Origin of the sequence: Ruegeria sp. R13_0 (assembly GCF_017743995.1) — a bacterium.
Lineage (GTDB): Bacteria > Pseudomonadota > Alphaproteobacteria > Rhodobacterales > Rhodobacteraceae > Ruegeria.
Window position 1 is genome coordinate 1 of record NZ_JAGHRB010000019.1, and the last position, 56,104, is coordinate 56,104.

General features: G+C 56.9%; 57 protein-coding genes, 1 tRNA gene and 1 pseudogene (1 of these 59 cut by a window edge). 48 read left to right on the forward strand and 11 right to left on the reverse strand.

Features of this window, described 5'->3' with window-relative positions; translation table 11 throughout:
• Window positions 1-181: 181 nt before the first annotated feature.
• Window positions 182-454: a DNA-binding transcriptional regulator gene (locus J7394_RS19670; RefSeq protein WP_209255628.1), complete on the forward strand. Its 273-nt coding sequence runs from the start codon at window positions 182-184 to the stop codon at window positions 452-454.
• Between the two features lie 9 nt (window positions 455-463).
• Here the strand turns inward: J7394_RS19670 and J7394_RS19675 are convergent, their stop codons facing one another.
• Window positions 464-1,432, reverse strand: a complete 969-nt coding sequence (locus J7394_RS19675; RefSeq protein ID WP_209255630.1) for a LysR family transcriptional regulator — start codon at window positions 1,430-1,432, stop codon at window positions 464-466.
• 92 nt (window positions 1,433-1,524) lie between these two features.
• Between J7394_RS19675 and J7394_RS19680 the strand changes: the two genes are divergently transcribed.
• From J7394_RS19680 to J7394_RS19725, 10 genes are read left to right on the forward strand one after another with little or no spacing between them, the layout of a single operon-like run.
• A complete protein-coding gene (locus J7394_RS19680; RefSeq protein ID WP_209255632.1) occupies window positions 1,525-2,391 on the forward strand; it encodes an ABC transporter permease in 867 nt (288 codons plus the stop codon).
• 17 nt (window positions 2,392-2,408) lie between these two features.
• Entirely contained in the window at window positions 2,409-3,194 is a 786-nt protein-coding gene (locus J7394_RS19685; protein ID WP_209255721.1) for an ABC transporter permease, read from the forward strand.
• A 54-nt stretch (window positions 3,195-3,248) separates the two neighbouring features.
• Window positions 3,249-4,388 carry an extracellular solute-binding protein gene (locus J7394_RS19690; RefSeq protein ID WP_209255722.1) on the forward strand — a complete coding sequence of 380 codons (1,140 nt, stop codon included), beginning with the start codon at window positions 3,249-3,251 and terminating at the stop codon, window positions 4,386-4,388.
• 58 nt (window positions 4,389-4,446) lie between these two features.
• Window positions 4,447-5,523, forward strand: a complete 1,077-nt coding sequence (locus J7394_RS19695) for an ABC transporter ATP-binding protein (protein ID WP_209255634.1) — start codon at window positions 4,447-4,449, stop codon at window positions 5,521-5,523.
• A gap of 1 nt (window position 5,524) precedes the next feature.
• The gene (locus J7394_RS19700; protein WP_209255636.1) at window positions 5,525-6,856 is read left to right on the forward strand and encodes an aspartate aminotransferase family protein; all 1,332 of its coding nucleotides are present in this window, start codon (window positions 5,525-5,527) and stop codon (window positions 6,854-6,856) included.
• A gap of 1 nt (window position 6,857) precedes the next feature.
• The gene (locus J7394_RS19705; protein WP_209255638.1) at window positions 6,858-7,784 is read left to right on the forward strand and encodes a 3-keto-5-aminohexanoate cleavage protein; all 927 of its coding nucleotides are present in this window, start codon (window positions 6,858-6,860) and stop codon (window positions 7,782-7,784) included.
• The gene (locus tag J7394_RS19710; RefSeq protein WP_209255640.1) at window positions 7,784-8,260 is read left to right on the forward strand and encodes a GNAT family N-acetyltransferase; all 477 of its coding nucleotides are present in this window, start codon (window positions 7,784-7,786) and stop codon (window positions 8,258-8,260) included. The genes J7394_RS19705 and J7394_RS19710 overlap by 1 nt, the downstream gene beginning before the upstream one ends.
• Window positions 8,257-9,282: a histone deacetylase family protein gene (locus J7394_RS19715; protein WP_209255641.1), complete on the forward strand. Its 1,026-nt coding sequence runs from the start codon at window positions 8,257-8,259 to the stop codon at window positions 9,280-9,282. The genes J7394_RS19710 and J7394_RS19715 overlap by 4 nt, the downstream gene beginning before the upstream one ends.
• Window positions 9,279-10,379, forward strand: coding sequence for an FAD-dependent oxidoreductase (locus J7394_RS19720; RefSeq protein ID WP_209255642.1), 1,101 nt, complete (start codon window positions 9,279-9,281; stop codon window positions 10,377-10,379). Before J7394_RS19715 ends, J7394_RS19720 begins: the two co-directional genes overlap by 4 nt.
• 14 nt (window positions 10,380-10,393) lie before the next feature.
• The gene (locus tag J7394_RS19725) at window positions 10,394-10,741 is read left to right on the forward strand and encodes a RidA family protein (RefSeq protein WP_209255643.1); all 348 of its coding nucleotides are present in this window, start codon (window positions 10,394-10,396) and stop codon (window positions 10,739-10,741) included.
• Between the two features lie 6 nt (window positions 10,742-10,747).
• Here the strand turns inward: J7394_RS19725 and J7394_RS19730 are convergent, their stop codons facing one another.
• Window positions 10,748-11,935: a Zn-dependent hydrolase gene (locus tag J7394_RS19730; protein ID WP_247748320.1), complete on the reverse strand. Its 1,188-nt coding sequence runs from the start codon at window positions 11,933-11,935 to the stop codon at window positions 10,748-10,750.
• Window positions 11,936-11,957: 22 nt separating this feature from the next.
• Window positions 11,958-12,623 (reverse strand): DUF1028 domain-containing protein, encoded by a 666-nt coding sequence (locus tag J7394_RS19735; RefSeq protein ID WP_209255644.1) that lies wholly within the window; start codon window positions 12,621-12,623, stop codon window positions 11,958-11,960.
• A 101-nt stretch (window positions 12,624-12,724) separates the two neighbouring features.
• Between J7394_RS19735 and J7394_RS19740 the strand changes: the two genes are divergently transcribed.
• From J7394_RS19740 to J7394_RS19765, 6 genes and pseudogenes are all read left to right on the forward strand, one after another.
• A complete protein-coding gene (locus tag J7394_RS19740) occupies window positions 12,725-14,305 on the forward strand; it encodes an ABC transporter substrate-binding protein (RefSeq protein WP_209255645.1) in 1,581 nt (526 codons plus the stop codon).
• A 57-nt stretch (window positions 14,306-14,362) separates the two neighbouring features.
• On the forward strand, window positions 14,363-15,310 hold the full coding sequence (locus J7394_RS19745) for an ABC transporter permease (RefSeq protein ID WP_209255646.1): 948 nt from the start codon (window positions 14,363-14,365) through the stop codon (window positions 15,308-15,310).
• On the forward strand, window positions 15,307-17,172 hold the full coding sequence (locus J7394_RS19750) for a dipeptide/oligopeptide/nickel ABC transporter permease/ATP-binding protein (protein ID WP_209255648.1): 1,866 nt from the start codon (window positions 15,307-15,309) through the stop codon (window positions 17,170-17,172). The genes J7394_RS19745 and J7394_RS19750 overlap by 4 nt, the downstream gene beginning before the upstream one ends.
• Complete coding sequence (locus J7394_RS19755) at window positions 17,169-18,128, forward strand: ABC transporter ATP-binding protein (protein ID WP_209255726.1); 960 nt, start codon at window positions 17,169-17,171, stop codon at window positions 18,126-18,128. The genes J7394_RS19750 and J7394_RS19755 overlap by 4 nt, the downstream gene beginning before the upstream one ends.
• Window positions 18,097-18,861, forward strand: a complete 765-nt coding sequence (locus tag J7394_RS19760) for a FadR/GntR family transcriptional regulator (protein WP_247748321.1) — start codon at window positions 18,097-18,099, stop codon at window positions 18,859-18,861. The genes J7394_RS19755 and J7394_RS19760 overlap by 32 nt, the downstream gene beginning before the upstream one ends.
• A 108-nt stretch (window positions 18,862-18,969) precedes the next feature.
• A pseudogene (locus J7394_RS19765) lies at window positions 18,970-19,311 on the forward strand (transposase); the annotation flags it as partial.
• On the opposite strand, the gene J7394_RS19770 reads toward J7394_RS19765, so the two are convergent.
• Window positions 19,304-19,639, reverse strand: coding sequence for a hypothetical protein (locus J7394_RS19770; RefSeq protein ID WP_209255650.1), 336 nt, complete (start codon window positions 19,637-19,639; stop codon window positions 19,304-19,306). The pseudogene J7394_RS19765 and the gene J7394_RS19770 overlap by 8 nt on opposite strands.
• A 215-nt stretch (window positions 19,640-19,854) precedes the next feature.
• Window positions 19,855-20,073, reverse strand: a complete 219-nt coding sequence (locus J7394_RS19775) for a hypothetical protein (protein ID WP_209255652.1) — start codon at window positions 20,071-20,073, stop codon at window positions 19,855-19,857.
• 102 nt (window positions 20,074-20,175) lie between these two features.
• On the opposite strand from J7394_RS19775, the gene J7394_RS19780 reads away from it, so the two are divergent.
• The 3 genes from J7394_RS19780 to J7394_RS19790 all read left to right on the forward strand — a co-directional run bounded on the left by J7394_RS19780 (window position 20,176) and on the right by J7394_RS19790 (window position 22,307).
• Complete coding sequence (locus tag J7394_RS19780) at window positions 20,176-20,910, forward strand: hypothetical protein (RefSeq protein WP_209255654.1); 735 nt, start codon at window positions 20,176-20,178, stop codon at window positions 20,908-20,910.
• Window positions 20,911-20,980: 70 nt separating this feature from the next.
• Entirely contained in the window at window positions 20,981-21,922 is a 942-nt protein-coding gene (locus J7394_RS19785; RefSeq protein ID WP_209255656.1) for a hypothetical protein, read from the forward strand.
• 13 nt (window positions 21,923-21,935) lie between these two features.
• The gene (locus J7394_RS19790; RefSeq protein WP_209255658.1) at window positions 21,936-22,307 is read left to right on the forward strand and encodes a hypothetical protein; all 372 of its coding nucleotides are present in this window, start codon (window positions 21,936-21,938) and stop codon (window positions 22,305-22,307) included.
• Window positions 22,308-22,527: 220 nt separating this feature from the next.
• Here the strand turns inward: J7394_RS19790 and J7394_RS19795 are convergent, their stop codons facing one another.
• On the reverse strand, window positions 22,528-23,412 hold the full coding sequence (locus J7394_RS19795) for a LysR substrate-binding domain-containing protein (RefSeq protein ID WP_247748322.1): 885 nt from the start codon (window positions 23,410-23,412) through the stop codon (window positions 22,528-22,530).
• Between the two features lie 134 nt (window positions 23,413-23,546).
• On the opposite strand from J7394_RS19795, the gene J7394_RS19800 reads away from it, so the two are divergent.
• The 13 genes from J7394_RS19800 to J7394_RS19860 all read left to right on the forward strand — a co-directional run bounded on the left by J7394_RS19800 (window position 23,547) and on the right by J7394_RS19860 (window position 40,757).
• Entirely contained in the window at window positions 23,547-25,091 is a 1,545-nt protein-coding gene (locus J7394_RS19800) for a trimethylamine methyltransferase family protein (protein WP_209255662.1), read from the forward strand.
• A 26-nt stretch (window positions 25,092-25,117) separates the two neighbouring features.
• Window positions 25,118-27,589 carry an FAD-dependent oxidoreductase gene (locus J7394_RS19805; RefSeq protein WP_209255664.1) on the forward strand — a complete coding sequence of 824 codons (2,472 nt, stop codon included), beginning with the start codon at window positions 25,118-25,120 and terminating at the stop codon, window positions 27,587-27,589.
• A 14-nt stretch (window positions 27,590-27,603) separates the two neighbouring features.
• Complete coding sequence (locus J7394_RS19810; protein ID WP_209255666.1) at window positions 27,604-28,629, forward strand: GlxA family transcriptional regulator; 1,026 nt, start codon at window positions 27,604-27,606, stop codon at window positions 28,627-28,629.
• Window positions 28,626-29,867 (forward strand): sarcosine oxidase subunit beta family protein, encoded by a 1,242-nt coding sequence (locus J7394_RS19815; RefSeq protein WP_209255668.1) that lies wholly within the window; start codon window positions 28,626-28,628, stop codon window positions 29,865-29,867. The genes J7394_RS19810 and J7394_RS19815 overlap by 4 nt, the downstream gene beginning before the upstream one ends.
• Window positions 29,868-29,879: 12 nt before the next feature.
• On the forward strand, window positions 29,880-30,167 hold the full coding sequence (locus tag J7394_RS19820; protein WP_209255670.1) for a sarcosine oxidase subunit delta: 288 nt from the start codon (window positions 29,880-29,882) through the stop codon (window positions 30,165-30,167).
• Window positions 30,164-33,085: a 2Fe-2S iron-sulfur cluster-binding protein gene (locus J7394_RS19825; RefSeq protein WP_209255671.1), complete on the forward strand. Its 2,922-nt coding sequence runs from the start codon at window positions 30,164-30,166 to the stop codon at window positions 33,083-33,085. The genes J7394_RS19820 and J7394_RS19825 overlap by 4 nt, the downstream gene beginning before the upstream one ends.
• Window positions 33,082-33,663 (forward strand): sarcosine oxidase subunit gamma, encoded by a 582-nt coding sequence (locus J7394_RS19830; protein WP_209255672.1) that lies wholly within the window; start codon window positions 33,082-33,084, stop codon window positions 33,661-33,663. Before J7394_RS19825 ends, J7394_RS19830 begins: the two co-directional genes overlap by 4 nt.
• 353 nt (window positions 33,664-34,016) lie before the next feature.
• The gene (locus tag J7394_RS19835) at window positions 34,017-34,556 is read left to right on the forward strand and encodes a hypothetical protein (RefSeq protein ID WP_209255673.1); all 540 of its coding nucleotides are present in this window, start codon (window positions 34,017-34,019) and stop codon (window positions 34,554-34,556) included.
• Window positions 34,557-34,858: 302 nt separating this feature from the next.
• Window positions 34,859-36,613 (forward strand): tyrosine-type recombinase/integrase, encoded by a 1,755-nt coding sequence (locus J7394_RS19840; RefSeq protein WP_209255674.1) that lies wholly within the window; start codon window positions 34,859-34,861, stop codon window positions 36,611-36,613.
• The gene (locus J7394_RS19845; protein ID WP_209255675.1) at window positions 36,610-37,998 is read left to right on the forward strand and encodes a hypothetical protein; all 1,389 of its coding nucleotides are present in this window, start codon (window positions 36,610-36,612) and stop codon (window positions 37,996-37,998) included. Before J7394_RS19840 ends, J7394_RS19845 begins: the two co-directional genes overlap by 4 nt.
• A gap of 284 nt (window positions 37,999-38,282) precedes the next feature.
• Entirely contained in the window at window positions 38,283-38,657 is a 375-nt protein-coding gene (locus J7394_RS19850; protein WP_209255676.1) for a hypothetical protein, read from the forward strand.
• Between the two features lie 11 nt (window positions 38,658-38,668).
• Complete coding sequence (locus tag J7394_RS19855; protein ID WP_209255678.1) at window positions 38,669-39,082, forward strand: hypothetical protein; 414 nt, start codon at window positions 38,669-38,671, stop codon at window positions 39,080-39,082.
• A 577-nt stretch (window positions 39,083-39,659) separates the two neighbouring features.
• A complete protein-coding gene (locus J7394_RS19860; protein WP_209255680.1) occupies window positions 39,660-40,757 on the forward strand; it encodes a tyrosine-type recombinase/integrase in 1,098 nt (365 codons plus the stop codon).
• A 247-nt stretch (window positions 40,758-41,004) separates the two neighbouring features.
• Here the strand turns inward: J7394_RS19860 and J7394_RS19865 are convergent.
• Window positions 41,005-41,094 (reverse strand) — tRNA-Ser (locus J7394_RS19865).
• Between the two features lie 123 nt (window positions 41,095-41,217).
• Here J7394_RS19865 and J7394_RS19870 point away from each other — a divergent pair.
• The 9 genes from J7394_RS19870 (at window position 41,218) to J7394_RS19910 (ending at window position 48,660) form a co-directional block, all read left to right on the forward strand.
• The gene (locus tag J7394_RS19870) at window positions 41,218-42,060 is read left to right on the forward strand and encodes a DUF2059 domain-containing protein (protein WP_209255682.1); all 843 of its coding nucleotides are present in this window, start codon (window positions 41,218-41,220) and stop codon (window positions 42,058-42,060) included.
• Entirely contained in the window at window positions 42,060-42,860 is an 801-nt protein-coding gene (locus J7394_RS19875; RefSeq protein WP_209255684.1) for a DUF2059 domain-containing protein, read from the forward strand. Before J7394_RS19870 ends, J7394_RS19875 begins: the two co-directional genes overlap by 1 nt.
• A gap of 219 nt (window positions 42,861-43,079) precedes the next feature.
• Entirely contained in the window at window positions 43,080-43,691 is a 612-nt protein-coding gene (locus J7394_RS19880) for a 50S ribosomal protein L21 (protein ID WP_209255686.1), read from the forward strand.
• An 11-nt stretch (window positions 43,692-43,702) separates the two neighbouring features.
• On the forward strand, window positions 43,703-43,972 hold the full coding sequence (gene rpmA / locus J7394_RS19885; protein ID WP_039535512.1) for a 50S ribosomal protein L27: 270 nt from the start codon (window positions 43,703-43,705) through the stop codon (window positions 43,970-43,972).
• A 95-nt stretch (window positions 43,973-44,067) separates the two neighbouring features.
• Entirely contained in the window at window positions 44,068-44,676 is a 609-nt protein-coding gene (locus J7394_RS19890; protein WP_170548668.1) for a LysE family translocator, read from the forward strand.
• Complete coding sequence (locus J7394_RS19895) at window positions 44,673-45,209, forward strand: GNAT family N-acetyltransferase (RefSeq protein WP_170458229.1); 537 nt, start codon at window positions 44,673-44,675, stop codon at window positions 45,207-45,209. The genes J7394_RS19890 and J7394_RS19895 overlap by 4 nt, the downstream gene beginning before the upstream one ends.
• Window positions 45,210-45,247: 38 nt before the next feature.
• On the forward strand, window positions 45,248-46,282 hold the full coding sequence (gene obgE / locus J7394_RS19900; RefSeq protein WP_170676062.1) for a GTPase ObgE: 1,035 nt from the start codon (window positions 45,248-45,250) through the stop codon (window positions 46,280-46,282).
• Window positions 46,270-47,376 (forward strand): glutamate 5-kinase, encoded by a 1,107-nt coding sequence (gene proB / locus J7394_RS19905; protein ID WP_209255688.1) that lies wholly within the window; start codon window positions 46,270-46,272, stop codon window positions 47,374-47,376. The genes obgE and proB overlap by 13 nt, the downstream gene beginning before the upstream one ends.
• 21 nt (window positions 47,377-47,397) lie before the next feature.
• Window positions 47,398-48,660 carry a glutamate-5-semialdehyde dehydrogenase gene (locus J7394_RS19910; RefSeq protein ID WP_209255690.1) on the forward strand — a complete coding sequence of 421 codons (1,263 nt, stop codon included), beginning with the start codon at window positions 47,398-47,400 and terminating at the stop codon, window positions 48,658-48,660.
• Here the strand turns inward: J7394_RS19910 and J7394_RS19915 are convergent.
• A complete protein-coding gene (locus tag J7394_RS19915; protein ID WP_209255692.1) occupies window positions 48,657-49,253 on the reverse strand; it encodes a histidine phosphotransferase family protein in 597 nt (198 codons plus the stop codon). The genes J7394_RS19910 and J7394_RS19915 overlap by 4 nt on opposite strands.
• A gap of 40 nt (window positions 49,254-49,293) precedes the next feature.
• Here J7394_RS19915 and J7394_RS19920 point away from each other — a divergent pair, with 40 nt between their 5' ends.
• The 5 genes from J7394_RS19920 (at window position 49,294) to tsf (ending at window position 53,087) form a co-directional block, all read left to right on the forward strand.
• A complete protein-coding gene (locus tag J7394_RS19920) occupies window positions 49,294-49,476 on the forward strand; it encodes a DUF3553 domain-containing protein (protein ID WP_209255694.1) in 183 nt (60 codons plus the stop codon).
• 112 nt (window positions 49,477-49,588) lie between these two features.
• Complete coding sequence (locus J7394_RS19925; protein ID WP_209255696.1) at window positions 49,589-50,344, forward strand: GNAT family N-acetyltransferase; 756 nt, start codon at window positions 49,589-49,591, stop codon at window positions 50,342-50,344.
• Window positions 50,331-51,185, forward strand: a complete 855-nt coding sequence (locus J7394_RS19930) for a 1-acyl-sn-glycerol-3-phosphate acyltransferase (RefSeq protein ID WP_209255698.1) — start codon at window positions 50,331-50,333, stop codon at window positions 51,183-51,185. The genes J7394_RS19925 and J7394_RS19930 overlap by 14 nt, the downstream gene beginning before the upstream one ends.
• A gap of 166 nt (window positions 51,186-51,351) precedes the next feature.
• Complete coding sequence (gene rpsB / locus J7394_RS19935; protein ID WP_209255700.1) at window positions 51,352-52,134, forward strand: 30S ribosomal protein S2; 783 nt, start codon at window positions 51,352-51,354, stop codon at window positions 52,132-52,134.
• Between the two features lie 77 nt (window positions 52,135-52,211).
• A complete protein-coding gene (gene tsf, locus J7394_RS19940) occupies window positions 52,212-53,087 on the forward strand; it encodes a translation elongation factor Ts (RefSeq protein WP_170373730.1) in 876 nt (291 codons plus the stop codon).
• Between the two features lie 363 nt (window positions 53,088-53,450).
• Here the strand turns inward: tsf and J7394_RS19945 are convergent, their stop codons facing one another.
• The 3 genes from J7394_RS19945 to J7394_RS19955 form a co-directional block, all read right to left on the reverse strand.
• On the reverse strand, window positions 53,451-54,206 hold the full coding sequence (locus J7394_RS19945) for a LuxR family transcriptional regulator (RefSeq protein ID WP_209255702.1): 756 nt from the start codon (window positions 54,204-54,206) through the stop codon (window positions 53,451-53,453).
• Window positions 54,203-54,652 (reverse strand): type II 3-dehydroquinate dehydratase, encoded by a 450-nt coding sequence (gene aroQ, locus J7394_RS19950; RefSeq protein ID WP_209255704.1) that lies wholly within the window; start codon window positions 54,650-54,652, stop codon window positions 54,203-54,205. Before aroQ ends, J7394_RS19945 begins: the two co-directional genes overlap by 4 nt.
• Window positions 54,653-54,767: 115 nt before the next feature.
• A complete protein-coding gene (locus tag J7394_RS19955; RefSeq protein WP_209255706.1) occupies window positions 54,768-55,769 on the reverse strand; it encodes an NADPH:quinone oxidoreductase family protein in 1,002 nt (333 codons plus the stop codon).
• Between the two features lie 105 nt (window positions 55,770-55,874).
• Here J7394_RS19955 and J7394_RS19960 point away from each other — a divergent pair, with 105 nt between their 5' ends.
• Window positions 55,875-56,104: the 5' portion of an SDR family NAD(P)-dependent oxidoreductase gene (locus J7394_RS19960; RefSeq protein ID WP_209255708.1), read on the forward strand. Its footprint extends 589 nt past the window's final position; 230 of the gene's 819 nt are visible here — the first part of the coding sequence; it begins with the start codon at window positions 55,875-55,877; its stop codon lies beyond the right edge, outside the window.

Below are 56,104 nucleotides of genomic sequence, written 5' to 3' on the forward strand. Positions count from 1 at the left end.
CGGAGGATATTCAGGGCATCCTTGATGAAATCCGGACCCTCCGGACAGATATGGCTCAGACCACCCGCAGGCTGAGCACGGTTGAAAAACGCCTGCGCGCCAGACTTTGACATCGGCGCAATCGCGAACTTCAGGCATGACCTATGGCCATGCTTCAAATGACAATAAAAAGGAGCAGATGATGACAGGACCGGATCCCAGCCTTGTGCCCGTTGATCCGGCGCAAGGCACCCGTTCGGACACCATATCCGAGCCCGTCGCAACCCCTCTTGAGGTCCGCGAAAAGACCGGTTTGACCGTGGCGGAAATGGCCGAACTTATCGGGATGAGCGAATTTGGCTACAAACTGTGGGAGAGCGGCGCCCGCCGCCCCGGAGGGCCCGCGTACAAGCTCCTTGCGCTGTTGGATGCCCATCCGAAAGAAACAGTGGCGCGGCTGAGGCAACACGGTTGAGTACGGCGCTCAGCGGTAAGTGCGAATGTCCATTGGCGTTGTGTCAATAGCAGCCAGGATTTCCTGTAGCAGCAGTTCTTCGGCTCGGTTTTTGACTGTGGCCGGGTTCCAGACAACGTGAACATCGATGGCGGGCAGCCCTTCGTAAGGCGGAACTTGCCAAAGGTGCTGATCTCGGACGTCCCGTGCGGCGACATGCAGAGGGAGAGGGCCGATTCCAAGCCCGGCCACGATCATGCGCCGAACCTCTTCCAAATGGCTTGAGACGCCAGTTATCTTCTGCCCCAATTCGGCTTGGGCTCTCATAACAGTGACCGGTCTCAGTACATCCTGAAGGCGGTCCGTTTCGAAGCTGACAGAGCTTTGTCCCGCGAGGTCCGCGACGGTTAAATCTTTGCGGCCAAAGAACGGGTGGTTAGGGCCGCAGAATAGTCCGAAGTATTCTCGATACAAGCGGCGGTATTCGAGTTTGGGATTGTGATCCTTCACCAGGCAAACCGCAAATGATGCCCGTTTCGCCGCGACCTCGGCGATGGCGTCGGCGCTGGAATGTACTTCAATCGAAAAGCTCGCATTGGGGTGGTCCGCATGGAAACAGGCCAGGGCTTCGTCGAGTAGAGGGCACACAACGTGGCTTGCCACTGCAATCTTGACGTTGCCCTGAACTTCGTCAGTCAGGTCTCGCATCAAAGTTGAAAGGCGCAGCACGGATCCGTTGATTTCAACGGCCTCGCGATAAAGCAGATGGCCCGCATCGGTCAGCACAAATCGCCCTGGGGAACGGTCGAGCAGTTTTCGGCCAATCCGGTCTTCGAGTTTCTTGAGGGCCGCAGAAACAGAAGGCTGGCGAAGCCCAAGTTGATTGGCTGCATCGGTTATGGAGTGGCTTTCTGCAAGAACAACAAAGGTACGCAGCAGGTTCCAGTCCAATTCTCGGGCCACGCGGTCAGGATCGTATTGGTTGGGCGACTTAGCCATAGATGATATCTATACTCAGAATTTCAATTATCTATTTGATCTATGATTGGAGCATTTGCACTGTAAGGGCAAGAGTTTACCCGAGGCCCGAAATGTCAATCGAAACCCGCGAAGCGCGCCAGCCGTGGATTTTGCTTTCACCAGCACTTGCCGCGGTGGCATTGCTGCTGTTCGTGCCATTGATGTTCATAGTGGTCTACAGCTTTTGGCTGCGCACCGCGACCGGAGCGGATCAGGTCGGGTTCTATCTGGACAATTGGAACGAGGCGCTGACCGATCCGTTCTATCGCGATATCCTGATCAGCACTCTACGCATTGCCGCAATAACAACCATTGTCTGTGCGATCATGGGATACCCTTCAGCTTATTTCATTGCCAGATCGAAGGGAAACAAGGCAATTTTGCTTTTGCTTCTGATGCTGCCGTTTTGGATCAGCTACATCATTAGAACGATGAGTTGGATCAACATTCTGGGAGTGTCCGGCGCATTCAATTCGGTGTTGTTGTCGCTTGGGATTATCTCTGAACCGATACAGATGCTTTATAATGAAGCGACGGTCATACTGGGGCTGGTGCACTTCCTCCTGCCGTTCATGATCCTGAATATCTATGTCAGCCTTGACGGGATCGACACAAATTTGGAAGACGCCGCAAACTCGCTTGGCGCAAGGAAATGGGAAACATTTCTGCAAGTCACCTTGCCACTATCGCTCCCCGGGTTGGCCGCAGGTGGGTTACTGTGTTTTGTCTTGGGTGCAGGGACTTACATCACGCCTCTGGTTTTGGGGGGACCGCGTGATGCAATGTTTGCCAACCTCGTTTTCGAAGCCATTATCACCCAACTCAACTGGCCGCTTGGTTCGGCACTGAGCTTGATGCTGCTGGCAGTGCTGGGGGCCTTGGTGATGATCTATAACAGATATCTGGGCATGGCTCAGCTGATGAAAGGGCTGGGTTGATGGACGGTCGCGGCAAGATGGGATGGAACCTGATCCGCGCATGGTCGATCGGTGTCTATGTGTTCATGTTTCTGCCAGTGGCCGTTGTCGTGCTGCTAAGCTTCAACGCCTCGCAATTCGGCAGCTTCCCGATGACAGGGTTTTCGTTTCGCTGGTTTGTTGAGCTTTGGAACAATGAGGCAATTCTGCGAGCCTTCCGGACGTCGATCCTGTTGGGGCTGATGACAGCGCTGATCTCGACCACGCTTGGTGTTTTGGCGAGCCTTGCGCTGGTGCGCTACAAGGTGCCCGGAGCCAACGCAATCTCGACTTTGCTGATTGCGCCAATATTGGTTCCCGAGGTCGTGCTGGCTGTGGCTCTATTGTTGTTCCTGAACTTTCTTGGCATCAACAAAAGCTTTGGCCTGCTGCTGTTTGGTCACGTGATATTCACCCTCCCTTTCGTAATATTGGTGGTGCAGGCCCGGTTGATCAGCATCAAGCGCGATGTAGAAGAAGCGGCAATGAGCCTTGGCGCAACTCCGGTTCAGACCTTTTTTCAGATCACCCTGCCGTTGATGTTGCCAGCTGTTTTAGCCGGTGCATTGTTCGCTTTTACGATCAGTTTCGACGACATCACTGGCACATTGTTCTGGAAGCCAGGAGGTGTCGAAACAGTCCCCACCCAGATTTTTGCCATGTTGCGCAATTCGATCTCACCCGAGATCAACGCGCTTGGAACCGTGATGATTGTCATGACCGTTGGATTGCCTTTGCTGGGGGCCGCCATCGCACGACAATTGGCCAAAAAGAGCGGTACGTAAAAACCGCCGGATACGAACTGGATACCCGACAAGGAGAGGAAAATGACCAAGAAAATGGACAACACCAACCGGTATGAGCGCTTGCGCGATCGGTATATGAACGGTGACATTGACCGCCGCGGTTTTCTGGGGCTGATCGGCGCAGCCGGCCTGGCTTACGGTGTGCAAACGCCCTTTGCAAAATATGCGCATGCGGCCACTGATCAGGTCCGCTTCGACGGATGGGGCGGCGTGGTTTCCGAAGCCTTTCGCAAGCACGCCTTTGATCCCTACACAGAAAAAACCGGTATTGCCGTAGTCGACGGAACCTTCGGTGGCGGCGACGAATATCTGAGTCGCGTCAAAGCCAGCCAGCCGGGAGAGTACAACATCGCCCATCTGTCCGGTGTATTTGACTACGCCCGATATCACGGGCTGGGGCTGACTTCAGAACTGAACGAGGACAATATCCCGAACCTGGAATTCGTGATCCCAAAATTGGTGGACGTGTTCCGCGGTGTAACAGATGGCAAGCTGAGCTGTGTTCCGTACGACTACGGCACAACCGGGCTGGCCTATAACCGTAAGCACGTCAGCGATGATCAGATGCAGGAACTGGGCGCGAATATCCTGATCGAAGAAAGTCTGAACGGGAAGATCGGTGGATGGAGCGATTGGCGCACACGCATGTGGTATGCGGCGTTGCAGACCGGCCAGGATCCGAACGGGGTAACGGATGAAGAGGTCGCTTGGGATGCGGTTCGCGCGCATCGTGATCTGGCTCTGAAATACTGGACCTCGGGCGCTGAATTGATGAGTTTGCTGGCCGAAGAGGAAATTTACGTGACCGAAGGCTGGTCGGGTCGCATTTATGCGTTGCAGGAACAGGGTCACGATATCGGCTACATGGACCCGCCCAATGGGTTTGGCTGGCAGGAGTGCCTGTTCGTGATCAAGGGCTCGCCGATGGAAGCCTGTGAGGAGCTGCTGAACTTCATGCTGGCGCCGGAAACTTCGATTGCCGTCGCCGAGGGGCAGAACTATCCGACGGCGCTTGATCCGACAAAAGTTGAGCTGGGCGACAAAATTCCAACTTTGCCAGCGTTCGATCCTACAGGAACTCTGTCAGGCCTGACCTTTGCCAATCCAGACTACTGGAACGGGCACGAAGCCGAGTGGTCCAAGACCTTTGGCCGCGTCCAGAAGGGCTACTGAACGAACCAATCCCCCGGGGCTGCCCCGGGGGAGTTTCCAACGATCCGGAGAATGTTCTTTGAGTTCCGTCACACTAAATAACATCGTGAAGCGCTTTGGATCGTTCACCGCAGTGCATTCAACAAACCTCGAAATCCCCGAAGGCGCCTTCGTAACTCTTTTGGGCCCTTCAGGCTGCGGTAAAACCACCAACTTACGAATGATTGCAGGCCTTCTGGACCCGACCGAGGGAGAGATCCTGATCGGCGGCAGGCGTGTCAACGATGTGCCTATTCACAAACGCAACCTTGGTATAGTCTTCCAGAATTACGCACTGTTCCCCCACAAGACAGTCGCGGAAAACGTGGCTTTCGGGTTGAAGTATCGCGATGTGCCCAAGAGTGAAATCCCAGGCAAGGTTCAAGCTGCCCTGGATCTGGTGCAACTGCCGGATGTTGGCGACCGCTACCCCAAGGCCCTGTCAGGCGGTCAGCAGCAACGTATCGCCCTTGCGCGGGCGATCGTGATCGAACCCGAGGTGCTGTTGCTGGACGAACCGCTTTCCGCGCTGGATGCCAACCTGCGGGAAGACATGCGGGTCGAACTGAAACGAATTCAGCATCAGATTGGCGTGACGACCGTGTTCGTTACGCATGACCAATCAGAGGCTCTTGCCATGTCTGACACGATCGTCGTGATGAGCGCCGGTCGTGTCGAACAGGTTGGCTCACCTTCAGAAGTTTACAACACGCCCGCCAGCGAATTTGTGGCGAATTTTCTTGGCGCATCGAACATTCTGGCGGGGCATTGTGAGCAAAAGGACGCGCAAGGCGCTGTTCTGGATGCACCGCTATTTGGAAAAGTTCATGTGTCACCGGACAAAGCGGGTCAGGTTCAACAGGGACCGGCGAAGCTGGTGCTGCGCGCCGAGAAACTGACATTGTTTGACGAAAGTGCAGCGACCGATGGACTCATTACCGCCCCCGCCCGTGTTGAAACAGTTGATTATCAGGGCCAGACTGTCCGCTATTTCGTGCGCGTAGGTGACACGCAATTACAGGCTATCAACATGATCGACGACGCACCGTTTACCGAAGGCAGCGCGGTGACCGTTGGCTTCCGCCCGCAGGATTGCGCGGCGTTGCAAGGGGGGTGACATGTCCCATCTGTTCTATCAGGGCCGGGGTCGCAAACCCGTTCTGGATCAGGCCCGCGGCGTCTATATGTGGGACAAGGATGGCAAACGCTATCTGGACGGTTCATCTGGCGCGATGGTTTGCAATGTCGGGCATTCAAATCCCAACGTGCTGGCCGCAATGCGGCAGCAGATGGAGAAATCGACCTTCGGTTATCGCCTTCATTTCGAAACCGAGGCTTCAGAGAAGCTGGCCGCCAAGCTGGCTGCACTGTCACCGGAAGGACTGAACAAAGTCTTCTTTGTCTCGGGCGGTTCAGAAGCTGTAGAAAGTGCGCTGAAACTTGCTCGACAGTACATGAAGGCTGTCGGGCAGGGCAGTCGATGGAAGGTGATATCACGGCAGCCCTCGTACCATGGAAGCACGTTGGGGGCGCTTGCCGTAACAGGCTATGAGCCACTGAGTGAGCCTTTCGTGCCGATGTTGCGGCAGATGCCCAAGATCCCTGCACCAAGAGCGTATCTCGATGGCCAAAACCCGGAAGATCCGGACACCGGCCGCCATTACGCTGACATGCTGGCTGCGAAGATTGACAAGGAAGGGCCTGAAAGTGTCATGGCTTTCATCGTCGAGCCGGTCGGTGGGGCATCAACCGGGGCGTTGGTGCCGCCGGTCGGTTACATGGAGCGTATCCGTGAGATCTGCGACGAATATGGTATCCTGATGATCGCTGACGAAGTGATGACCGGGGCAGGGCGCACAGGTCGCTTTCTGGGATCGGATCATTGGCCCGCCCGTCCGGATGTTGTCGTCATGTCCAAGGGGATCGGGTCCGGGTATGTACCGCTGGGTGCGGTGATTGTGGATGATCGCTTGGTTGAGGCCGTACTGGATGCTGGCGGATTTGCGCATGGGTATACGTACGCCGGCAATCCATTGGCCTGCGCTGCCGGGTTGGCGGTTGTCGAAGAGATCGAATCCCAGGGTCTGTGCGAAAACGCAGCCCGTATGGGGGACAAACTGCTCGTGCGGTTGCAAAGCCTGATGCAAAAGCACGACATCATCGGGGATGTGCGTGGCAAAGGCCTGCTAACTGCTTTTGAACTCATGGCCGACCGGGATCGCAAGACCCCGTTGCCAAGAGAATGGAATGCCTATCAAAGAGTTGTGGATATTGCCTATAAAAAAGGGCTTATCGTCTACTCTCGCCGTACGCGCGACGGGATAGAAGGGGATCATATTCTCGTATGCCCGCCTCTGATCGTGTCTGACACGAATTTGGACGAGGTTATTGAAGGCCTTGATGCTTCACTGACCCAGTTCTCCGCCGAAATCGCGGGAAAGGCGGCGTGACATGTCCAAAATTCTGATCTCCTGCGCTATCACGGGCTCTATCCATACGCCATCAATGTCGCCTCATCTGCCAGTCACGGCTGATGAGATTGCCGCACAATCTGTTGAAGCAGCGGAGGCCGGTGCAGCAATCCTGCATCTGCACGCCCGCAACCCTGACACCGGACGACCTTCCGCGAGTGTCGACGACTTCATGGGTTTTCTGCCGCGGATCAAGCAATCCACCGATGCAGTCCTGAATATATCCACTGGTGGTAGCGCGATAATGTCGCTGGACGACCGCCTGGCAGCTCCCAAGCGAGTCGAACCGGAAATGTGCAGTCTGAACATGGGAACGATGAATTTTGCGCTTTATCCCGCAGCCGACCGTATTTCCGAGTGGAGATACGATTGGGAAGAACCGTTTCTTCGAAATTCGGATGACCTTGTGTTCAAAAACACGCCGCGAGACATGGCGCGAATCCTGACCGAAATGGGTACAGAGCGCGGTGCGCGGTTCGAGTTCGAGTGCTATGATGTCGGCCACCTCTATATGTTGCGCCATTTCCTTGACCGCGACTTGGTCATGGGGCCGTTGTTTATTCAATTCGTATTTGGCGTTTTGGGTGGAATCGGGCCGGACCCAGAAAACCTGACGCATTTGAAGGTGATCGCAGACAAGCTTTTTGGGCAGGACTATTATTTTTCTGTTCTGGCAGCAGGGCGCCACCAAATGCCGCTGATCACGATGGCAGCGGCAATGGGCGGGCATGTCCGCGTCGGGCTGGAGGACAGTCTGATGATTTCTCGTGGAGTGCTGGCGAAGTCGAACGCTGAACAGGTTCAGAAAATCCGCCGTATTGTCGAAGATCTTGGCCGCGAAGTGGCCAGTCCAGCTGAAGCGCGGGACATGCTGGGTCTTAAAGGTGCGGATAGGACGGCTTTCTGATGCAGGTTGTTTTGCGTGTCGCCGAACGACGTGATGCCGAGCGCCTAAACACAGCACTGCGGCGCTTGTCGAACGAATTGGATGACGAACATATCGCTCAGGCAGCGGACCTTGAAGGCGTGGCGTGGTCGGATGTGCCGGGCTTTCGCGCTGTTCTGGCCGAAACCGATAAGGTCTTGGGCGTGGCGCTGTATTCCCCGGTTTTTTCAACAACGCGAGGCAGCGCCGGGATTTTCGTTTCAGATCTATGGGCTGCTCCGGAAGAGCGTGGAAAGCGACTTGGGGCGCGCCTTTTACGTGCGGCTCTGGAAGATGGGGGCGAGTTGTGGGGCGCCAATTTCATTAAGCTCAGCGTGTATGACAATAGCCCCAACGCTCGACGGTTTTACGATCGTCTGGGGTTTGAACCCCTTCAAGGTCAAAACGAATATATCTTGAATAACGCCGGATGCGCGGCTCTGAGAGGTGAAGAATGAAAGCGGTGTTTGACGCGCGGCAGTGGCGGCACGATCCGAAAAATTTCATGGCCAACGGGGCCATCCTTCCCAACCCGGAACAGCCAAAGCGGATCGAAGTTTTGAAGTCCGGAGCTGAGGCCGCAGGCTGCGTTTTCCTGGCTCCTTGTGACGCGGGTTTCGGTCCGATTGCCGCGCTGCATTCAGCAGAATACCTGACTTTTCTACAGAATATCTATTCGCGTTGGCGCAGGATACCTGATGCTGGTGAAGAAGTTATTCCGAACATACACCCTGCGGCCCGGTCAGATGGCTATCCCAAGTCTGCCGTTGGACAAGCCGGGTTTCATCAGGCCGACACCGCTTGCCCGATCGCGGAAGGCACGTGGGAGGCTGCCTATTGGTCCGCTCAATCCGCAATCTCGGGGGCTGACCTGATCAAAGGCGAGGAAAGATCGGCATATGTGCTGTCGCGCCCACCCGGGCATCACGCATTTGGGGATCTGGCGGGCGGTTTTTGCTTTTTGAACAACTCTGGAATTGCAGCGGAACGCTTGCGCGAAGCTGGTCTTCGACCCGCAATCCTGGACGTTGATGTGCATCACGGAAATGGAACGCAGGGCATCTTTTATGCGCGTGACGACGTGTTGACGGTTTCCATTCACGCCGATCCGGCGCGTTTTTATCCATTCTTCTGGGGTCATGCGCAGGAGCGTGGGGAAGGGCGCGGGCTGGGCTATAACCTCAACCTTCCTCTGGAACGGGGTACCTGCGACGACGACTATATGGCGACGCTGGATGTTGCACTACAGCGTGTTCAGGGTTTTGGGGCAGACGTACTCGTCGTGGCGCTTGGGCTGGATGCATCAATCGACGATCCGTTTAAGGGGCTGGCGGTGACGAAAGACGGGTTTTCGCGCATTGGCGCGGCCATTGCGAAAACTGGATTGCCCGTACTGTTTGTGCAGGAAGGTGGCTACTTGTCCGAAAGTCTGGGTGAAAATCTGACTCGGGTTCTAACCGGGTTTCAGGAGGCGGTGTGAAAACGGCGGATGTCATTGTGATCGGCGGCGGAATCGCCGGGATCAGTGCCGCGGCTGAGCTTGCAGAGGATATGGATGTTCTCGTTCTCGAGGCCGAAAGCCAGCTTGGTTATCACGCGACGGGCCGCTCTGCAGCGATTTTCATCCGCAACTATGGCAACGAGACCCTGCGCGCACTGAACGCGAAATCTGCCTCGTTTCTGCAAGCCCCCAACGGAGTTAGCGATCAAAGCCTGCTGTCCCCTCGTGGCGAAATGCTGGTGGCGACGGGCAAAGAGCTCGACGCGCTCTACGCCTATAAATCTGGGTCAATAGGGCTTGAGGAATTGACACCTGCTCAAGCAGTCGAGCTGGTTCCGATCTTACGCAAAGACGCTATCGCAGGCGCTGTAATTGAGTGGGACGCGCAGGACATCGATGTTGACCGAATGCTTGCAGGGTATGTCCGATTGTTAAAGTTGCGTGGCGGTGCGGTTGAAACCAACGCGCCAGTTACGGGATTGAAACGAAATTCCGGCGTCTGGGCCGTGCAGGCGGGTGGTCAGAGTTTTCAGGCCCCTATAGTGATCAATGCCGGAGGGGCTTGGGCCGAGGCAATCGCCCGAATGGCAAAAGCAACGGACGTTCGATTGTTGCCAATGCGGCGCTCGGCGGCCTTGTTGCCTGCGCCCTCAGGGCACGAGATCCGGAATTGGCCTCTTTTCGCCAGCGCGACCGAGCAATGGTACGCCAAACCTGAAGCGGGAAAGCTGATGGTCAGCCCGGCAGACGAGGACCCTGTTGATCCCCATGACGCCTGGGTCGATGATATGGTTTTGGCGGAAGGCCTGCACCGATACGAACAGGCCGTTTCCACCCCTGTCACACGCGTCGAGACAAGTTGGGCGGGCCTGCGTACTTTTTCAAAGGATCGCACCCCGGTTGTCGGGTACGACCCAACATCCGAAGGTTTTTACTGGCTGGCCGGGCAGGGGGGGTATGGTGTCCAGACCGCCCCGGCGTTGGCTCGTCTAACTGCTGCTTTGATCTGCAATTCAAATCCCGGCTTGCAACCTGACATCGTTCAGGCGCTTGATCCGGGTCGTTTCAATCCCTGACCATGAGGAATAATATGACAGAAATCACCCGCCATCATACCGCCAAGCGCATGAGCCAGATCGTTGAGCATGGTGATACGATTTATCTCGCAGGTCAGGTTGGCACCGCTGGTGCACCGGTCGCGCGGCAGACGCAGGATTGTCTGGGCAAGATCGATGCGTTGCTCGCCGAGGTTGGAAGCGACAAGACACGCATTCTTCAAACGACCATCTGGTTGGCCGATATGAAGGATTTCGCCGAAATGAATGCTGTCTGGGACGCGTGGGTGCCCGAGGGGCACGCACCGGCCCGTGCTTGCGGCGAGGCTAAGCTGGCAACCCCCGAGTATCTGGTGGAGTTCATAGTGGTCGCAGCGCGCTAACTGCTGTTAGTGAGCAGACCTGAGAAACTCCGCAAGAACGTCGATGGCGACTCCCAGATCTTCCGAAGATGCGAATTCCTCCGGCCTGTGGCTCACACCATCACGACAGCGAACGAACAGCATTGCGACCGGGCACAGATCTGCCATTGCCGAAGCATCGTGCGTAGCGCCCGAGGGCAATGACAACCCCTTGGCGCCCTTGGATCTGACTGCATTAGTCAAGACACATGACAATCTGGCATCGCAGGGCTGGGCTTGCTGGGAATATGTTACCGAGCACTCGATGGTCAAACCCATACTCGCAGCTATGGATTGAGCGAATTGATGCAAGTCCCGACCTGCTTGCAGGCGGTTTCCGTCCAGTGGAGAGCGAATTTCGACCGTCAGCCGTACAATCCGCGGTATCGCATTGACGACATTTGGTTCCACCGTGAGTGAACCGACAGTGGCGCGCAGATCAGCCGTTTCGCGCCCCATTCTGTTCACCTCTGAAACGATCTCTGCTGCGCCGACGAGGGCATCCTTTCGTCCCTGCATTGGTAGGGTACCAGCGTGTCCGGTTTCTCCGGTCAGGATGATCTGATGCCGTTCGATGCCGCAAATAGCTGTGACGACTCCAACAGCCTCATCTTCGCGTTCAAGAACCGGGCCCTGCTCAATATGCGTTTCGAGAAATCCAATGATGTCTTCTGGGTCTCGAGCGAGTGCGTCAAATTTCTCGGGGTTTAATTCAAACGAACGCATTGCCTCCATCAGTGTCGTGCCCTGCAGGTCGCGCATCTCCAGAGTTGATGAGTCAAAAGTTCCGGCCAGCGCGCGTGATCCGATAAGGGCGGTCGGAAACCGCACCCCTTCTTCATCTGCAAAGGCAAGAACCTCTACGCCAAATGGCAGTTCGGTGCATTCGCTTTGAAGTTTTTGTAGGGCGAGGATTGGCAGAACGACGCCCATGATCCCATCATATGCGCCACCTTCACGAACTGAATCCTGATGAGATCCCAGTAACAATGTCTTGCAGCCAGGTGGCCCGTCTTGCCGTCCCACCAGTGTGCCCGCATCGTCGAGGCGTACAGTCAAACCGGTCTTGAACATTTCGGCTTTCAGTAATTCGAGAGCCGCATCATGCTCGGCGGTAAAAGGCAGGCGGGTCACCCCGGGGCCGGGTTCCGAACAAGCAGCGAGTTCGTTCAGCAAAGTTTCGGCGCGTGCTCCCCAATCAATCAAGGATGCGCTCCCGGTCGTTGGGGGTTGGTACTTGTTCCGTCCATCTGGAATACGCGCCTGTTGTTGCTTTCCCATACAAGTGTTCAAGTGCTGCAATCGGGTTGTCAGGGTCGTAGTCAATCCGCAATGACAGAGGCGGCTTGTCCGGGTGCAGTACCAATAACGCCGCGGATAAAAGCCCCCGGCTGTCGCCGCCCATTTGAGTGGCCGCCCTCAAGGACGCGAGAAGCCTGTCGCCGAGTCCCCCCTCGGCTTCAGCAAACCGATCGACCATCGCGTCCAAAACATCAGTGCTGGCCAGTAAGTTTCCGGCGACAATTCCTTGGTGAAAAGCAAGGCTGCCTTTTTCTGGCTCGTTGGAAGCCCCGGTAAATTCGCCTGTCTGCCCAAATAGATCGAGTGCAGTTAATTGGCGATAAGCTCTGCCGTCATCCGCAGCGGAGATCTGTTCCACAGCATCCGCAGCAGAGGCCCCGTCGTGCATTGCTGTCAGGACCTCTTCACCCCAGATTGTTGACGGCGCGGCACCCTGGCTGGCCGACATTCCAGCTGAAACGTGGCCGCGCAGAACCCAGCCGCCAACACATAACGAGCCGGTTGCAGCTGCGCCACCAATGGCGCCAGACAGGGGATCACGTGCAAGAATCGAAAAAGTCATATCGCTCCAGTCCTTACAACTTCTGCTATTTATCATGAAAAATTGACCGATGCAATTTATCATGATAAATAAGGTGTGCCATGCCAACTGGGAGAATGATAATGTTGTTCAAGACCTGGACCCGACGGGGTCTGATGGCCGCTGCCGCAAGTACGGCGTTGGTTGTCGGTGCTGTCACGTCCCCCGCAATTGCCCAAACGCCACCTAATGTTCTCATCGTCGGTCAGATCGCAGAGCCGAAATCGCTTGATCCGGCGGCCGTGACCGCGGTGAATGATTTCCGGATTCTGGTGAACGTTTACGAAGGTCTAACCCGTTACAAATCCGGAACGCTCGAAGTGGAACCGGCGCTGGCAACCGGATGGGACATCAGCGAAGATGGTACGGAGTACACGTTTACTCTGCGCGACGGTGTCACATTTCACGACGGGACACCGTTCAACGCCGAGGCCGTGAAATTCAATTTCGACCGGATGCTGGATGAGAACCATCCGTATCATGACACCGGTCCATTCCCGCTCAGCTTTTTCTTTGGAGCGGTGGAGTCGACCGAAGTCGTAGATGACATGACGGTGAAGTTCACACTGAACGCGCCTTATGCGCCCTTCCTGTCGAACCTTGCCTATCCGACCGGACTGATCGTATCGCCTGCTGCGGTTGAGGCGAACGGCAAAGAGTTTGGCCGCAACCCTGTCGGCACTGGTCCGTTCAAGTTCGGTGAATGGCGTTCGAACGAAGCAGTTGTTGTTGAGCGTAACGATGGTTACTGGGGCGAGCCCGCGGGAACCGAGGCTGTCGTCTTCCGCCCGATCACCGATGCCAATACGCGCGTGGCCGAAATGCTGGCAGGGGGCATCGACCTGATGGTTGAAGTCCCGCCCACCTCGTTGGGCCAATTCGAAGGTGATGCGTTTTCGGTTGCTGAACAGGCCGGACCACATGTCTGGTTCCTGATCCTGAACGCCAAGGAAGGTCCATTCGCGGACAAACGCGTGCGTCAGGCTGCAAACTACGCGATCAACAAGGAAGCGATCGTCAATGACGTGCTGGAAGGTACAGCCACGGTTGCGGCTGGTCCAACTCCTCCGGCATTTGCCTGGGCATACAACGAAGAACTGGACCCCTACGCTTATGATCCCGAAAAGGCCAAGGCCCTAATCGCCGAGGCCGGTGCGGATGGAGCGGAATTGACCTTCTATGTCACCGAAGGTGGTTCGGGCATGTTGGATCCGGTGCCGATGGGAACCGCCATTCAGGCTGACCTGGAAGCGGTGGGTTTCGACGTCAACATCGAGACCTATGAATGGAATACATTCCTGGGAGAGGTGAATCCCGGCCTGGAAGGCAAGGCGGATATGGCCGAAATGGCGTGGATGACCAACGATCCGGACACGCTGCCATATCTGGCGCTGCGCTCAGAAGCCTGGCCTGACAAGGGGGGGTTTAACTCGGGCTATTACGCCAACGAAAAAGTTGACGAATTGCTGGAGGCTGCGCGTACCGCCACCGATCAGGATGAGCGTGCCAGACTGTACCGCGAAATGCAGGCCATTGTGCAGGACGATGCCCCATGGGTCTTTGTTGCCAACTGGAAGCAGAATGCCGTTACCAATGACCGGGTTGAGAATTTTGGTCTGGAGCCGTCATTCTTGTTGCACCTGCAAGGTGTTGTGAAAAACTAAACCTTAAAGTCAGGGGCCGGATTTTTCCGGCCCTCTGCGTCTGCGAATGAGGGCAGAATGGGCGGTTACATCGTCAAACGTCTGATATCGGCTGTCCCTGTCCTTTTGGGGATCACGATCATTGTTTTCCTGATCATGTCCCTTATCCCCGGCGATCCGGCCACGGCGATCCTTGGCTCCTATGCGACGCCAGAGAACGTGGAAAAACTGAATCGCGACCTTGGCTTGGACAAGCCTGTAATCACCCGGTACTTCATCTGGATCACCAACATGCTGACTGGTGATTTCGGCCGTTCTTATTCGCTGAACCGGCCTGTTATCGACGAAGTGCTGGAACGGTTCAACGCGACGCTGATACTGGCGGGCACGGCCTTCGTTCTGTGTTCGGTGCTGGGCATTCTCGCCGGGGTGATCTCCGCTGCTCGCCAATACGGCGTCGCTGACAAGATCATTACATTTGTTGTCTTGATCGGCATTTCGGTGCCTTCATTTTTCCTCGGCATGATGATGATCCTGCTGTTTGCGGTGAACCTGCGCTGGCTGCCGGTGTCGGGCATGTATGCCATCTATGGCGGCGGTGATCTGCCGGACCTGCTGCGTCACCTGATTATGCCTGCGCTGGCGCTGGCCGCTGTAGCAACTGGCGTTATTGCGCGCCTCTCGCGCTCGGCCATGTTGGAGGTATTGCGTCAGGATTTCATACGAACGGCCCGCGCCAAGGGGGTTCCCGAGCGTCGCGTCATCATGGGCCACGCATTGCGCGCGGCCATGGTGTCGATCATCCCGGTACTGGGCATTCAGGCAGGGTTCGTTCTGTCTGGTGCCGTTTACATCGAAATCGTCTTTCAGTGGCCCGGAGTTGGTCGAATGCTGGTCGATGCGATCCTCAAGCGCGACCTTCTGCTGGTACAGGGCGGCGTGGTGTTCGTGGCCGCCTGTTATGTGCTGTTTAATATCGCGGTCGATGTCGCGCAGAGCCTGCTTGACCCAAGGATCAAGACATGACGGCTTTTCTCAAGTTGTTGTTTCGCAACCGGTTGGCGGCGTTGGGCGCGGTTGTCCTGAGCGTGATCCTGATCCTGGTGTTGCTGACGCCGGTCCTGCCGTTACAAAACCCGGATATCACGGCCACGGCGGATCGATTTCAAAAGCCGTTCACTGAAGGCCATCTGCTTGGTACCGACCATTTGGGACGGGATTTGCTCAGCCGCCTTTTACATGGCACGCGCCTAAGTCTTGCGGTTGGTATAGCTGCAGCCCTGATTGCGGCCACGATCGGTTCGGCCATTGGCATTGTCGCAGGATATTTTGGCGGTCGTGCCGACAACATCATCATGCGGGGCGTCGATATGTTGATGGCCTTTCCGTATATATTGCTCGCGCTGGCAATTGTTGCTGCCTTGGGCCCGGGCCTCATGAATGCGCTGATTGCGGTTGCGGCCGTGAACGTTCCGTTCTTTGCCAGAAACATTCGCGGGATCACGGTCGGGCTGGCTGGGCGTGAATTCATTGATGCTGCGCGGCTTGCAGGAATGGGGCACATTCGTATCATCCTGACGGAACTTCTGCCTAACGTGCTACCGGTCATAATCATTGCCATGTCGACGACTGTCGGCTGGATGATCCTGGAAACCGCCGGTCTCAGCTTTCTCGGCCTTGGCAGCCAGCCGCCGCAAGCCGACCTGGGATCAATGCTGGGCGAGGCGCGGTCTGCCCTTATTTCACACCCGCATACTTCGGTCGTTCCGGGGATAATGATCTTTCTGATTGTTATGTCGATAAACTTGCTGGGCGACGGGGTGCGCGATGCGCTCGACCCGCGCCTGCGATCTGGGGCACTGTCACGACCACGTGCCATGACGTTGGTTGAGCGTAAGGGTGAAGTCCCCGCACCAACCGATGATCTACTCGCAATTCAGGATTTGCAGACCCAGTTTCATGTCGGCGGCCGCGTGTATAGGGCCGTAGGCGGTGTCTCTTTGTCTGTCAAACAGGGGGAATGCCTGGGTGTCATCGGGGAGAGTGGATCGGGAAAATCAGTCACGGCTCTAAGCGTCATGGGACTGGTGGCCTCACCTCCGGGCGTGATCACCGGCGGCGCGGTGCGGTTTCAGGGCGAGGATCTGATTGGCGCGTCTTATGAAAGCCTGCGTCAGAAGCGTGGGGATCGCGTCGCATATATTTTTCAGGATCCACTATCTACTTTGCATCCACTCTATCGCGTTGGACGACAACTGTCCGAAGCGATCCAGTCGCATCACGATATCCCAAAGGCCGATGCGCAGGCGCGGGCTGTGCAACTTCTCAGGGATGTGCGCATTCCCAATGCCGAGGCGCGGGTGGACAATTACCCGCACGAATTGTCAGGCGGAATGCGTCAGCGCGTTGGCATTGCGATGGCGCTGGCAAACGAACCCGACGTGATTATTGCAGATGAACCAACGACAGCCCTTGACGTTACCGTTCAGGCTCAAATCCTTTCTCTCCTTGACGATTTGCGACGCGAGCGTGGGTTGGCGATCATCTTCATCACGCATGACTTTGGCGTCGTCGCACAGCTTTGCGATCGAATTGCTGTCATGTATGCAGGACGGATCGTTGAGGAAGGGCCAACATCATCTGTATTGGAAGCGCCAGCCCACCCCTATACCAAGCGTCTGATTGCCTGCGTTCCGGAATTGGGTGGTGGACAGCGCGAATTGGCAGCGATCCCCGGATTGCCTCCACTTGTCGACGACCTTCCGCCCGGCTGCGCCTTTGCCCCGCGTTGCGAAAAGGCGCAAGACACGTGCAGAACGAGCGAAGTGATGTTGAAAGGTGATACCTCCCGCGCGGTTCGTTGCCACTATCCCGAGGAGGCGGTCTGATGCCCGCGCTCAAAGTGGACAATCTGGCAAAGACCTTTACGTTGAAAAAACCGCTATTTGGCGCTGCGCCGGCAGGAGTGCGCGCGGTGCGGCCGATGTCGTTTCAAGTTGAAACCGGGGAAACACTGGGTGTGGTCGGGGAATCCGGGTGTGGTAAGTCCACATTGGCGCGGATGCTGGTCGGGCTTCTGGACGCCAGCGAAGGGACAATCGAAATTGAAGGGAAAGCGCTCGACAACGCGGACCCTGCCAAATTCGGCAAACTGATACAATATGTGTTTCAGGACCCGAACAGCAGCCTCAACCCGCGGAAAACCATTCGGCAGGTCATGGAAGCGCCGCTGAAACGCCTTTACAGGATGCCGAGGTCCGAGCGGGAAGCGCGAGTTTCCCAAATTTTCGCATCGGTCAATTTGCGGGAAGAGTTCCTCGAACGCTATCCTCATGAGTTTTCGGGCGGGCAGGCGCAGAGGATTGGAATCGCACGGGCTTTGGCCGCCAACCCCCGGATCATAGTGCTGGACGAGCCAGTTTCAGCGCTGGACGTGTCGGTGCAGGCGCAGGTTTTGAATCTGCTGGCTGACCTCAAAACAGAGTTTGGCCTGACCTACCTTTTTATCACACATGACCTTGCAGTGGTTGAGGCTGTCAGTGACCGGATCATGGTGCTGTATTTTGGTTCGGTGGTTGAGATCGGCGATGCCAAGCGGATCTTTGCAAATCCTCGTCATCCCTATACAAAACTGCTGGCTGAAAGCGCGCCGGTTGTTGGCCGTCCGCTCACCGCACCCGAGCAAAAAGGAACTGAGCTTCCGGACCCGCTGAAGCCACCGCCGGGCTGCGCCTTTGCCGGACGGTGTCCAAATGCGACCGATCTGTGCCGGACGCAAGAGCCAGAACTTGAACCTGTGGGAGAAGACCAACTTGCAGCCTGCCACCATCCGATCCAAGACTGAACCCAGGCTCAGCAGACCGGTCCAGGTCGCCGAGGCGATCAAGGACTGGGTGGTAGAGCAGGGGCTACAAGCTGGTGACCGATTGCCCGGCGAAGCAGATCTGATCGAACGCTTCGGAATGGCCAAAGGCACAATCCGCGAAGCGATGCGGGTGCTGGAGGCGCAGGGCCTGATCAAGACCCGCACCGGACCGGGCGGTGGCAGCTTTGTTCACGAAGTCAGCCAACAGCGTGCCAAGGCCCTGTTGGGAAATTATTTCTACTTCAAGGATCTCACAATCGGCGACATTTACCAGCTACGTTTGACCCTGGAGCCAGAGCTTGCAGCAACGCTTGCGGGAAAACTGCCCGAGGAAATCTTGTGCCAGCTTGAGGAAAACATCGCGGAATATTCCGAACCAGCAACGTCCGCTGATGAAGAGCGCGAACAACATGTTGCGTCGCTCCGGTTTCATGCCATTCTCGCGGAGCAGGCGCAAAATCCGTTGCTTGGTTTCATCATTGATTTCATGGTTAATCTTTTGGCGGACCTGACGGTTTACCGCCGACTTTACTCGCCGCCAAATACCGAACTTTGGAAGCAGGGCCGTGACCATCAGCAGCGGCTTGTCGCTGCCTTGCGGGACGGCGAATCTGATTTGGCGCGGTCCATTATGGCCGGCCACATGGAGATTGCCTGGACCCTAATGCGCCAGCAGGAAGCCGAAGTGCAGCGCCGGTTTCTATCGGAATAGAATTTTCAGATTCTAATAATGGGTGTCTGCCGTCAGCACCAATGGGACAGTTTAGGGTAAATTGATAAGGGAGGATTTCTGGTTCATCGTAACCTTTATGGAGTGAAGATGAACAAGAAATCCGGAACACTGCCGAGCCACGGCGAGAAGGCCGTGAAAGACATCCGTCGAGCAATCCGCAAACAATATTCAGCCGAAGAGAAGATCAGGATCGTGCTGGACGGCCTGAAAGGCGAGGACAGCATTGCTGAGTTGTGCCGCCGTGAGGGTATTGCCCTGAGTCTTTATTACAGTTGGTCGAAAGAACTCCTGGAGGCGGGAAAGAAGCACATGGCGGGCGACACGGCGCGTGCGGCGACATAAAACGAGGTGAAGGATCTGCGCCGGGAAGCTCGCGATCTGAAAGAGGTCGTTGCCGAGCAGGCCCTCGAACTTCGGCTGCTCAAAAAAGCGTGCTGGGGGATCCTTCGGCGAAACCAAGCAGCAACTGACGCCTGACCAATTCGCATGTCTGATCGATGGCCCCGGTTGCTTGGGAGGGCAGGGCCTCAATCTGACGCAGTGTCCGTTCTTCCTTTTCCCGGGTAAGGATGTCTTCGATCATGGTCTGTAGGGCCTCGGGTCGCGGATTTATGGCGAGATGCTGCTCTTCCCGAAGGTGCCGTTTCACGTTTTCAACCGAAGGCTCCATCCCTCGCATTGCAAGATCGCCTATGGCCTTGGCAACCTGGGATTCACTGTAGGACTTTGGACGTCCTGCGTTGGATTTGGTGGTCATGACTTTCCCTCGTTAGCATGGGAATTTGTCAAATTCCCGGTCAATCCGAATTTGACAATTTGTGGTTTCGGCTCGGAGACCGGGCTTTTCCCGGTCTCCGAAGCGGAAATTGGTTCGATTGGAAGCGGGGAAACAATCCGAGTGTGTTTGCGTTTGTCGGGTGTGTGTTGTGAGCAGGGGGGCGTTCACGCTGGCACCTGACAACCTTCTGTTGATCATGTTGCGCTGGCCGCTGTGGCGTTCCAGCCAAAAAAACCAACTGCCATTGTCATTTCCAGATTTGGTGATTTCAAAGATTTCAACGTGGAAATAATGATGATTTTCTGTGCGTTGCGGTGAAAAAGGCGCGCCAGAACGGGTTGCTGTCGATAGAAACGGGCCGATGAAGGACCCGTTACGGAGCAGAATTGCAGCAATACGGCAAAGGAAATCAAACCTGCCTCCGAAAATAGTGTTCGCAACCCAGCTCCCCGAAATCGTCATATGGGAAGCTCGAAATGGTTGCAGACAACTGAAAGTTCAGAGTGTCGTCAGTTATGATCGAATATTTGAGGGCGATGGGGCTCGCACTGAGGGATCAAAGATTTCTGCTTGCCACGATCCATTTCCAGCATCTGCTTGGAGACTGGCCGATCATCGATTGGCGCAGCGAATACGGTAGCGCACATTGGATGCCCCTCAGGGATTTTCGCGCCCTGGGCTGTGCGCCGAAGTCTAACGACACCCGGCATTTCCGGGCCACGATAGATTTCTGGACGGCGGAAGGGGTGCTATTTGATGACATCAGGCTATTGCCGGACCGGCGTCACGTTCAGTGGCGGTGTTCGAAATTTGCGTTTTCCATGATGTCCGAGATGGATCGTTACGCCCTGCTTACTACGGAAAGTCTTAAGGTGGCTCGAACGGATCTTGATATGGATGTCCTTCTCCAGATCGCGTTGCACCACAAAATGCAACGACCAGAATTCAGGATGTTCGGTACGCGATTTCTGGATCCAGCTTCGGCGTCGACTCCCTTCCGGCTGAAAGATGTCGATCGCAAGCTGAAAGACACATTGTCCCGATTTGCGAAATTAACGGGCTACGGCTTTGTTGTTGGCTACTGCCAAGGCGGGAATGCCCCCGGATACACCGAAATCAACATCCGCATACAGCATGCAGGAACTGTCTGGCCACTTGAGAGAATTCAGAAATTCCCACCGCGGACCAGGCAATTCAACATTCTGCCCGCAAGCGGATGGCCCAAACAGCGCAAACCGGGGCAGCACTGAATTTTTTCCGGAGATCGACTTTGGAACAACCGGAACTGGCCAATATCCTCGAAAAGGAGAGCAGACCAATATGGCAAAAACGTTGAAAACATGGGGAGAGGGCGGAGGTTTCGGAGAAGGAAACTGGCCGCGATTGAAGGCGGCCATCGAGTTTCAGGAGGTGCTCGGCGGCGGGTTCAATTCGTGTTCGCTCAACGATCCCCGAACATTTGAAGGTGAGTGGTCGGAAAATCCATCGCGCACGCCTGACCATTTCTCGAGCCCCGCGCAATATCGGGCATGGCGACACATCATGATATCGGGACTGGAAGCGTTCTCGGGCCAAAAATCCCGCAAAACACAAGTCGCAGAAGAGGGCAAAGACAACTGGTTGCGATTGCGCGACAGTTGTAAGAAGCGCGGCTTTGGTGCTGTTCACGAAAACAATCTCCTCGCGCTGCGCCGGTACGCGCTGAAAGCGGGTGTTTCTCCAGCTGAGGTTACGAAACCATGGGCTGAATCAGTCCAGAAGGATTTGGAACAATCCGAGAGGGCCGTTTTCCGAGCGGGGGTCGGGGCTTTGGACTGCGTCCGCGCAGACGATGACATCAGCAGGACGTTTAACTTGTCACGTGAGCCTATCGGGCAGTTGGAAAAAAAGCTCCCGCCCAATGCGGAAAATCCTTTGCCGCCCATTCTGGCTGCGGAAGTCGGCGCATGGCTGGAGGGCTTGAAAGCTGGCGAGCCTGTCGGGTTTCGGGGTCGCATGCGTCCGCCGGTTTCGGAAAGCTGGATCCGCCAAAACCGGTTTGCCATCGCCTGGTACTGGCAGCGTTTCTCGACGGTCTTTCCTGATGAATCGGATCCGGAGATGGCATTTCTCGCCGCTTCCGAGACCGTCCAGAGGATTTCGCGGTCCTGCTTCCAGCACGGACCTCAGCAGCCAAACCCCGACTTCAAGGTAGGATATTTCAAGAACATCCTCCTCTTCCTTCAACGGTGGAATCCACAGCTGACGATGCCAAACCAGTAGAAAGAACGACAGAATGCAAGACGAAAAGACAGGTCGATTTTTGGCCGCCGTACCAGTAAGCCGCCAGCTCGTGGCACAGGGCGTGCCGGAACGCTATGTGTCACAATCAAAAGCAATCGAAGAGGGTCGGACCAAGATCAAAGCGTACTTACGCAAGCCCGCGCTTACCGGAATGGCCCGTTTCTTTCAACTGGCGGCAGATCGCGGGCTTCCAATGGAATTCGAGGCCAATACGATCATCGTTTTTCTCGACGATCTCGACGAACGGTCCACAGGTTCCTCGTATTGGCTGCGCTTCGCCAACGCAATGCAGGAAGTGGCGCGAGAGATGGGCTTTCCTTTCGACATCGTGGACGGATTCGAGGTTCGGTTGGGACAACGTTAGCGTTGGAGTTGTGAACTCTTCCCTCTGTACGAACGGCCCATAGCTGCCGCTCGACTGCCATCTGTTTTGCCGCAGTGCGGACCATCGCACCGGACATTCGTCGCGTCAGCGAATTTGGAGAACAGCAAGTTCACCTAATGCCAGGTTTGTCCGCTGCCCACTCACACTTTGGCCAGCTGCCATCCTATACCAGGACTTGCCCGAAAACCTCGCTGGGGGCTCAGGTAAAGTGAGGAGCATCTGGATAGTCAGACACTGAGATTATCCAATCCCTCACTTGCACTGCCTGTTTGACCAGCGGTTTGTTCTTCGACCAGACCAGAAAGATTCCGTTCCCAGTGCGCCATCCCCACTCGTGCTTGGCAAGTAATGTGCCTGACCGGACCATATCCCGAACGATGTGTTCCCAACCAAAAGCAAACCCCTCGCCGGAAATGGCCGCCTGCAAAACCAGCGCATAGTCGTTCAGGCGCATTCCCGAAACAAAAACACGGTCCTTGATACCGTGATGCGCAAACCAATGCGACCACGTCGGGCGTTCGCGGATCGGTTCTTCCAGATGAATCAGGCGTTCATTCATCAGGTTCGGGATGGACTTCAGGTTTTTCGCTGCCGTGAACACCCGCGGATTTGCCACCGGCATGATAACCTCATCCGCCAGTTTCGCCGAGTGACAGTCCGGCCACTTGCCATCACCAAGGCGTATGCCAAGGCTGATGTTTTCCATGTCAAGATTCGGCTCCCGATCACTGTTTTGCAGGCGCAAGTCAATATCCGGATGCTTCTCGTGGAGTTTCACCACACGTGGCATCATCCAATAGTGAGAGAATGCCGTGGATGAATTCAGAGTGACGTGATCGTCCTGCCCCATCTGGCGGACGGCCATCACAGATTCTTCAACGTCGCCCAACGCCTTTGAAACATCTGTGTACAAACGGTTTCCCGCTGTGGTCAGCTCAACCGATCGGTGCCCTCGAACGAAAAGGATCACACCCAATGCCTCTTCAAGATTCTTGATCGCTGAACTGACAGCAGGTTGGTGCATGTTTAGTGCTTCCGCTGCTTTTGTGAAAGAGCGGTGCTTTGCCGCCGCGTCAAAAACCATCAGGTTGCGGGGCGAGCCAAGGTATTTCCAGAACGTTGCCATAATATATTTGTATCCAAGAGATACGAATTTTCAAGGATCACAGAAAATACGGAATCGGGTACGTCCAAGCAAATCCCTATTGGAGATCCGAGATGGCCCGACGTTCTCGTACTACACGCAGATCGACGCAAACAGACAGCAGCGTTCCCGCTTCACCCTATATCCGTCGCAACCTGCCCTATTTCGATCTTCTAAGCGAAGAGCAGCTTGAGAAGATCGAGGCACAGGTCGATTGGATTCTGGAAAATGTCGGAATCGCATTTCGCGACGATCCAAAAGCGCTCGAGATTTGGCGTGAGGCTGGCATTGCTGCAACCGGCCCGCATAACGATCTGATCAGGGCAGATGCCAAATGGATCCGAGAGCTTTGTGCCAAGGCACCAAAGCAGTTTATGCAATTGGCCCGCAACCCGGACCGGTCTGTGGTTATCGGTGGTACCAACCAGGTATTCGCCCCCATCTATGGCGCACCTTTTGTGCGCGATCTGGAAGGTGGGCGTCGCTATGCAACATACGACGACTTCGAAAAGCTGCTGAAGCTTACCTATTTGCATCCGAACCTGCATCACGGCGGTCTTGTGATCGCAGAACCAACCGACATTCCCGTCAGCAAGCGCCATCTGGACATGGTGTTTGCCCATATGACGCTGTCGGACAAGCCTCACCTTGGTGCCATTACTGAAAAAGAGCGGGCGCAAGACACCGTGGATATGGTGGAAATCCTGTTCGGTTCAGACCGGATGGAGGCAGAAGCGCAGGCGGGCAATGTCTGCATCATGGCGAACGTGAACACCAACTCTCCGTTGCTGGTCGACAAAGTGGCGTCTGAGGCCATCCAGGTCTATTCCTCGCGTAGTCAGGCGATGGTCGTGACCCCATTCATCCTGACCGGCGCGATGGGGCCGGTCAGCACAGCAGCCTCGGTTGCTCAGGCGATGGCCGAAGCGATGATGTGTTGTGCCTTCGCGCAATTGGTCCGTCCGGGCGCACCGTTTGTCATGGGCAATTTTCTGTCGTCGATGTCGCTGAAATCCGGCGCACCCACCTTTGGGATGCCCGAACCTGTTTTGTCCAACTATGCCATTGGCCAACTCGCCCGGCGCTTGGGCATTCCCTTGCGGTGCGGCGGATCTCTGACGGCGTCCAAGATCGAAGACGCTCAAGCAGCCTACGAGAGCGCGGACTCTATGCATTCCACAGTTCTGGCGGGGTCGAATTTCACTCTGCACGCGGCGGGTTGGCTTGAGGGTGGCTTGGCCACCGGGTTCGAAAAGCTGATCATGGATGCCGATCGGCTGGGCAGCCATCAAAAGCTGGTCGGGCTGGGCCTGGAGGTCGACGATAACGCCTTTGCCCGGGACGCCTACGACGAAGTCGAAGCCGGCGGTCATTTCCTCGGGTCAGGCCACACGATGCGGAATTATCAAACCGCGTTCTACGAACCAAAGCTCAGCGACAGTGAAAACGTCGAAAGCTGGGAAGAGGCTGGATCGAAAGACATGCGCGTCCGCGCCTTTGAGCGGTGGAACAACATGCTGGATCAGTATGAAGCGCCCCCCATCGACATCGCAAAGAAAGAAGAGCTGGCGGCTTATGTGGCACGCCGCAAAGAGGAACTGCCGGACGCTTGGTACTAAGCCCGGATTGAGAAAGGACAATTCCGATGATTGATACGCTCGCGCAATCGACGCTCAATATCCAAAAGGATGAAACCAGCCGCGGCAAGCCGCTGCCGAGTCATGTCAAATGCGCCATCATTGGCGGTGGTGTGGTGGGCTGCTCGATCCTGTACCATCTGGCCAAGTTTGGCTGGAAGGACACCATCCTGCTTGAGCGGAATGAACTAACCTCGGGGTCGTCCTGGCACGCGGCCGGGCAAATTCACACGATCTCGGCAGATCCGAATATCTCGCGCCTGCAAAGCTACACGATCAACCTCTATAAGGAGATCGAAGAGCTGTCCGGCCAGTCCGTCGGCCTTCACCTGACCGGTGGCTTCTATCTGGCATCGAACAAGACGTGGTATGATTATCTGAAGCGCGAGCGTTCGAAGGCGCGCTATATGGGGCTGGATCAGGAATTTATCAGCCCCGAGGAAGTGGCCCGCCGCCATCCGTTGATTGATCCGAAGTATTATTACGCCGCGCTGTGGGACGACCAAGACGGTGACCTTGATCCTTCAGGCACCACGTATGCCTTTGCCAAAGCCGCACGTCACTACGGTGGTCAGTATTTCACACACACCCCTGTCACCGGCACTAAAATGCGTCCGGACGGCATGTGGGAGGTGACAACCTCGCGCGGGACCGTGATTGCCGAGCATGTGGTGAACTGTGGTGGTCTCTGGGCGCGTGAAGTCGGGCATATGGCAGGGCTGAACCTGCCGGTGCAGCCGATGGAGCACCACTATCTGCTGACTGACCGCATCGATGAAGTGGCCAACTTCGGCTCGCGCCTGCCCTGCGGCTTTGACTATGAGGCGAACCTGTATTTCCGGCAGGAACGCGACGGGATGCTGCTGGGAACTTATGAGCCGGTCGGTGTTCCTTGGAAAGTCGAAGGCACACCCTGGGATTTTGGGCACGAACTGCTGCAACCGAACCTTGAACACATTGCCGACCGTCTGGAACTGGGATTTGATCGTATTCCGGCACTGGCGAACGCGGGTATCAAGGACGCAATCAACGGGCCCTTTACCTTTGGCCCTGACGGCAACCCGATGATCGGACCTGTTCCCGGGATGCGGAATTACTGGGCGGCTGTCGGCGTCATGGCGGGCTTCTGCCAAGGTGGCGGTGTCGGTCTGACCATGGCGGAGTGGATGATCGATGGCGAACCGTCCATCGACGTATGGGCAATGGATATTGCGCGCTTCGGCGACTGGGCCTCGCCGGATTGGGGCACCGTAAAGTCCTGCGAAAACTACGAGCGTCGCTTCGTGATGACCTTCCCGAACGAAACGCTACCAAAGGGCCGTCGTCAGCAGACCACCGCGCTTTATGACCGCTTCGTCCAGAAGGGCGCTGTCATGGGTCAGGCCTTTGGGCTGGAGCACGTCCTTTGGTTCGCTAACGGACCTGAGGACGCCCATGAGGAACCGACATTCGAACGCAACCGGTCGTTCGACTACGTCGCCACGGAATGCGAAGCCGTGCAGACCGCCGTTGGCGGCATCGAACTGGCCAACTTTGCCAAGCACGAGATCAGAGGCCCCGGTGCACGTGAATGGCTCAACAAAACCATGGCGGGCTATGTGCCCAAGCCGGGCCGTATCACGCTGGCTCCGATGCTGACCGAAAAAGGCCGTCTCTATGGAGATCTGACTATTGCTTGTCTGGATGACGAACACTTTATGCTCTTTGGATCAGGGGCGATGCAGGATGCGCACAGCAGGTTCTGGGCAAAGACCCTGCCGGAAAGTGTGACCCATCAGAACCAGACCGGTGATTGGCACGGTATTGGACTGTCCGGCCCGAAATCACGTGAGTTGTTGCAGCGTATAACACGCAAGGATGTGTCCGCCGAAGCGATGAAGTTCCGCGACACTTGCGAAACCTTCGTTGGCGGTGTGCCGGTAATCCTGAACCGGATCAGCTTCTCAGGTGAGTTGGGATACGAGATCTACTGCCGTCCGCAATACCTGATCCGTTTGTCTGAGGCGATCGAGGAAGCGGGTGCCGATCTGGGTTTCAAGTGGTACGGCAACCGCACTCTGATGAGCTTACGTCTTGACAAAGGTTGGGGAGCCTGGGGGCTGGAATTTCGCCCTGACTTCAACGCCATTGAAAGCGGCATGGATGTCTTCATCAACTGGAACAAGGATTTTGTCGGCAAGGACACGACCTTGAAGATCAAGGAAGAAGGCGTAGGCCGCAAGCTGGTCATTCTGGATATCGATACCTCGATCGACGTGACACTGGACGAGGCGGTTCTGAAAGATGGCGCAGCGGTGGGCTACATCACCTCGGGCGGCTATTCGCACCGGTCGCAGAAATCCATGGCGCTGGCCTATGTCAGCGTCGAAAACGCCGCAGCGGGGTCGAAACTTCAAGTCGAAATCCTGGGTGAGATGCGCGACGCAGAGGTCCTTGACGGGCCGATCTACGACGCCGAAGGCACACGCATGCGCGGCTAACCGGGGAAAAGCAAATGACGCAGCAGCAGAAAATATCCGTGAAAGGTTCGCAGCCAGCCAAGGTTGCATCCTCGCAGCGTTACATCTTTCTGTTGCTGCGCAGTTGTTCGGCTTTTGACGTTTGCGCCGCAGTAGAGGCGTTGAAGGACGCAAACCGCACCTCTGACGACATCGCTTATGACTGGGTTTTTGTCAGCGATGATGGGTCTCCGTGCCTCACGTCCGGCGGAATAGAATTGCCGGTTGAGTGCGATCTTTTTGATCTGAAACACCGCGATACGCTGTTGGTGTTCGGAGGCGAAGCATTTGCGCAGGCCGCCACACCGAAAGTGCTGAGCTGGTTGCGCAAACAGGCACGGATCGGTGTGACCATCGGAGGGATCAGTAGCGGGGTGCACACATTGCTTAAAGCAGGGGTGTTGCCGAACGAAGGGATCACCACGCATTGGAACTATCGCAGCGTCCTTCAGGAACAATTCGAAGACATCGACATTGGGCGTGCACTATATAGCCTGAACGGTAACAGGTTCACATGCGCGGGTGGGTTAGCGACAGTGGATCTGATGTTGCATCTGATTGCGCGCGACAATGGTGCAGAGACTGCAACCTGGGTCGCCGACAATCTGGTCTGTTCAGCCCCGCGAAGCGCATCGCAGGAACAAACGATCTCGCAATGCTCGCGGATCGGAGATCGCAACACCAAGGTATCCGAAGCGGTTGATATAATGCTGGACACGCTGGAAACGCCCATCAGCCCCAGTCAGATCGCAGACGAGGTTGGAATCTCGACACGCCAATTGGAGCGGCTGTTCAATCGCCATATGAACGTATCCCCCAAGGTCTATTACATGCGACTGCGGATAGAAAAAGCGCGCATGATGCTGTTGCAGACCAACCTGAAAACCATCGAGGTGGCGATCGCCTGTGGCTTCAATAGTCCCAGCCATTTCTCGAAAATCTATCGTAAGCATTTTGGCATGTCCCCGTACCGCGAACGCGGGTTTCACGGTGGTATGGACAACGAAAGATCCGAGCCATGAATTACAACGTCTTCAATCTGCTCTGGCAGGGCATCAAGGGCCATAACGGATGGCCGCAGGCCTGGCGCTCGCCCGAGCCGAAAACACGCTACGACGCGGTGATCGTGGGCGGCGGTGGCCATGGGCTTGCCACGGCTTACTACTTGGCGCGCGAGTATGGCATGACCAACATCGCTCTGTTGGAAAAGGGGTGGCTGGGCGGCGGCAATACTGGTCGCAACACAACCAACGTGCGATCGGACTACATGTTTCCCGAAAGCGCGGCCGTCTATGACATGGCTTTGCGGCTCTATGAAGGGCTGGGGAAGGATCTGAACTATAACATAATGCTCAGCCAGCGCGGATGGCTGACCCTGATACATGACCAGCACCAGATGGAGAGCGCCCGACACAAGGCCAACTGGCTGCAGTGCAACGGTGTCGATGGCGAGATCATCGGCGCTGACAAGGTGCGGGAAATGTTGCCCGGAATGGAGATGAATGGTCGATACCCGGTTCGTGGTGCCTTCCTGCAAAAACGCGGCGGCACCATTCGGCACGACGCTGTGGCTTGGGGTTATGCCCGCGCCGCTGATCGTTTGGGTGTCGATATTATCCAGAACTGCGAGGTGCAGGGCTTTGACATGGCCGACGGCAAAATCGTGGCCGTGAACACGTCCCGAGGACGGATTGAAACCGACCGTGTGGGCGTTGCCACCGCGGGCCACTCGGGCGTGATCGCCGAAATGGCCGGGTTTCGTCTGCCGATTACATCACATTGCCTGCAGGCCATGGTATCTGAGCCAGTGAAGCCATTCCTTAACCATGTGGTGATTTCACCGGGCACGGGTGTTTACATCAACCAGACCCAGAAAGGGGAGATGGTGATGGGTGGGGTGTTAGACCTCTACCATTCTTACGGCCAACGCGGCACCTTTCCGACAATCGAAAAGGTTATCACTTCAGCGGTCGAGATGTTCCCGACCTTCAGCCAGATGCGCCTGATGCGCCATTGGGCGGGGATCGTGGATATTTCACCGGATTCGTCGCCGATCCTTGGCCAGACTCCGGTTGAGAACATGTTCATCAACTGCGGCTGGGGAACCGGCGGTTTCAAGGCGATACCAGCAGGGGGATACTTGCTTGCCCATTGCATCGCCAAGGGCTCTCCGCATGAGCTTGCTGCACCGTTTGGCCTCAACCGCTTCCGCGAGAACCGTCTGATCGACGAGGGCGCGGCGGCTGGTATCGCGCACTGAGGGGTAAGAGAAATGATCGTTATCACATGCCCGTATTGCCAGGAAATCCGCCACGAGGAAGAGCTGACCTATGGTGGCGAGGCCGAAATTATCCGCCCACTTGAGCCTGAAAAAGCGAGCGACGACGAATGGACCGAATACCTCTATTTCCGCACCAATCCCAAGGGTGTGCATCAGGAACAATGGTGTTGCTCGGGTGGGTGCGGACAATGGTTCAAAGTCGCCCGTGACACAGTGAGCCACGAGGTTCTTGAAGTCACGACTTTCAACATGAAACTCAAAACCGGAGGTCCGGCGTGAGCGGTTTTCGTTTGGAAAATGGCGGGCGGATCGACCGCTCGCACCCCTTTCGGTTTACTTATAACGGCCGGTCTCTCAGTGGTTTCGCAGGTGATACGCTGGCCTCGGCGCTCTTGGCCAACGGAAGCGGTATCATAGGGCGTAGTTTCAAATATCACCGCCCCCGCGGGATATATGCTGCCGGTGTTGAGGACCCGAATGCCATGCTGGCTGTGCGCGATGCGCATGGTTATGAGCCGGGCCTGCGGGCAGGCCAGGTCGCCCTGGTCGATGGTCTCGAAGCCAAGTCGGTCACGGGTTGGCCGTCGCCCGACTTTGATCTTGTCGCCTCATTCACGCGATTTGCCGCGCCGTTTATGACGGCAGGTTTTTATTACAAAACACTCAAGTGGCCGAATTGGAGTTGGTACGAAGAAGCCATCCGAAAGGCAGCCGGTTTCGGTCTGCCCGACGGAGCGGTTGACGGCCGTTTGCGCGAATACCGCCATGCGACATGTGATGTGCTGGTGATCGGAGCAGGCCCTGCCGGCCTTGCCGCTGTCAGGGCCCTGAAAGGTTCGGGCCGCGATGTCGTGCTTGTCGATCACGCCAACGCTGCAGGCGGCGCGCTGCGTTGGGAAGATGCCGATGTTGACGGGCAAAGCGGCATGGACTGGGCCGACGGCGTGGTTTCCGACTTTACGGCCGAGGGCGGAACGTTGCTTCTCAATACCTTCGTGACGGGGGCCTATGAGGGAAACTTCTTTACCATGGTCGAAAGCCTTGTTGACGAAGGCGGTCTGAAGGGTGAACGCATTTGGAAGCTCAAAGCCGAGCATGTCATTCTGGCTACAGGGTCTGTGGATCGTCCGCTGGTTTACCAGAACAACGACCGCCCGGGCACGTTGCTATCGTCTTCTGTTCGTCAATTCATCGGTGAATATGGCGTGGCTGCAGGTCAACAGTTGGTGATTTTCACGAACAATGACAGCGGGTATCTGACGGCTTTGAAGGTGGCCCGGGCGGGGCTGAGCGCTCCGCATATTATTGATACCAGGCAAGCGCCGTCCGAGGCCCATGTCGAGGCCGCGAGAGCGGCGGGATCGCGGGTGCATCTCGGGGCTCATGTCTCAAACGTGACCGGTGGCAAACACGTCAAGGCAGTTGCGGTTTCAGGCGAAAGTGGCCAGCAGGTTAGCTTGCCGTGTGACGCCATTGCTTTGGCAGGCGGCTCTACCCCCGTCGTCCATCTGGCAGCGCACCGTGGTTCAAAGCCGGTCTACGACGAGGCATCTGCATCCTTCGTTTGCCCAACCCTGCCACGCAGATGGTACAGTGCTGGGGCTGTAACCGGTGCGCGTAATCTGGCCGAGGTGCTCGCGCAAGGCCACGAGGCGGCGCAGACGATTGCGAATACTGGTGCAGATGTTCCGCAATCGGAAGTTATGCTGGGCATGGGGGGTGTCGCCGCCATGTGGCAGGCGCCCACCGGCAATCCGAAGAATATGTTCGTCGATCTGCAAAACGACGTGAAAGCGTCAGATATCAAACTGGCCGCACGTGAAAACTATGTCTCGGTCGAGCATCTGAAACGCTACACCACGTTGGGGATGGGAACAGATCAGGGACGCACGTCCAACATCAACGGTCTGGCCATAATGGCAGATGCAACAGGTCGCGATATCGGAGTGGTCGGCACCACGACCTTCCGCCCGCCCTATACGGCGACGCGAATGGGCGCGATTGCACATCATCGGCAAATGGATGGCTACGCCCCGCGTCGCTTGATGCCTGCGCATCAGGACCATGTTGCACACGGTGCCAAGTTTGAGGACTTCGGCTGGCAACGCCCCGATTGGTATGGCTGCAATGGGACTGACCGTGAGGCGGCCATCAAAGTTGAGATGAAAGCTGTGCGAGGCGCGGTAGGTGTGTTTGATGCCTCTCCCCTCGGCAAGATCGAAGTCGCAGGCCCAGATGCACGGGCGTTCATCAACAAGTTCTATGTCTCCAACCTCACCACCCTGAAAACGGGGCGGGTGCGCTATTCGGTGATGTGCCATGACGACGGGATCATTTTTGACGACGGGGTTGTGGCCTGCATCGACGATAATCTGTTCCTCGCCGGACCGACCTCAGGCAATGCCGAATCCGTTGCCGCATGGTTCGAACGCTGGCGTCAAACCGAATGGCCGGACATGCAGGTGGCGATTGCACCGGTGACGTCAAACTGGGCCGCGATTGCTCTGGCCGGACCCAAAGCGCGCGATCTGTTGGCAAAGCTCTCACCTGATTTCGACATCTCGAAAGACGCTTTCCCGCACATGCATTATCGCGAGGGCAACATTGCCGGTGTTCCGGCCCGCGTCGCACGTGTCTCGTTCACAGGTGAGCTGCAGTACGAAGTCTCCGTACCGGCCCGATACGGTCAAGCACTGATGCAGGCCGCGATGCGTGAAGGCGACGCCATGGGCGCAAAACGTATCGGAATGGAAGCATGGCTCCGCTTGCGTCTGGAGAAAGGCTATCTGCATCTTGGGTCTGACACCAACGGACGCACAACGCCCTTGGATATCGGCATGGGCGGAGTTGTCGCCAAGAAGCAGGCCGATTTCCTTGGCAAGCGTGCCCTGTCACTCCCCTATAATGCCTCTGGGAGGCGTGAAGAACTTGTTGGTCTCAAACCGATCGACGCTCCGATCCAGATTGGGGGCCGCATTTTGGCAGATGGGTACGACAGCGTTCCATGCCCAACCATCGGCAATGTCACCTCGGCATGTGACAGCCCGGATGCAGGCAATATCGCTATGGCGCTGATCGAACGGGGCGCATCGCGCATTGGTGAAAGGGTGAATATCTATGCCGAGGGCAGCATCTCGGAGGCCAAGATCTGCGTGCCCGTCTTTGTCGACCCGAAAAACGAAAGGTTGCACGTATGATGTTGGACACCATTTCCCCGCTGGGTGGTGATTTTGGATCCACCAATGCACTTGCCTCAATCCCTTGGGTCACAGCGTCCGAGCGCCGTGATTTGGGTGCAGTGCTGATCACCTGCGCCGCCCCAAGCCCGGAACGCATCAAAAGTATCGGGTTAGCCATTGGGTGTTCACTTCCGCGCTCTCACGGATTGGTCGTAGAGTGCGATGGAAAGCGTGCGATCTGGCTGACGCCGCGATCTTGGTTGGTGCTTTGCGAGACGGATGACGAAGCGCGGTTGCTCAGGTCCATTGCGTCGAATTTCCCGGATCGATCCGCGCACGCAAGTCGATATTCGGATGCACTGTGTTGGCTGTCTCTGGAAGGCGCAAAGGCTGAAGAGCTTCTCAATCAGGGCTGTTTCCTGAGCTTCTCACAAGGTGGCCTTCCCGTGGGCAATTCCAAGCGCACACCAGTCGCGGGCATTTCAGCCGTGATCCTTCGGGAAGCCGAAACCGTTTGGACCATTGGTGTGGAACGCAGCCGTGCAAGTTACTTTGTTGAGTGGCTGGAAGGCTTGACCCTGTCAGGAGGAGAATAACCAATAACCCGCGCCATTATGGATCTGAAGGTGCAGACGCCACCGCTGGCCTGATGTGCCATTGTAGGTTTGCAAACAACCTAAATCGAGGCGTCTTTGGAAGTGATCAGTAACTTGGCAAATTTTTCCTTACGAAGGCCTGCCCGCCATCGACGTTCACGTTGCCTGGGACCGTGGTACTCGGGATCGAACGTCCGCTCATTGAATGTTTGGCATCCTATTCCGCTGCCGCAGCGAACTTCCGCTTTCCGCCCGTTCCGCCGATGATTCCTGACATTTGGCACTCATGCGGACAAACCCATTTCGAGAAAACGCCTCTGAGCCCATGTCCTCTCCAGAATCCTGGAGAAACGATGAAAAACACTGAAAAACCTTTGCAAAAAACCGATCTTGCATCCGTCGCGGAACTCAGCGCTTTTTTTCGGGTCGATAGATCTGCCGTTCCAAGCCTGATGGGACGAATGGGTGTATCCAAGAGAGGTTCCAGTTTCCCTTGGCCCAGGATTTGGATAATGCTCGGGATCGACCTCGGTTCTGTGCAGGATCTTGGTGCTTTGAAACAGCCTCTTATGGAACTGAAGGACGTCGCAGCGATGCTGGGGGAGAGCGCGAAGACAACGCGCCGGCGCAGCAACGGTGAGCACCGGGACAAGACCATCTCTGCCTATATCGATCTTGGCCCGCGGAAGCGCCTGTTCTTCCCGGCGGAAATCCAATCTTGGATCCTGGGTGAACCAGTGCCATTCGACCGCAGGCAGGAAAGCCTATCCTTCGTTCCTGACAAGGTGAAGAAGGGTAAATACTCGCCGAAGACAAACAATGTTCCTCAGACCGCACCGTCACCGGTGCAGTCTGCTGCCAGCCTGTTCATGGCACCGCCCAGGCCCAACTGATCCAAACCCGGGTTTTCGGATACGTCCCTCGGGACCTACCTCCTTTCTGCACCCGGAAAGGAGGTTTTCTTTTGTCTGTAAGCAGGGTGCCGCCATGCCCAATTTATCAGCAACACTCCCGCGAAAATGACAACTGGGCAGGAAATTGGCCGAACAACGGACGGATGACAGGCCGAGCGGACAAAATGACAAACACTCCCGAAGTTTCGGCTCAGGTAAGTGCGGGATTATTTGTCATTTCGGGCTTCGGTTTTGGGAATAACGGCCAATTTGTCATTTAGCGGACAAGAAAAGAGGCCTTCATGAGCTTTTTCAAACCTATCGCGCCGATGACCATGCAGGACGTCCTGGAGTGGACCATCGCGCATAACAAAGATGACTACGTCAACCCGGTGAAGAAATGCGAGGAGCGGTATGATCACCGTGCCCTCAGCGACATCCCCGCCGATCTCGATGACTTCCACAAGCGCTTCCCGCTGAAGGGTTACAAGCCCGGCCTTGGCCGGACGGAAGAGGCCTACAAGGCCTGGCGGCGCAAGGTGCAGGCCGCAATAAAAGGGGCAAGTGGACAATTGGCTGAAGAGCAAGAGCGGCGGGCACGGCAGGATGCCTGGGCTGACCTGATCGATGCCCTGGAGCCACTGACCGGGATGCCCGAGGAGGCGATGTACCCGCACCAAGTGCTAATCCCGATCCGGAAACTCGCCGACTTAGCCCGGCAGCACGGCAAGGAGCCCAGCCACGTGTCGCAGGAGTGGCTCACAACGCTCCGTTCTCAGGTCAGCGCTAATGAATGGGCGTCACTGCAGAACGCGCTGTGCCGCCTGAACCATTTCCGATACCTGTCTTCGGTCCAATCTCTGCTTCCGGCGGAGCCGTTTACCGAGCCGAAGGTCCTGCGAGACAATGTTTTGCCCGGCGTACCGGACCATATCTCTGAAGAAATCAAGGAATGGGTGGAGACGTCAACACGAGGCGAATATGACCCGGTTGAGGAAAGATACGAGCAGGGGACCTCTGAGGCTGATATTGCGCAAAAGACAGCCGCACTGCGCAAGTTTGTCAGTACGCTTTCCGAGTGCATACCCATCAGTACGGACCAGCAGCTGCGCGACCTGCTCACTCCTGACAATGCAACACTCGTCGTCCGCAAATGGACGATCAACACGGATGGGCACGGCAAGATCACCGCGCGCACAGCACATGACTATCTTAAGGCCATTCGCGTCGTTATGGCACGCAACGGATTGTCTCCTGACAAGCTGAAAGAGCATCTGAAAACGAACCGGTTTCTCAGAGAAGGAAAAGAGCAGGGGAAGAAAATGTCCACACGCGCGCGGACCTTCTGTGAGACCCTGCTGGGATCTCAGAAACGGACCCTGACCTTCCTTTCCCTGCACGTGCAGCTTCGCAATACGACCGAGAATCTCCTGGCAGAATACACGGCATGTTGCCGGAATTTGCCCCAGCGCGAGATGGAAAAAGTGCGAGCCCTGGGCTCTGTCGCCGCAATCTGCGCGCTCGAGACCCGTGGCGCGCCCCTCCGCATCGACAACGCATTGAGCCTGCGCTTCCGTGGCAATGACATCACTTTCCACCTGCCGACCGCAATGACCGATCACGCGACGATCACGCTGTCGCCGGAGCACACCAAGAACGACAACGAGGTCTGGGCGCCAATCGAGCGCGGAAACCTGAATGGCCTCGAAGTGATCGAATGGTACATGGAGAAGATCCGGCCGCTGTACCCACACGCTGATGCAAGCGACTTCCTGTTCCCTGGGATCGAGGCGTCGAGGCATCTGCCATACGAGACCTTCCTCGGATGGTTCAAGCGCGAGACCCGCGACGCTGGTCTGCCGATGACGCCGCACAACTTCCGACACGGGTTGGCTTCGCTGCTGATCGAAGCCAATCCAGGCAGATGGGACCTGCTCGAGCGGCTGCTCGACGATACCGTCGGTACAGCCCGCAGGAACTACGGCTGGGTAAACAAACGCACACAGCGCTCCGAGGTGCAGAAATACGTACTCGATCTGACGAGGCTGAAGGCATGATAAAACCCGATCGCCGTACCGTTGATGAAATCCTGCAGCACCCGCGCTGGGATCCATTGATCGCAACGCTGAACACGGATTCCGTGACCGCGCCGCAGATGCGAATCCTCGACAAATTCCTGGCCTTTATTGAAGACCGGCAGATCGCATCGATCTGGGAGCTGAATGTTTCCGAATGTCTGTCTTTCGATGCGGGCTACCAATCTGCCAACCGCCTGCGCGCCCTGAAGCGTGCGATGCAGGCGGTGTTCCCCGGCCAGCCGGCCATCCTGGTTCTGACTGACGCGATCCGCGAGACGGAGGCCGCGAACCGAAAGCCAGGGGCTGCAAAGCCGCGAATGCGCGCGCTCAAGGTGTCCGTTCCGGCAGACGAGTTGCCGCGGCATTGGACAGACGCCCTGGCCGAATTGGAAGCCGGATTCGACCGGGGCGGCGTCATCGCGCCGTCGCCCGAGATGATCCCGACGTACCGGATGAAGCTGCGTCAGCTGGCGTATTCGGCCCGGAAGGCAGGCGTGATGGAAGGCTTTTCGACCGACGCAATTAAAGCTTACGCCCGAGACATGCGTGGGCGCGGCCTCGCCGCTGCGACACAGCTGGCCTCTTTCTCAGCCTTGAAAAAATCTGCCAGATATGTCGGCACCGATCCGGAGGTGCTGGAGCTGCTCTCCGAGCTGCTTCGCAAGGCGGAGGAGCGGGCGCGCAAGGCTCCGAAGAATAAATATGAAAAACTGCAGAAAACCGGCTACTCGCCGGTGGCGATCATCGACCGGGCGGATGACCTGCTGAAAGAAGCAACAACGTTGACCTGTCCGCAGTCGCAGCAAGCTGCCAGAAACACCGCGGCCGCTCTTGCGCTGTTTTCCGTGCTGCCGGTTCGGCTGGCGGATACGCGGCTCGTTTTGGGCGAGCACGTTTACTGGCGCGACGGGGTCTACGCGTTGCATGTGACGTTGTCGAAGAACGGCGGGACTTACGATGCGCAGATCGATCCGCGTCTGAACTGCTTCATTGATGCCCTGATCCTGCGCGGCTGTGACGAGGCCTGGCTCGATCAGATGCGGGAAGATTGCCAGAAAACCAAACGGCCGCTGTTCATCCGCAATGACGGAGAAGCGGTCGGATACAATTATGTCTCCGATTGCTGGCGCCGGGTTTATGAAACCGGCGAACACATCGCGCGCACCATTCTGCACACGTTTCTCGGAGTGGAGCGCGGTATTGCGGGAACCGACATGGCGATGGCGGCCTGCGGCCAGACATCGCCGGCCACCGCGGCGAAGAATCAGGCTGAGATGGTCGGAAAGGCCCGGCGCCTGCAAGGTCAGAAGTCCCTGGCGGGCCTCGTCGACGACACCCACATGAAGCTCTTCGAGTTCATCTAAGGCTGTGCAGGATGCCGGTTTCCATCCCTGCGCGCCGAGCGCGTTGATCGAGGCTCAAGGCGATGACGGAGGGGCAAACAGAGGCGTGACCGGTGAACCGTCAAGGATTGCAGAGTGCTTCCATCTTTCTGTCTGTCTTTCTGCTTCTTTGTGAGCAGTAAGACAGACAGAAAAGCTGGAGCTCAAAGAAGAAATGAACCGAAACCCCGCACGAGGTTAAAGGAGGATCCCCCGCTCGTGTGCTTGTCGTCCGCTGGGGGCGGCATAACAAAGGGAATATCCCCATGACAACGTCCAAATCTCTGACACTCCTGCGCGAGTTCCTCGCCGCCCACGATCTGGATCTGCAGCACGGCGTGTTAATCCTCGGCGGATCCTCCGCGCTCATGCGGCTGCAGAGGCTGCGCGCCTCTGTCGCCACGGCAGACACATTCACAAGCGGTCACCGCCGGGGAATGATGTGGCTGAAGGGTCTGCTGGGCCTCGAACATGTCGCAGACATCAACAGCGAAGAAAGCGGGTGCTTTGCCGATCTCTCGCCCGAAGATCCCGCCGTCCCGACTCTCTGCCTTCTGTACGAACGTCTCGACGAAACGCTGGCGAGGATCGATGCCGTAGGCGACCGTGATGTTGCGCAAGATCTCGATGCCGCGGCCTGAGGAGCAGACGAATGAGCTATACATACATTCGTCGCGAGCAATCGCTCGAAGAACTCGCGGCCTGCGTCATATCCGACGCCGCCGCATTCGCGCACATCTGCGCCTGGCGTCTCCCGGCCCCCAAGGGGCCGGAGCGACGCGTGTTCCTTCACATGATCAACCGGCTGGAACGCGGCGACGTTCTCGACGCCCGCGATGACGACTGCATCGAAGCGGTGGGACAAGATCTCGTCGCCGCTGTCAACGCACTGTTACCAGGATACGGGGATTTCGTGCTGCAGTCCAATGACTACGGCGAGCCACCCATTGATCCGGATCTGGCATGGTATCGCAGCCAGATATTGCTGTTCAGTCGGTTCCGATACTGTCGCAATCGGCTGAGAGCACGTCTGGCGGCGCGGTCACTGGTCGGATCCGCTGACTGAGGCAGGGGTGGGGGCATGATTATGTCCCTATCGCCCGTATCAGCCCAAAACAAACGATCAAGACGCTCAATTAGGCCCTTTGGCGCCAATACCAGTCCGTTCAAAGGCGCTTGAATATTCCGCTGACAAAATTGGCCAGCGGCAAAAAGGTGCATCTTTAAATTCTAAGGTTGAAAAAATCTTCTTCCTTAAAAACGCAAGAAAACAATGTGTTGAGTGAAAAAGAATGCTGACGATCCCACTGGCAATCCACTGACGATCCGTCAGTCAAACCTGTTTCTCGGCAATCGCTGACGAACTGACTTCCCGGCTACGAAAACTCAAACCCGTACCGGAACAGTCCTATGACCAATCAAACCAATCAAACCAAAATTTCGGTTTCCGAGGAAACGGCCAATGTCCTCGAAACGATGAAACCGAGGCTCAGGTCGTCGGCTGTCGCAAAGCTCTCTGGATTGTCGAAAAGGGCAATCACGCAGCATGCGGCAAACGACAACATTCCTGGTGCCGCCAAACATGGCGGTGTCTGGACGTTTGATCACGACCTGGCCCTACTATGGATAAATGAGGGCAGCAAATGTCTAACAAAGAAGAAAAACCAAAAAACATCTTCAAGCCGAACAACAGCAAGTATTGGTGGCTCCGGGTCAAGATCCACGGCGTCACCCACCGAGAGTCGCTTCGCACAACTTCTCAAAGAGTCGCGGAGAAAAAAGCCAAAGGCCGCATAAAGGAGCTGAGAGGGCTGGATGAGGCTGGTGAGTTGGATTGGAGCTTTGGTGCGGGCCTTGCCAAATTCTATGACGTATTGGGTTTGGAAAGCAGCTCGTGGGGTGCTGAGACGCGTAAACGCTATCGGTGCAGTCTGCGCCAGATCCTGGGCGTTATCGACGGGTACTGCGAGGACATTGGTTGTAACATCGAAGATTTGATGTCAGCCGAAATTACGACAGCCGTTGTGTCGGAATTCGTATCACGTAGGCGTGCAAAAGGGGTGACGGTGTCCACCATCAATCGGGATCTGACGGCATTCACAAATCTCATGAAGTCGATCAAAAATGACGGATGGATCGACGTGAATCCCGTCCAGCTTTATGAGAAGCAGGGGATGAAGGAAGTTTTGCCAGATATCGTGCTGCCAACTGAGCAAGGCATCCAGAAGCTGTCTGCGCGAGCTCCCGGCACTCTGCATTTTTTTCCAAACTTCCTCGATGCCACCGGCGGACGCGTGACTGAGATGGCGATGCTACAATGGCCAGACATCTCTGGCATGGAAACTCCGATAGAAGGCAATGTGCAGGCAGTCCTGAGAAATACAAAAGGAGGAAAGGTCCGCACTATCGACCTGCGTCAGGAGGCCATCGACATTCTGATGAAAATTCCACGCTCAAATGCATCTCCTTATGTGTTCTGGAATTCGACCGACCACGGTTTCTACAAAGATCCTTCGAACCTGTTCTGGGAGTATGGTCAGGAGACCGGATTTGGGGCGCGTCTTCACGATCTTCGGCACAAGTTCGCAATCGAACGCCTCAAGGAAGGGTGGTCGATCTACAAAGTCCAGAAGTACATTGGCCATGGTTCTCTGCTGACAACAGAGCGCTACTACCTGAGGTATCTGACGCAGGAAGAAATCTCCCGGGCTCAGGCCGATGGTGACAACGGCTTTCGCTGAAGCTCCTCAACAAAGCAAAATTCAAAGGGGATCCTGCAGACGCAGGATCCCCTTTTTCGTTTGCCTATATGGGTGTGAAGAAGTGCCAAAGGTGACATAGCTGTCGTCCGAGGGGGGGCATAGTCGGCAGTGTCGGAAGGCCCAAAAGGGGTCATAGTATGACACCTTTGGTCGAAAACACCGACAAAAACAGAAAGCACACTACGCCCCGCAATGCGTGAATTATCTTTTAATTTCAGGGTAATAGTGGCGGAGAGACAGGGATTCGAACCCTGGGTGGGCTTGCACCCACAACGGTTTTCGAGACCGCCCCGTTCGACCACTCCGGCACCTCTCCGCGGGGGTCTGTGAGGGGGGGATTTAGTGAGGAACGCGCAGGGGTGCAAGCAGAAAATTCCCAGAAATCACATTCCTTGGATTTTCCATTGCCTGCCGCAACAAAACACCTAGGCTGATAGTCATGAAAAATCGAGTTGAGCGTTCTGTTTTCCCATTGCTCGCGCTGCTTGTCGCGCTTGTTTTGGTCCCTGTTTCTTCGGCTGCGGCCAATCGCGACCGGATCGAAGCCTTCCTCAATACCACCGGGTTTGATGTGGCGCTGGAGAGTATCGCGCTGGCGTCAGGCTCCGCCCCTGAAATGCTGGGCATCGATCCCGATGGATTCGGATCAGACTGGACCCGCCTCACCGAAGAGGTATTCGATACCCAGCTTATGCATGAAACGGCGGTCTCGATTCTCGAAGAGACGCTGAGCGATGAGGCGCTGGCCCATGCGGTGGAGTTCTATGCCTCGGATCTGGGGCAAAGGCTGGTTGAGGTCGAAAACGCGGCGCATCTGAATGACGATGAAGAGGCCAAACAGCAGGAGGGGCAGGAAATCGTGGCTGGCCTCGTGCAGGATGGCTCGCCCCGGGTGGAACAGCTCAAGCGGATGAACAATGCGATTGATGCCAGCGGGACGTCGTTGCGTGCCCTGCAGGAGATCCAATTGCGGTTTCTTCTGGCGGCCAGCGCGTCTGGCGTGATTGATCTGCAATTGGACGCGGATGAACTGCGGTTGATGCTTCGGCAGAACGAGGCCGGGATGCGCCAAGCCTTGCAGCTCTCGGCGCTAGCCGGGGCGGCCTATACCTATCAGGATTTCTCGGACGAAGAGGTCGAGGCCTATGCCGAAGCGCTTGAACAGCCATTGATGCAAGAGGTCTACGAGCTTTTGAACGCGATCCAATATGAAATCATGGCCATGCGGTTTGAGGTTCTGGCTGTCCGCATGGCTGACCTTCATCCGGCTCAGGATATCTGATGCGTCTAGCACTTGCCTTAGTAGTGACGATTCTCTGCGCACTGCCAGCTGTCGCGAATGAACGGGCCAATCGGCTGGCGCATGCCATGAAGCTGGATCAGGTTGTGGGAATTCTGATCGACGAAGGCATGGTCCATCAGCAGGAACTCGAAGAAAGCCTGTTGGACGGTGACGGAGGCCCTTTGTTTCACGATCAGGTTCAGGAGATCTACAACCACTCCTGGATGAAGTCCCGTCTGACCGAAGCCTTCGCCGAGGGCATGACGAAGGAGCAGATGGATCAGGCAATCGTCTTCTTCGAAAGCGATCTGGGGCAGACGATCGTAACTTTGGAGAACTCGGCCCGCAAAGCCTTTGCCGATGAGGCGATCGAAGAAATGGCGAACGAGGCCTATGAGGGCACCAAACCCGACTCGCCCCGGTTCGAACTGGTCGAGGAATACATTCGCGCGAACGACCTGATTGACCAGAACGTCCAAGGCTCGCTGAGTTCGGACTACAACTTTTTCCTGGGTCTCTATGGGGACAGTCTGGCCGAATACGAAGAGGTTCTGGATGGGTTACTGGCGCAGAAAGACACCGTGACGGAAGAGACGACGATGTGGTTGTACTCCTTTCTGCTTCTGGCCTATCAGCCACTGGACGAGGTCGAGATGCGCGAGAATATTGCGTTTTCCAGAACCGAGACCGGGCAGGCCTTGAACGCGGCCCTGTTCAAAGGGTTTGACGAGATGTTTGATGGGATCTCGTACCGTCTGGGTGCGGCGGTGGCGCAGGTTTGGCAATCCTCTGATCTCTGACCAGTCTTGGGTGTTGACTTTGCCTTTCATTATGTGGATAAGCGCGCATCCCGGCCGGTTCTCCGCGCCGGGTGTCGTTATTATATGACCCTTTGAAACTTCACGGGGTCTTCCACACAGCCCAAACAGGGCGCGCTGTTCGAGGTGGCTTTCAAGTTTCTTGGGGCCAAAAACGCCCGGTAGGGGACCACAGAACGCGGGTTAGAAAAGGAAAGACGCATGTTTGCGGTCCTCAAGACTGGCGGCAAGCAGTACAAGGTTCAGGCGGGCGACGTGCTCCGCGTTGAAAAACTGGCTGCAGACGCAGGTGAAAAAGTTCAATTCAACGATGTTCTGATGCTGGGCGGCGACGCTCCGGTTGTTGGCGCACCTTTCGTTGAAGGCGCAGGCGTACAGGCCGAAGTGATCGAACAGATCAAAGGTGACAAGGTCATCAAATTCGTCAAGCGCCGTCGTAAGCACAGCTCGAAGCGTACTGTTGGCCACCGTCAGAAGCTGACTCTGGTCAAAATCACCGACATCCTGTCGTCGGGCGCTGACAAGTCGGGCATCAAAGCTGCAACCGGATCGGCTCCGGCTGGCGAAGCGGCACCTGCTGCAAAGCCTGCCAAGAAAGCAGAAGCCAAAGCAGAGGCACCCGCCGCTGCTGCCGCTGACGATCTGACCAAGCTGAACGGTGTTGGCCCTGCAGCTGCCAAAAAGCTGAACGAGGCCGGTATCGAGAGCTTTGCCGCTCTGGCCGCCTTGTCGGACGAGCAGATTGCTGCTATCGACACCATCAAAGTGAAGCCCGAATGGGTTGAGCAAGCCAAAGAGCTGGCTCAAGGCTAAGGAGAGAGAGAATGGCACATAAAAAAGCTGGCGGTTCCTCCCGTAACGGTCGCGACTCAGCTGGTCGTCGCCTTGGCGTGAAACTGTATGGTGGCCAGGCGGCCATCGCAGGCAACATCATCGTACGTCAGCGCGGCACCAAGTTCTGGCCGGGCGAAGGCGTCGGCATGGGCAAAGACCACACAATCTTTGCAACCACCGATGGCGCCGTAAAGTTCCACAAGGGACTCAAAAACCGCACTTTCATTTCGGTCCTGCCAGTGGCGGAGGCCGCAGAGTAAGCCGAAACCCAGAAGGTTTAAAAAAAATTCATGGGGGACCGGCAGAAAATGCCGGTCCCTTTTTCGTTTTAACGCAGTCGTGATCCAGAACAGCAATGCCCGTCGCAACCACCAGCTTTCTCATCTTTGCCGCCTCACAGGTTGGCACGCCGGGACCGGCCAACATGGTCCTGATGGGAACAGGTGCGCGCTATGGCTTTCGCGCCGCTTTGCCTTTTGTGGCCGGGGTCGTGTTGGGCAAGCAGCTGATCATCTGGCCCGTAGGCTTTGGCCTGATGCAGGTTGCCGATCAGGCTCCGCTGGCGTTTGAGGTGCTGAAATACGCTTCTGCTGCCTATATTTGCTGGCTGGCCTGGAAGATCGCCAATCTCAGGCTATCGCGAGCAACGGCGGATGGGAAAGCACCGGGCTTTTTGTCTGGACTCATTGTTCATCCGCTGAACCCCAAGGCCTGGGCGATGATCATTGCTGGGTTCACGGGGTTCGTTGCGGCGGGGACGTCCAGTTTTGAGGCGACGCTCACGATCGCTCTTTGTTTGTTGTTCTGCCAGATCGTTTTGCACCCGATCTGGACATTTGCAGGGGACCGGATCGCCCATGTGGTTGAAGGTCGGCCTGCGGAAAAATATCTGATGTGGACGCTCGCCAGTCTGACTGTTGCGTCCGTACTTTTTGTGTTGTTCGGAGGAGGAACGCACTCATGAAACTTGAAGCAATCATAAATCAGCCGGTCATCGAAACCGAGCGGTTCGATCTGCGCCCTCTGCGTCGGTCGGATATGGGGCTTATCGAACATTACGCAGGCGATGAGCGTGTGGCGCGGATGACCACGTCGATCCCGCACCCGTTGCCGCCGGGCTCGATTGAGGCCTTCGTGACCCGCTCGATGGCGGAAGACCGGGATGAGGATGTCTGGGCGATGGACGCCACGAAAGACGGCGGGCCCGAGCTGATCGGCCTGATCTCACTACAGCGGCTTGATCGCAACCAGTCCGAGGTTGGCTATTGGGTTGCGCCTGTCTATTGGAACACGGGCATTGCCTCGATGGCGGTTGAGGCCCTGGTCGGTGCCAACCCGCTTGAGAACGCCAATATGTTCGCCAGCGTGTTTCAGGACAATCCGGCCTCGGCGCGGGTACTGACTCATTGCGGGTTCCAGTATCTGGGCGATGCAGAAAGCTATTCGGTGGCGCGCGACGCGAATGTGCCCACCTGGACGTATACAAAGAAACTCTGACTTGTGGCCGATGGGGCCTTTGCAGTAGGGGACAGACCATGAAATTTCTCGATCTTGCAAAGGTCTACATCCGGTCCGGGGCCGGAGGTGGCGGCTGCGTCAGCTTCCGACGCGAAAAGTACATTGAATACGGCGGCCCTGATGGCGGGGACGGCGGCAAAGGCGGGTCCGTCTGGGCCGAGGTTGTCGATGGGCTGAACACCCTGATCGACTTCCGCTATCAGCAGCACTTCTTTGCCAAGAACGGACAACCGGGTCGCGGCCAGCAACGCACGGGTAAGGATGGTGACGACATCATCCTGCGCGTTCCCGTCGGGACAGAGATCCTCGATGAGGACGAAGAGACCGTGATCTGCGACCTGACCGAGGTCGGGCAGCGGGTTCTGCTGGCCAAGGGCGGCAATGGCGGTTTTGGTAACCTCCACTTCAAATCGGCCACCAACCAGGCACCGCGTCGGGCAAATCCGGGGCAGGCGGGTATTGATCGCACCATTTGGTTGCGGCTGAAACTGATCGCGGATGTTGGCCTTTTAGGCATGCCCAATGCAGGCAAATCGACCTTTCTGGCCGCGACCTCTAACGCGCGACCCAAAATCGCCGACTATCCGTTTACCACGCTGCACCCCAATCTGGGCGTGGTCGGCGTGGATAATGTGGAATTTGTGGTGGCCGACATTCCCGGCCTGATCGAAGGCGCTCATGAAGGGCGCGGGATCGGAGACCGGTTCCTCGGCCACGTAGAACGCTGCGCCGTATTGCTGCATCTGGTCGATGGCACTTCGGAAACCGTGGCAGACGACTATCGCACCATCATCCATGAGCTTGAGGCCTATGGCGGAGAACTGGCCGAGAAACCTCGGATCACGGTTCTGAACAAGGTCGACGCTCTGGATGACGAGGAGCGTGATTTGGCCAAGGTCGAGCTGGAAGAGGCCGTTGGCGGCCCGGTCATGACGATGTCAGGTGTCGCGCATCTGGGCGTGACCGAGGTGCTGCGCGCCCTCCGTGCTCAGATCGACGAAAATCGCCTGCGCCAGAAACCCGCCGAGGAGGCCGCGCCGTGGCAACCCTGACCGCAGCCCGTCGGCTGGTGGTCAAGATCGGGTCCGCCTTGCTGGTGGACCGGAATACGGGACAGCTGCGCTCAGATTGGCTGAAATCATTGGCTCAGGACGTGGCCTGGCTGAAAGGGCAGGGCACGGATGTGATTCTGGTGTCTTCTGGCTCGATCGCTTTGGGGCGCGGTGTTTTGGGCTTACCCGCGGCGGCGTTGGCGCTGGAGCAGTCACAGGCCGCAGCGGCTGTGGGGCAAATCCGTCTCGCGCGTGCTTATGAAGAGGCGCTGACCCCGCACCAGATCACCACGGCCCAAGTGCTGGTGACGCTCGAGGATAGCGAGGATCGTCGCCGTTATTTGAACTCACGCGCAACGCTTGAGACGCTTTTGGGCCTCGGCGTAGTGCCTATCGTCAATGAAAACGACACTGTCGCCACGGACGAGATCCGCTACGGCGACAATGACCGACTGGCCGCGCAGATCGCGGTAACCGTTGGTGCGGACCAGTTGATCCTTCTGTCGGATGTGGACGGGTTCTATACCGGCAATCCGAACGAGGATGCTTCGGCCACGCGCTACGACACGATTGAACAGATCACGCCCGAGATTGAGGCGATGGCGGGTGATGCTGGATCTGGCCTCTCCAAAGGCGGCATGAAGACCAAGCTGATGGCGGCCAAGATGGCGACGGCTGCGGGCTGTGATATGGCGATCACCGAAGGATCGACGGTCAACCCGTTGCAATCGCTTGAAAATGGCGCGAACAGCACGTGGTTCACGGCAACGCTTGATCCGCATGCGGCGCGCAAGCGCTGGATCTCGGCGATGAAACCGCGCGGAGAGATCACGATTGACGATGGCGCCGCAAAGGCGCTTTCGAATGGCAAAAGCCTGTTGCCTGCGGGTATCGTCGAAGTGACCGGTGATTTCGGCCGGGGCGATCCGGTTGCCATTCTTGACCTGCAAGAGCGTCGGCTGGCACAGGGCATCAGCCGCTATACCGCGCAAGAGGCGGACGCAATCAAAGGGCGAAAATCCTCAGAGATTGAGGCAACGCTGGGCTATCCTGGTCGCGCAGCGCTGATTCACAGGGACGATTTGGCGCTATAAAGGCGCAGAAAGGCTAAGGTTATGAAGGATCTCGACAATATTCCCGCTCTGATGGCCGATCTGGGTAAACGCGCCAAAGCTGCCGCGCGCGAGCTGGCCTTTGCCTCGGCCGAGCGTAAACATGCAGCCCTGATCGCAGCGGCTGAGGCCGTCTGGGCCAATCGCGCTCAGATCATCGAAGCCAACAAGAAGGATCTGGAGTTCGGACGCGAAAAGGGCCTGAGCCCTGCCATGATGGACCGTCTGATGCTGGATGAGGACCGCATTCAGGGCATGGTCGACGGCCTGCGCACGGTGGCTGATCAAACCGATCCGGTGGGCGAGGTGATGACCGAGTGGGACATGCCCTCGGGCCTCAACATTCAGCGCGTGCGCACGCCGTTGGGTGTCATTGGGGTGATTTACGAAAGCCGCCCTAATGTAACCGCCGATGCTGGCGCGTTGTGCCTGAAATCCGGCAACGCCGTGATCCTGCGCGGCGGGTCCGAGAGTTTTCATTCCTCCACCGCCATCCACGCCTGTCTGGTCGAGGGTCTGAAAGCTGCGAACCTGCCTGAGGATTCAATTCAACTCGTGCCGACTCGCGACCGCGCGGCGGTGCAGGAATTGCTGACCATGACCGACTATGTCGACGTTATCGTTCCGCGTGGCGGCAAAGGACTGGTCGGACTGGTTCAGCGTGAGGCGCGCGTGCCGGTCTTCGCCCATCTTGAAGGCATCGTGCATATCTACATCGACAAGGCCGCCGACCCGCAAAAGACCTTGGACGTGGTGCTGAACGCCAAGACCCGGCGCACCGGTATATGTGGCGCGGCAGAGTGTCTTCTGATCCATGAGGACGTGGCTGAAACCCTCGGGCGCGACGTGATTGCCACGCTGATGGCTGCAGGGGTCGAGGTTCATGCCGAAGGTGTTCTGGCCGTCGGTGGAACCACCGAAGCCACCTCCGAGGATTGGGGCAAAGAGTTTCTGGACAGTATCATTGCCGCCAAACCTGTCGCCGATATCGATGCCGCCATTGCGCACATCCAGCAATATGGCTCGAACCATACAGATTGCATCATGACCGAGGATGACACGGCTGCGGCACGCTTCTTCGAGCGGCTGGATAGCGCCATCTTGATGCACAACGCCTCAACCCAATTTGCGGATGGCGGTGAGTTCGGAATGGGCGCTGAAATCGGAATTGCAACGGGCAAAATGCATGCACGCGGTCCAGTCGGCGCGGCGCAGTTGACCAGCTTTCAATATCTGGTGCGCGGGAACGGTACGACCCGCGCCTAGAACCTTAGGGTGACGCGGGTTGTGCCGATCTCGGCCGCAACTCGCCGCCCCATGGCCGCGGCCGTTTCCGGCAGCAAGGCAAACTGAACCTGCGCCGGTGTGAGTTTGTTGGCGAAGTTGCCCGTGGCAGCATTCTTCCACAAGTCATTGTCAATGTTCAATTTGTCGGCTGTGCCAGTCACCTGCCAACCGGTGTCAGAGGCCGAGATATCGACTTGCCCACCAAATGGCATCGCGCTCTCGCAGCACATCAGGGCCAGAAAGGCCAGTTTGACCTGATTGCGCGGCACAGCCTCTGTCAGGTTCCAGTTGACCCGCACACGACCGGCGCGTTCCACGTCTTTCAGCAACTCGGCAACCTCGCTGCGCCCTAATGGCTGGTCACTGGTCGAGCCAAAGGCCACGCGGAAAAACCGAATGCGCGCGCCCGCGCTGCCGACACTGCCAGAGATCAGTTCCATCTCGGGGCCTTGCACCGCGCCAACCATATCCAACAGCTCCAGCCCGTTGGTGATGGCCCCAATCGGGCTGATCAGATCGTGACAGATGCGCGAGCCAATCAGCTCGGCCAGGTTGACGTCTGTGGCGCCCATGCGTACCTCCTGCTGTATCTGCCACCGGACCGGAGCCCCCATGACAGACCTCAATGCCATTCTTGCACCGGGCATGTTCGTCCGCCACCCCGATTTCCCCGATTGGGGCGTTGGACAGGTGCAGTCCAATATCGGGGGCAAGATTACCGTGAACTTCCGCGAGCAGGGGAAAGTGGTAGTCGACGGAACGCGCATTGCCTTGATGCCGGTCTTTGATCCCTGAAACTGGTTTAGGAAAGGTTAACGCCAAAATCCAACCCAGTCATCAGATGGGACCCGTATTGCCTTTGGGGGAACAGCTGCGGTATCAGCCGGAGGCAACTTCAAGGAACGACATGCCGGATTCAGGCCCTTCTTTCACCATCCGACTCGCTGAAACCGAACAGGACCTGCGCGCCGCGCAGCGCCTGCGCTACGACGTGTTTGTACGTGAGCTAGGTGGTGGCGGAGAGATGGTCGATCACGATGCCGGGTTGGAGCAGGACAAGTTCGATCCGTATTTCGATCACATGCTGGCGATCGATGACCAAACCGGGGAAACTGTCGGCGTTTACAGGCTGTTACCGGGCGAACGTGCAGCAGAGTTGGGGCAGTTTTACTCCGAAGACGAGTACGATCTGACCGTTCTGAAGCAAAGCGGTCGCAAGCTGCTGGAGCTTGGCCGATCCTGCCTGCATCCCGACTATCGCGGCGGCACGGCGATGTATCACCTGTGGAACGGTCTGGCGGCCTATGTCACCGAGCATGAGATCGAGGTTCTGTTCGGCGTCGCTAGCTTTCACGGCACCGATGCCACGGCGCTCGCCCAGCCCTTGTCGATGCTGCATCACAACCATCTGGCGCCCGAAGATTTGCGGGTTCGTGCGCAGCCTGATGTGTTTCAATCCATGAACCTCGTGGCACCCGAAGACCTCGATCGCAGGGCGGCCATGGTGCAGGTGCCTGCGCTGATCAAAGCTTATCTGCGTTTGGGCGGTTTCGTGGGCGAGGGGGCTTTTATCGACCACAGCTTCAACACCACAGATGTTTGCCTGATCCTCGATACCGCACGGATGAACGAGCGGCAAAAGCGCATATATGGCGGAGCCTAACCCCGTGAGTGATCCGCTTTGGAACAGTGACGACGCGCCCGATGCGGTTCACCTCGGCGTTCTGGGATGGGTATTGGTAGTCTTACGCGGCGTACCTTTGGCGCTGTTGGTCTTTGGCGGCTTGATCATCTTGCTTGCGATACGCCTAATCGAACGCCCCTTGTTCGGTATTCGCCGACCAATAACTCCGTTCATCACCCAAGTTGTTTGCCGCAACGCCTTTCGCATTCTGGGCATAGGTTTCCGAACTTCCGGAGATCTGATGGCGGAGCGTGGTGCAGTGGTGGCCAACCACACCTCATGGCTCGACATCTTTGCTCTGAATGCCCGCAAAAGGGTGTATTTCGTATCCAAGGCCGAAGTGGCGAAGTGGCCCGGTATCGGCTGGTTGGCGCGCGCGACCGGAACGGTTTTTATCGAACGGGACCGGAAGAAGGCAAAAGAACAAACGCTTGTGTTCGAAACTCGTCTGAAAGCGGGGCATAAGCTGCTGTTTTTCCCCGAAGGAACTTCGACCGACGGCCTCAGGGTTTTGCCATTTAAAACAACGCTCTTTGCCGCGTTCTTCGCGGATGAGCTGCGAGATTTCATGTATGTGCAGCCGGTCTCGGTGGTATTTCACGCACCAGCGGGCGAGCCGGACCGGTTTTACGGTTGGTGGGGCGACATGGAGTTCGGCCCGCATCTGCTGAAGACGCTCGGTGCGCGCAGGCAGGGGGCGGTCGAGCTGATTTATCACGCGCCAGCCAAGGTCAGCGGTTTTGAAAACCGCAAAGCGCTGGCTGCGCATTGCGAAGTGGCCGTCCGTCATGCGCACGAGCTGGCGCGGCTTGAAAAATAAGGGCGATTGACCCTTGCACTGCATCCAAACCTGCCGTATACGCGCGCCATTCAAACCCGCAGGCGGGGTTTGGGCTTTTTGAGGGAGACATCCTCATCAAGACCGCCGGTTGGAGCATCCGCTTCTTTCACCCCCGCCAAGGCGTAAACCGGAAAAGGAAAATAGCATGGCTCTTCCCGAGTTCTCCATGCGTCAGCTGCTGGAAGCTGGCGTTCACTTTGGTCACCAGACACAGCGTTGGAATCCCCGCATGGGCCCGTTCATCTACGGCTCGCGCAATGGCATCCACATCATGGACCTGACCCAGACAGTTCCGATGCTGGACCAGGCTCTGCAGGCCGTTCGTGACACCGTCGCAAAAGGTGGCCGCGTTCTGTTCGTTGGTACAAAGCGTCAGGCCGCTGGCCCGATCGCTGAAGCGGCTGAAAAGTCGGCTCAGTACTACATGAACCACCGCTGGCTGGGCGGCACGCTGACCAACTGGAAAACCGTTTCCCAGTCGATCAACCGTCTGAACCAGATCGACGAAGCCATGGAAGCGGGCGCAGAAGGCCTGACCAAGAAAGAGCGTCTGGGCATGGAGCGTGACCAGCAGAAGCTGCAGGCCTCGCTGGGCGGTATCCGCGAGATGGGCGGTGTTCCTGACCTGCTGTTCGTCATCGACGTCAAGAAAGAAGCACTGGCCATCGCAGAAGCCAACAAGCTGGGTATCCCGGTTGTGGCTGTTGTCGACACCAACTGCTCGCCCGATGGCGTTGACTACATCATCCCCGGCAACGACGACGCAGCCCGCGCCATCGCGCTGTATTGTGATCTGGTCGCACGTGCCGCTCTGGACGGTATGACCGCTCAGATGGGTGCTGCAGGCGTTGACATCGGCGCGTTCGAAGAAGCTCCGGCTGAGGAAGCCGTTGCGGAAGAAGCCGCCGAAGCTCCGGCCGAAGCGTAAGCTGCCCGTCACGTAATTGACACATGGGGCAGGGTATGACCTGCCCCAATTCCGTTTGAATTGAGGAGAGCCAAAAGATGGCAATCACAGCAGCAATGGTTAAAGAACTGCGCGACGCAACCGGCGCAGGCATGATGGACGCGAAAAAAGCCCTGACCGAAACCGGCGGCAACATGGACGAGGCCGTTGACTGGCTGCGCACCAAAGGCCTGGCCAAAGCGGCCAAGAAATCGGGCCGTACCGCAGCAGAAGGTCTGGTTGCTGTTCACGTTAACGGTGGCAACGGTGTTGCTGTCGAAGTGAACTCGGAAACCGACTTCGTTGCGAAGAACGCCGAGTTCCAGGAAATGGTCGGCAAGATCACCTACGCTGCTGAAGGCGTCGACAATGTCGAGGCTCTGCTGGCTGCTGATCTGGGCGGAAAGTCCGTAGCAGACACCATCACCGACAAGATCGCCACCATTGGCGAAAACATGTCGGTGCGCCGCATGTCGAAACTGTCGGGCGACACCGTTGTGTCCTACGTTCACAACGCAGCCACCAACGGCATGGGTAAAATCGGCGTTCTGGTTGCTCTGACCGGTGGCGACGAAGCAATCGGCAAGCAGGTTGCGATGCACATCGCTGCTGTGAACCCGGCAGCTTTGTCCGAGGCCGACATGGATCCGGCTGTTGTCGAGAAAGAAAAGCAGGTTCAGATGGACATCGCCCGCGAGTCCGGCAAGCCGGAGCAGGTGATCGAGAAGATGATCGAAGGCCGTATGAAGAAATTCGTGGCTGAGTCGACTCTGCTCAACCAGTCCTTCGTTGTGAACCCTGACCTGACCGTTGAAGCAGCGGCCAAAGAAGCAGGCGCAACCATCACCGGCTTCATTCGTCTGGAGGTTGGCGAAGGCATCGTGGTCGAAAAAGAAGACTTCGCTGCAGAAGTTGCCAAAGCGGCACAAGGCTAAGCCTTCGCTCCAGGCCCCAATTGCGGGGCCTGACGACATTCAGAACCGGTCACGTCGAACGTGGCCGGTTTTTTCGTGCCAAAACGGGTTTTTGTCTGTTCAAGCAGAAGGTGAATGGAGGGCCCCGCATGATGGGGATGGTCGGGACCCTCCACAATTCCGACATCGGTACGCGGACGAATAGGCGCTCCAAAAGTCAGAGTGATTGGAGAGCTCTGGTATTGCAAAGATCCAATCGAATGTTCCTTGGCTAAAGCCACCACTCACGGAACGGTATCAATCTGCAATTTTCCCGTGAAGATGGGAAGTCATGATTTCCTTACCTAAGGTAAATTGACGCGGTTTAGCGTCAATCACTTGTGGTCAGGCTTCCATCACATACATCTGGTTGTGTAGGGCGGCTTTGAGAACGGCTTGGGCCGTCGTCTCGACCGAAAGCGATTCGCGTGCCAGCCTCAGGTGTTTTTCCACTGTCGCCGCCGTCAGCCCCATCAGCAGGGCAATATCTTGGGTCGTTTTACCATCACCGACCCATTGCAGCGCCTCTCGCTGACGTTTGGTCAGCGACCGATTCGGAGGTGTATAGGGCAGCGTCAGGATCTTGAGATGAGCGATGTTGTTCATCAGAAGGATATCCTCGCCATGCTCTTCCCACATGGCGTCAATCTCGTCCTGGTTGCGGTTTTCCGCGGCAGAAAGCGAGATCGCGCCTTTGGACCGTACCGAGACCGAGTTGAAGCTGACAGTATATCCAGCAAGCACGTTGTGCGACTTGTTGAAATCCACGACCTTCTGCTGTTCGGGCGTCAGATCCCCGGTCGTGGCCCAATCCTGAATCATCCCCCAACTCGCCGCGCCATCGTTGTTCAAAGCCCATTGCAGCATCGGTGCGTTGAAATACCTGCTGTCACCGAGAAAGCCGTCAACATATTCGCGCCGATGATTGCTGAGGATGACAAAATCCTCAGGGTCGCCCAAGGACGTGGCTGTGCGATATTGAGTGTAGCCGTAGATAAGCCGATCAAAGCCGTATGTAGCCATCTGTCGGCAATGGGCATCCCAAAGCTCTTCCAGGGTTCTGGCATAGCTGACAAAGCGGAGATACTCCTTCAGCTTCATGCAACATCCCCTGTTTTCAGATGAGCCGCCAGAGCATCCAGCGCCAGAACATAACCCTGCGCACCAAACCCGCAGATCTGCCCAAGGGCAACCGGCGCGATGTAGGACTTGTGGCGAAAGGTCTCCCTAGCGTGGATGTTCGAGAGGTGGACCTCCACCAAAGGCAGCTCCACCGAGGCAATCGCATCCATCAGGGCAATCGACGTGTGGGTATAGGCACCGGCGTTCAGAACCAGACCATTCTGCGTGCCACGGGCCTGATGGATGGCGTCTATCAGCGCTCCTTCGTGATTGGACTGAGATGTCGAAACCTCAAGCCCGATAGACGCGCCATGAGCAACGCATTGCTCTTCCACCATTTTCAAGGTGGTGCTGCCATAAACCTCAGGCTGTCGGGTGCCCAAAAGATTGAGGTTTGGGCCATTCAACACAAGAATTTTATTCATAAATCTTCGTCCCCATATTCGTTTCTTAAACGGCATTTGGTGGGGATGTCTACCGGACAATGCTCCAATGAGGCGAGTGGGCTGACAAAGCTGCTTTTGATGCAACCCGCTCCAGTTAGGTTTCGTCTAGTGTCACTACAACCTTTCCGAGAACGGAGCGCTGAGAAAGCAGCTCGATTGCCGCCGCGCCCTCGGACAACGGGAAGCGCGCCGTGATTCGGGGTTTGACTTTATCTTTGGTGTATAAGTCGAACAATTCGCTTAGATTTTCGGCATGAGCGTCAGGTTCGCGAAAGACGGAGGCCCCCCAGAAAACACCGACGATTTGGCACCCTTTAAGCAGCGCGAGATTGAGCGGGACACTGGGGATTCCAGCTGGAAACCCGACAACCAGATATCGACCCTTCCACGCAATGCTGCGCAACGCGGGTTCCGCATAGGCTCCGCCCACCGCATCATAGATGACATCGACACCCTCGGCGCCCGCCAGTGCCTTGATATCTTTCGAAAACGCTTTTTGCGCGTCATTGTCCGGGTCCTTGGGGTACAGGATCGTCTCATCTGCTCCGATTGAGCGGCAGAATTCAGCTTTGTCCGGTGTGGAAACCGCAGCGATGACTCGCGCGCCCATGGCTTTGCCCAACTCAATTGCCGCCGATCCGACACCACCTGCTGCCCCCAGAACCAACAGCGTCTCACCCGGTTGGAGGGCCGCCCGATCCTTGAGAGCGTGGTAAGAGGTGCCGTAGGTGAAGATAAAACACGCCGCCTCATCAAAGGGCATGGTGTCGGGAAACTTGATTGCGTCCTTGGCTTTGATCGCAAGATGCGTGGCAAAGCCGCCATGACCGGTCAGCGCCAGAACGCGATCTCCGATCGCGAACCCTTCAACTCCGTCGCCAAGCGCAAGCACCTCACCTGCGATTTCACCACCGGGGGCAAAGGGGCGCGGTGGTTTGATCTGATAGAGGTCGCGGATCATCAGCGTATCGGGAAAGTTCACCCCGGCGGCTCTTATGCCGATCAGAATCTCTCCGCGGCCCGGGGTCGGATCGGGCAGGGTGGTCAGTTCCAGAGTCTCCGGTCCACCCGCTGCGACGCTGAGTAATGCTTGCATGTTGCCCTCATTGTTCCTGTTATTCTTGCAGATGAAATTTTGGGGCGGGATCGCGCGCTGTCAACGGCGCACCCTCTTTCCCCCACGACAAGCGAGGAGTGCGGCATGACCCCGGAAACCCTGTTTTCTTTGGATGGAAAGGTGGCTCTGGTCACGGGCGGTGCCACCGGAATTGGCCGCATGGCCGGCGAAGCGCTTGTTCGGGCCGGAGCGCATGTGCTGATCGCCTCCCGCAAAGGTGACGCCTGCGAAGCCGTCGCGGCGGAGCTGAACGCGTTGGATGCCACCGGCAGTGCCGAGGGGTTTGCCGGGGATCTGGGCAGTAAAGACGGAAT

Excerpts from the sequence above, each read along its gene's own strand:
- aroQ (WP_209255704.1), bottom strand. The coding sequence starts at position 54,652 with ATGAATAAAATTCTTGTGTTGAATGGCCCAAACCTCAATCTTTTGGGC.
- J7394_RS19845 (WP_209255675.1), top strand. The coding sequence starts at position 36,610 with ATGATAAAACCCGATCGCCGTACCGTTGATGAAATCCTGCAGCACCCG.
- J7394_RS19805 (WP_209255664.1), top strand. The coding sequence starts at position 25,118 with ATGATTGATACGCTCGCGCAATCGACGCTCAATATCCAAAAGGATGAA.
- J7394_RS19855 (WP_209255678.1), top strand. The coding sequence starts at position 38,669 with ATGAGCTATACATACATTCGTCGCGAGCAATCGCTCGAAGAACTCGCG.
- J7394_RS19830 (WP_209255672.1), top strand. The coding sequence starts at position 33,082 with ATGATGTTGGACACCATTTCCCCGCTGGGTGGTGATTTTGGATCCACC.
- J7394_RS19835 (WP_209255673.1), top strand. The coding sequence starts at position 34,017 with ATGAAAAACACTGAAAAACCTTTGCAAAAAACCGATCTTGCATCCGTC.
- J7394_RS19920 (WP_209255694.1), top strand. The coding sequence starts at position 49,294 with ATGACAGACCTCAATGCCATTCTTGCACCGGGCATGTTCGTCCGCCAC.
- J7394_RS19820 (WP_209255670.1), top strand. The coding sequence starts at position 29,880 with ATGATCGTTATCACATGCCCGTATTGCCAGGAAATCCGCCACGAGGAA.
- rpsB (WP_209255700.1), top strand. The coding sequence starts at position 51,352 with ATGGCTCTTCCCGAGTTCTCCATGCGTCAGCTGCTGGAAGCTGGCGTT.
- J7394_RS19685 (WP_209255721.1), top strand. The coding sequence starts at position 2,409 with ATGGGATGGAACCTGATCCGCGCATGGTCGATCGGTGTCTATGTGTTC.
- J7394_RS19915 (WP_209255692.1), bottom strand. The coding sequence starts at position 49,253 with ATGGGCGCCACAGACGTCAACCTGGCCGAGCTGATTGGCTCGCGCATC.
- J7394_RS19860 (WP_209255680.1), top strand. The coding sequence starts at position 39,660 with ATGTCTAACAAAGAAGAAAAACCAAAAAACATCTTCAAGCCGAACAAC.
- J7394_RS19955 (WP_209255706.1), bottom strand. The coding sequence starts at position 55,769 with ATGCAAGCATTACTCAGCGTCGCAGCGGGTGGACCGGAGACTCTGGAA.
- J7394_RS19880 (WP_209255686.1), top strand. The coding sequence starts at position 43,080 with ATGTTTGCGGTCCTCAAGACTGGCGGCAAGCAGTACAAGGTTCAGGCG.
- J7394_RS19740 (WP_209255645.1), top strand. The coding sequence starts at position 12,725 with ATGTTGTTCAAGACCTGGACCCGACGGGGTCTGATGGCCGCTGCCGCA.
- J7394_RS19890 (WP_170548668.1), top strand. The coding sequence starts at position 44,068 with ATGCCCGTCGCAACCACCAGCTTTCTCATCTTTGCCGCCTCACAGGTT.
- J7394_RS19690 (WP_209255722.1), top strand. The coding sequence starts at position 3,249 with ATGGACAACACCAACCGGTATGAGCGCTTGCGCGATCGGTATATGAAC.
- J7394_RS19785 (WP_209255656.1), top strand. The coding sequence starts at position 20,981 with ATGGCAAAAACGTTGAAAACATGGGGAGAGGGCGGAGGTTTCGGAGAA.
- J7394_RS19795 (WP_247748322.1), bottom strand. The coding sequence starts at position 23,412 with ATGGTTTTTGACGCGGCGGCAAAGCACCGCTCTTTCACAAAAGCAGCG.
- J7394_RS19810 (WP_209255666.1), top strand. The coding sequence starts at position 27,604 with ATGACGCAGCAGCAGAAAATATCCGTGAAAGGTTCGCAGCCAGCCAAG.
- J7394_RS19710 (WP_209255640.1), top strand. The coding sequence starts at position 7,784 with ATGCAGGTTGTTTTGCGTGTCGCCGAACGACGTGATGCCGAGCGCCTA.
- J7394_RS19780 (WP_209255654.1), top strand. The coding sequence starts at position 20,176 with ATGATCGAATATTTGAGGGCGATGGGGCTCGCACTGAGGGATCAAAGA.
- tsf (WP_170373730.1), top strand. The coding sequence starts at position 52,212 with ATGGCAATCACAGCAGCAATGGTTAAAGAACTGCGCGACGCAACCGGC.
- obgE (WP_170676062.1), top strand. The coding sequence starts at position 45,248 with ATGAAATTTCTCGATCTTGCAAAGGTCTACATCCGGTCCGGGGCCGGA.
- J7394_RS19870 (WP_209255682.1), top strand. The coding sequence starts at position 41,218 with ATGAAAAATCGAGTTGAGCGTTCTGTTTTCCCATTGCTCGCGCTGCTT.
- J7394_RS19675 (WP_209255630.1), bottom strand. The coding sequence starts at position 1,432 with ATGGCTAAGTCGCCCAACCAATACGATCCTGACCGCGTGGCCCGAGAA.
- rpmA (WP_039535512.1), top strand. The coding sequence starts at position 43,703 with ATGGCACATAAAAAAGCTGGCGGTTCCTCCCGTAACGGTCGCGACTCA.
- J7394_RS19850 (WP_209255676.1), top strand. The coding sequence starts at position 38,283 with ATGACAACGTCCAAATCTCTGACACTCCTGCGCGAGTTCCTCGCCGCC.
- J7394_RS19770 (WP_209255650.1), bottom strand. The coding sequence starts at position 19,639 with ATGACCACCAAATCCAACGCAGGACGTCCAAAGTCCTACAGTGAATCC.
- J7394_RS19875 (WP_209255684.1), top strand. The coding sequence starts at position 42,060 with ATGCGTCTAGCACTTGCCTTAGTAGTGACGATTCTCTGCGCACTGCCA.
- J7394_RS19840 (WP_209255674.1), top strand. The coding sequence starts at position 34,859 with ATGAGCTTTTTCAAACCTATCGCGCCGATGACCATGCAGGACGTCCTG.
- J7394_RS19930 (WP_209255698.1), top strand. The coding sequence starts at position 50,331 with ATGGCGGAGCCTAACCCCGTGAGTGATCCGCTTTGGAACAGTGACGAC.
- J7394_RS19800 (WP_209255662.1), top strand. The coding sequence starts at position 23,547 with ATGGCCCGACGTTCTCGTACTACACGCAGATCGACGCAAACAGACAGC.
- J7394_RS19725 (WP_209255643.1), top strand. The coding sequence starts at position 10,394 with ATGACAGAAATCACCCGCCATCATACCGCCAAGCGCATGAGCCAGATC.
- J7394_RS19750 (WP_209255648.1), top strand. The coding sequence starts at position 15,307 with ATGACGGCTTTTCTCAAGTTGTTGTTTCGCAACCGGTTGGCGGCGTTG.
- J7394_RS19815 (WP_209255668.1), top strand. The coding sequence starts at position 28,626 with ATGAATTACAACGTCTTCAATCTGCTCTGGCAGGGCATCAAGGGCCAT.
- J7394_RS19735 (WP_209255644.1), bottom strand. The coding sequence starts at position 12,623 with ATGACTTTTTCGATTCTTGCACGTGATCCCCTGTCTGGCGCCATTGGT.
- J7394_RS19895 (WP_170458229.1), top strand. The coding sequence starts at position 44,673 with ATGAAACTTGAAGCAATCATAAATCAGCCGGTCATCGAAACCGAGCGG.
- J7394_RS19700 (WP_209255636.1), top strand. The coding sequence starts at position 5,525 with ATGTCCCATCTGTTCTATCAGGGCCGGGGTCGCAAACCCGTTCTGGAT.
- J7394_RS19670 (WP_209255628.1), top strand. The coding sequence starts at position 182 with ATGACAGGACCGGATCCCAGCCTTGTGCCCGTTGATCCGGCGCAAGGC.
- J7394_RS19910 (WP_209255690.1), top strand. The coding sequence starts at position 47,398 with ATGAAGGATCTCGACAATATTCCCGCTCTGATGGCCGATCTGGGTAAA.
- J7394_RS19715 (WP_209255641.1), top strand. The coding sequence starts at position 8,257 with ATGAAAGCGGTGTTTGACGCGCGGCAGTGGCGGCACGATCCGAAAAAT.
- J7394_RS19745 (WP_209255646.1), top strand. The coding sequence starts at position 14,363 with ATGGGCGGTTACATCGTCAAACGTCTGATATCGGCTGTCCCTGTCCTT.
- J7394_RS19680 (WP_209255632.1), top strand. The coding sequence starts at position 1,525 with ATGTCAATCGAAACCCGCGAAGCGCGCCAGCCGTGGATTTTGCTTTCA.
- J7394_RS19945 (WP_209255702.1), bottom strand. The coding sequence starts at position 54,206 with ATGAAGCTGAAGGAGTATCTCCGCTTTGTCAGCTATGCCAGAACCCTG.
- J7394_RS19705 (WP_209255638.1), top strand. The coding sequence starts at position 6,858 with ATGTCCAAAATTCTGATCTCCTGCGCTATCACGGGCTCTATCCATACG.
- J7394_RS19925 (WP_209255696.1), top strand. The coding sequence starts at position 49,589 with ATGCCGGATTCAGGCCCTTCTTTCACCATCCGACTCGCTGAAACCGAA.
- J7394_RS19790 (WP_209255658.1), top strand. The coding sequence starts at position 21,936 with ATGCAAGACGAAAAGACAGGTCGATTTTTGGCCGCCGTACCAGTAAGC.